Origin of the sequence: Amycolatopsis acididurans, assembly GCF_012328925.1 — a bacterium.
Classification (GTDB): Bacteria; Actinomycetota; Actinomycetes; order Mycobacteriales; family Pseudonocardiaceae; genus Amycolatopsis_E; species Amycolatopsis_E acididurans.
The window spans coordinates 1-55,481 of the sequence record NZ_JAAXLS010000043.1; the positions used below are offsets into that span (position 1 = coordinate 1).

Consider the following 55,481-nt stretch of genomic DNA (forward strand, 5'->3'; position numbering starts at 1 on the left):
GCTCCCCCGCCGGCGCCGGTGCGGCCGGCGGGGGAGCCGGGGCGGGCGCGACCGCGGCCGGCGGGGCGGGCACGCTCGCGGCGGCCGGGATCTCCTGCGTGCCGCTCGCGGCGAGTGCGGTGGCGACCGCCGCCGCGACCGCGACACCCGACGCGGCGACTCCGAGGAACTGGCGAGGACCCGACGCCGCGGCACCGGCGGCGCCACCCGCGCCCGCCGAACTCGCGGCGGCCACGCCGGCCGTGGCCGCGCTCGCCTTCGCCCCGCTCGCGGCGAGGTAGGCGAACACCGCGCCACCGAGCACGATCGGTGCGACGACGGCGCGCAGGGCACCGTTGACGTCGGCCAGTTCCGCGGCCAGTGCCCGGCACTCGTCGCATTCGTCGAGGTGTGCCTCGACCTGTGCGCGTTCCCGTTTGGACAGACCGTCGCGCGTCCACGCGCCGAGCCGGTCGGCGGTGGCGCGGCAGCGATCCGCCGACGTCTCGGCGAGGTGCACCTGGAGATAGGCCTGGCGCAGTCCCTCGCGAGCGCGGTAGGCGAGCGCGGACACGCCGTTGGCGGTCAGGCCCAGCAGCGGCGCGACCTCGGCCGGGCTCTGCCCCTCGATCTCGGTGTGCCAGAGCACGGCCTGCCACCGCTCGGGCAGCCGCGCGAACGCCTTCGCGGCCATCGTGCGTTCGAGCCCGGCGACGGCGGTGTCGGAGAACGGCACGGTCAGCGCCTCGGACGAGCCGCTGAGCGTGCTCATGTCCTCGTTGAGGTCGACCCGCTTGTCCTTGCGCGTCTTGTCATACGCAGTGTGTCGCAGCGCGGTGAGCAGGTACGCCCGGAAGGCGGAATCCGGGCCTTTACCCGCACGCAGAGTGTCCAGTACCTTCGCGAACGCGTCGGAGACCAGGTCGTCGGACTCGGCCTTCGACCGGGCCAGCTGGCGGGCGAGGTTGTAGGCGGCGCCGACGTGCCGTTCGTACAGCGTGCCGTAGGCGGCGAGAGTTCCGGCGCGGACGGAGGCGATCAACTCGGCGTCGCTCTTGCCATCGAAATCCGCGGGAACCGTGGACACTGCTCTCCCTCAATCCAGCCCTGTAACGACGGCGGTGTGCGCGTCTATTAACCCCTGACGCCGCGTAGCGATCAGTGTGACGGACAGCCGGTGCCTGGTCACCCCGCGGGGTGGTGCGTGACCCGGAGGGCCCAACAAGTTCACCCGACTTCGGTCAAAAGTCCCGTCACGGATGATCGCCGCCCGCGTCACTGCTTGAGAAGGCTCGCCGAGGAAAGGACGGTCGCGAGTGGATGTGCCGGCCAGCGGCGGGAGCGCGTCCCGGCAGGGGAGCTGGAGACAGCTCGGCGCGCTCACCGACCCGGAGTCCGACCGGCGGCTACGCACGCTGCGCGCCCGGTGGCGCACGGCGAGCCTCGCCGCGGGCTGGCGGTTTCCCAGCGACTGGGCCCTGCCCGAGGTGGACGCGGTGTGCGCCGCCGTGGTCCGCGGTGGCAAACCGGAGATCCCGCTCGCCGGGCTGGCCCGTGCGCGGGCCGCGGCCGGGGCGGGGCTCGCCGAGGTACTCACCGATCTCGCCGCGCTGCACGCGGTGCTGTCGGATCCGGAGGCGACCGACGGATTCGTCTCGCCGGACGTGGACGCCACACCGTCCCGGCTGCTGCGGCTGACGGCCCTCGCGTGGGCCGACGTCGCCATGGACCAGCTGGCCAATATCGAGGTCATCGATCCCCTGACCGGCTTGCCGACCGGCGCCTACCTGCGCACCCGGCTCGGGGAGATCTACCGGGGCGCGGAGGCTCGCGGTCGTCGCGCCGCGGAGGACTACACGCTGCTCGCGGTCGGCCTCGACCTGTCTGCGGTCAGCGGCTGGTCCCGCGTGACCAGCATGATTCTCGTCGCGGAGGCGTTGCGCGCGGTGCTGGAAGGCGGCGAGAGCATCGCGACGCTCGGCCCGTCCACGATCGCCGCCGTGCTGCCGCGCGACGGGCAGATCTCGTCGAAGGCGGTATCGCTGCGCCGGTCGCTACACGAGCGGCTGTCGGTGGACGCCCAGTTCGACGAGCTGACCGGCCCGCGCATCCGGCTGATCCGGCTGCCGAGCACCCACGAGGGCGCGTGCGAGCTGCTCGCCCGGCTGTCGCGCTCCTGACCTTCCGCGCCGGAAATTCACCGTTCGCCCCGTCTCGCGCTCCGTGAATCGAGGGCTGCGCACCGGCCGATGCCCGTTCGTGATTTGCTGAGGGGGTGACCCAGTCTGTGCCAGCCACCGGGGGTGACTCCGTGGTGCGTCCCGCGCATCCGCGACTGGCCCTGCGGACATCGCTCACCCGGTTGTCGATGCGGCCGAGATCGATCATGTTGCTGTCCGCGGTTCCGGCGCTGGGCATCGTGCTCGGCGTCGTCGGCTGGCTGGTGGACTGGCGGCTCGGCGTCGACAGCGCCGTCTACCGGGCCGGCGCGATAACGCTGCTGCACGGCGATCCCCTCTACGACGCGAGCACGCTGGCCCCCGAACCGTGGTGGGCGCTGCTGCCGTTCACCTACCCGCCGACCGCGGCGCTGCTGTTCGTACCGCTGGCGATGCTGCCGACCCAGATCGCGTGGGGTGTGCTGGGCGCGATCTCGATGCTGGTGATGGCGCTGGTCATCCGGGTCACGATCGGCTCGCTGCCCAAACCCGTCGCGCACTCCCGTTGGTGGTCCTCGCCGGCCCGCGCGACGCTGGTGTTCTCCATCGTGATGCTCGGACTGGAGCCGGTCTGGCGCACGCTGTTCCTCGGCCAGATCAACCTGATCCTGATGGCGCTGGTCGTCGTCGACGTCCTGGTCGTCACCGCGCGCGGCGCTCGTGGCGGCGGGATTCTGATCGGCATCGCGGCGGCGGTGAAGCTGACCCCGCTGGTGTTCGTCGTGCACCTGTTCCTCACCGGCAAGCGCAAGGACGCGGCGCGTGCGCTCGGCACCTTCCTCGGCCTGCAGGCGCTGATGCTGGTGCTGATCCCGGACGACACGATCCGCTACTGGACCAAGACGATCTCCGACACCGGTCGCATCGGCCCGGTGCACTGGGCGGGCAACCAGTCGCTGAACGGCCTGATGAACCGCATCACCGACCTCGCGCCGTGGGCGTCGAAGGCCGCGCTCGGGATCAGCGCGCTGCTCGCCGTGCCGGCGATCTGGCTGATGCTGCGCTTCCACCGGCGCGGGCAGGCGCTCGCCGCGCTGCTGGTCACCGCGTTCTTCGGACTGCTGGCCTCGCCGATCTCGTGGTCGCACCACTGGGTATGGGCGGTGCCGCTGATCGTGCTGCTGATCTCCCGGCTGCCGCAGACGACCCCGGCGACGGCGTGGCGGCGCTGGCTGGGCACCGGTGCCGTGGTCGCCGTCTTCGTCAGCTGTGTGCTGCTGATCCTGCCCAACGGCCGCAACATCGAACTGCACTGGAAGTTCTGGCAGGACGTGCTGGGCAACGCCTACATCCTGATGCCCATCGTGCTGGCCGTGGTGCTCGTGACTCGCTGGATGATCCTGAAGCGGCGGCCCGGTGTCGACACCACGCCTGTCGGCTGACCCCTGGCGGCTGCTGGCCGCGGTACTCGTCGTCGGCGCGTTCGTGATCGGGGTCTGCGCGTGGCTCGCGGGCTGGCGGGTCGGCGCGGACAGCGCGGTGTACCGGGCCGGCGCGCTGACCTTCCTGCACGGCGATCCGCTCTACGACCTCGGCCGGCTGTCGGCGCTGCCCTCGTGGGTCGCGCTGCCGTTCACCTACCCGCCCGCGGCCGCGCTGTTGTTCATACCGCTCGCGGCGCTGCCGGCGGGCCTGGCGTGGGGCATCGTCTCCATGGCGTCGGTGGCCTCGCTGGCGGTGGTGGTCCGGATCTGCGCGCGGGGATCGAACCGGCTGGTGGTCGTCGGGCTGACCGTCGTCGGCCTCGGGCTGGAACCGGTGTGGAAGACGCTCGCGCTCGGCCAGATCAACCTGATCCTGATGGCGATCGTCGTGCTCGACGTGCTGGTGCTGGCCGGTTCCCGCTGGTCGGGCGTGCTGGTGGGGATCGCCGCGGCGGTGAAGCTGACGCCCCTGATCTTCGTCGTGCACCTGTTCCTGACCGGCCGGTGGCGCGACGGGCTCCGCGCGCTCGCCACGTTCGCCGGACTGCAGGGCCTGATGTTCCTGCTCATTCCCGGCGACGCCGTGGAGTACTGGACCGAGGCCGTCCGCGATCCGAGCCGGGTCGGCGGCGTGAACTGGGTCTTCGACCAGTCGCTCAACGGGATGCTCAACCGCGCGACCCACGCCGCGCACTGGTCGGGCGGCCTGGCGATGCTGATCGCGGCCGTGCTCGCGGTGCCGTCGGCCTGGCTGGTGTGGCGCCTGCACCGGCGCGGGGAGACGCTGGCCGCGCTGCTGGTGAGCGCGTTCCTGGGGCTGCTCGCGTCGCCGATCTCGTGGACGCATCACTGGGTGTGGGCGGTGCCGCTGATCGCGCTGCTCGTGGCCGAGCGACACCTCGTGTGGGCCGCGCTGATCACGCTGTTCACCGGCAGCGCGGTGATCATGCTGGTGCCCAACGGCGGGGACACCGAGTTCGGCTGGGGGCTGGGCTGGTCGCTCCTCGGCAACGCCTACGTGCTCGCCGCGGTGCTGGGGATTCTCGGGCTGACCACTCGTGAGCTGCGTCGCTCTTTGCCGATCCGACCGAAAACAGGCCGGTCGTGATCGACCGCCGGCCGACCTACACGACGTGGACAGCCGTCACTGCCGGTCGGATCGGCAACGATCGGCACAGTATTCTGAGTGTCTTATGGACTCTCGTACCGGTCTTCCCGTAGTCGGCATGGTGGGCGGCGGCCAGCTCGCCAGGATGACGCATCAGGCCGCGATCTCACTGGGTCAGTCGCTGCGGGTACTCGCCGCCGACGAGAACGATTCCGCGGGCCTGGTCGCGGGCCAGGTCGAGATCGGGCACCACACCGATCTCGCGGCGCTGCGCGAGTTCGCGAAGTCGGTCGACGTGGTCACCTTCGACCACGAGCACGTGCCGGGCGAGCATCTGCGCGCGCTGGTCGCCGAGGGTTTCACGGTGCGCCCCGGCCCGGACGCGCTCGCGCACGCGCAGAACAAGCTGCTGATGCGCCGCCGCCTGTCCTCGGCCGGCTATCCGTGCCCGCCGTTCGCCGAAGTGTCCGAAGTGGACGACGTGCTGAAGTTCGGCGCCGAGCACGGCTGGCCGGTGGTGCTCAAGGCCGCGACCGGTGGGTACGACGGCCGCGGCGTGTGGATGCTGGACACCGACGCGCAGGCGCGCTCGACCGTGCCGGAGCTGCTGGCCGCGGGCACCTCGCTGCTGGTCGAGGAGCGGGTGGCGATGACGAGGGAGCTGTGCGCCCTGGTCGCGCGCTCGCCGTTCGGCCAGGGGGCGGCGTGGCCGGTGGTCGAGACCGTGCAGTCGGACGGCATCAACACCGAGGTGCTCGCACCCGCGCCGGGGCTGGCGCCGGACCAGGTGGACCATGCGCAGGAGCTCGCGCTGCGCATCGCCGAGCAGCTCGACGTGGTGGGCGTGCTGGCCGTCGAACTGTTCGACACCGACGGCGGCCTGGTCATCAACGAGCTGGCGATGCGGCCGCACAACTCGGGCCACTGGACGATGGACGGTTCCCGGACCTCGCAGTTCGAGCAGCACGTGCGCGCGGTGCTGGACTACCCGCTGGGTTCCACGGATCTGCTGGCGCCGACGGTGATGGCGAACGTGCTCGGCGCGCCGGAGACGCCGAAGATGGGGCCGGACGAGCGCCTGCACCACCTGTTCGCGCGGTTCCCCGACGCGCGGGTGCACCTTTACGGCAAGGGGGAGCGGCCGGGCCGCAAACTCGGACACGTCAACTTCACCGGCCCCGATCTGCCGGAGCTGCGCAAGCGGGCCACACTGGCCGCGCACTGGCTGTCCCACGCGGAATGGCCGGACGGGTTCGAGATCCACGGCTGAAGGAGATTTCTTATGGCGCCGACCGTCGGCGTGATCATGGGCAGCGACTCGGACTGGCCGACGCTGGAGGCCGCCGGGCAGGCGCTGGACGAGTTCGGCGTCGCCTACGAGGTCGGCGTGTACTCGGCGCACCGCACCCCGCAGCGCATGCTCGACTACGCGTCCTCGGCCGCCGAGCGCGGGCTCAAGGTGATCATCGCGGGCGCCGGGGGAGCGGCGCACCTGCCGGGCATGGTCGCGTCGGCGACGGTGCTGCCGGTGATCGGGGTGCCGGTCCCGCTGAAGTACCTGGACGGCCTCGACTCGCTGCTGTCGATCGTGCAGATGCCCGCGGGCGTGCCCGTGGCGACGGTGTCGGTCGGCGGCGCACGCAACGCCGGACTGCTCGCGGTGCGAATGCTCGCCGCGAACGATCCGGCGCTGCGCGAGAAGATGGCCGCGTTCCAGGCCGACCTCCAGCAGCTGGTGCTGGACAAGGACGCGGCGCTGCGCGACCGGCTACAGGCGGGCTCGTAGCTCCCGCTTGAGCACCTTGCCCGCGGCCGAAACCGGGATGGTGTCCACAAAGTACAGTTCCCGGATTCGCTTGTACGGCAACACGTTGGCGTTCACCGCGTCGATCAGCTGCTGCTCGGTCGCGTCGTCGCCGGAGCGTACGACGAAGGCGACCGGCAGTTCGCCGACGTCGGCCCGCTTGCGCCCGACCACGGCCGCCGCCGCGACACCCGGCTGCGCCATCAGCAGCTCTTCGAGTTCGCGCGGGTAGACGTTGTAACCCTTGTACAGCAGCATGTCCTTCTTACGATCCACAATGGACAAGTAGCCGTCCTCGTCCAGTACGCCGATGTCGCCGGTGTGCAGCCAGCCGTTCACGAGCACGGCGGCGGTCTCCTCGGGGCGGTTGTGGTAGCCGGCCATCACCTGCGGGCCGCGGATGCACACCTCGCCCTGCTCGCCGGGCGGCACCGGATCCTCGCCGCCCTCGGCGGGCACGATCTTGACCTCGGTGTCGAACACCGGGACTCCCACCGCACCGGGTTTCCTTGTCCCGGACAAGAAAGCGGGCCCGGACGTGGCACCCATGGTGACCTCGGTCAGCCCGTAGCCCTCGTTGATGACCACGCCGGGGAAGCGCCGGGACAGCGCCTTGATCATCTCGTGTGGCATCGGCGCGGCACCGGAGCCGATCGAACGCACCGACGACAGATCGCGCGTGTGGAAGTCCGGGCAGGACAGCAGCGCCGCGAACAACGCGGGCGCGCCGCCGAGCTGGGTGACCTGGAGGCGTTCGGCGTCGGTCAGATAGTGCACCGGATCGAAACCGTCGTGCAGCACGGTCGTGCCGCCCGCGAGCATCGGCGAGTTGAGCCCGGCGATCGTACCCATCGCGTGGAACCACGGCGTGAGGTTGATGCCGATCCCGGTGCCGAGCCGTCCCGGGAACTCGTCCTCGCTGCCGATCTGGTCCACCACCAGGTTCCCGTCGGCGTCCAGCGCGGGCACCGAGCCGGTGCCCCAGCAGGTGTACTGCAGGGTGTTGACGACGACGTTGCGATGCGGCAGCCGCACTCCCTTGGACCGGCCGGTGGTGCCGCCCGTGTACGCGAGATGCGCCAGCCGTTCGTGGACGTCGATGTCCACTTCGGGCCTGCTGTCGGGCTGGTCGGCGTAGCAGGCGGCGAACTCATCGGGACTGCCGAGCACGAGCCGCACGTTCGTGTGCTCGCGGATGCTCGCAAGCGCTTGCGCGGGCTTGCCGAAGCTGATCGCCGCGACCGCGCCGGAGTCGGCGAGCTGCGCGGCGAGATCGGCGGGCGGTAGCAGCGGGTTGGCGGGCGTGAAGGTGGCGCCAGCCAACAGGATCCCGTAGTAGGCGACGGGGTAGGCCAGGCAGTTGGGCAGGTGGATCGCGACCACGTCGCCGTCGCCGATGCCCTGGGCGCGCAGCGCGTTCGCGAAGCGGCAGGCGTCGCGGTAGACCTCGCGGAAGGTCAGCTCGCGCTCGCCGTGGCGGTAGGCGACGCGATCGCCGTAGCGCGCGGCGGAACCGGCCAGGATCGAGCCGACGGGCACTTCGGGATAGTCGAGCGTAGAGGGCAATTCAGACAACTTTGTGATCGCCATCACTCCACTTTAGGGGTGGATTGCGGCCAAGAACACAAGGATGCCCTAGTAAACGGCCGCTAACATCGTCTGGTGAAGGGTTCTCCGCTCGAGAAGGGGTGACATCGGTGTCTGACGGTCCGGGGCTGTACCAGCTCGCTGAGGAGCACGAGGAGCTGCGGGCTGCCGTGCGCGCGCTTGCCGAGAAGGAAATCGCGCCCTACGCCGCCGAGGTGGACGAGCAGGAGCGATACCCGCACGAGGCTTACACGGCGCTGGTGAAATCGGGTTTCAACGCCGTGCACATCCCGGAGGAGTACGAGGGGCAGGGCGCGGACGCGATCACGGCGTGCATCGTGATCGAGGAGATCGCGCGTGTGGACGCGTCGGCCTCGCTGATTCCGGCGGTGAACAAGCTGGGCACGCAGCCGATTCTGCTGTCGGCGTCGGAGGGGCTGAAGAAGCAGGTCCTGCCCTCGATCGCGGCGGGCGAGGCCTCGGCCTCCTACGCGCTGTCGGAGCGTGAGGCCGGTTCGGACACCGCGTCGATGCGCACGCGTGCGCGGCTCGACGGCGACCAGTGGGTGCTCAACGGCACGAAGTGCTGGATCACCAACGCCGGCGAGTCCACCTGGTACACCGTGATGGCGGTGAGCGACCCGGACGCGCCGAAGAAGTCCAACGGCATCTCGGCGTTCGTGGTGCACAAGGACGACCCGGGTTTCTCGGTGGGGCCGAAGGAGCGCAAGCTCGGCATCAAGGGCTCGCCGACGCGGGAGATCTACTTCGAGAACTGCACGATCCCGGCCGACCGGATCATCGGTGAGCCCGGCACGGGGCTGAAGACCGCGCTGCGGACGCTGGACCACACGCGGCCGACGATCGGTGCGCAGGCGCTGGGGATCGCGCAGGGTGCGCTGGACGCCGCGGTGGCGTATGTGAAGGACCGCAAGCAGTTCGGCACGGCGATCGCCGATTTCCAGGGTGTGCAGTTCATGCTCGCCGACATGGGCATGAAGATCGAGGCGGCGCGGAACCTGGTCTACGCCTCCGCCGCGGCCACGGAGCGCGGTGACGAGCGCGCGGGCTTCATCGCCAGCGCGGCCAAGACCTACGCCTCGGACGTCGCGATGCAGGTGACCACCGACGCCGTGCAGCTCTTCGGCGGCGCCGGCTACACCCGCGACTTCCCGGTCGAACGCATGATGCGCGACGCGAAGATCACCCAGATCTACGAGGGCACCAACCAGATCCAGCGCATGGTGATGGCCCGGGCGTTGCTGAAGGGCTGATACCGAGCCCCGCCCGGACTATCATCCGGGGAATGGCTCAGTCACCGAAGGCGGAGTTCGAGGCGATATACCAAGGCGCCCACATTCCCTGGGACATCGGCGAGCCGCAGCCCGCGCTGGCGGAGCTCGTGAACGCCGGATGGTGCGTCGGTGTGGTGCTGGACGCGGGGTGCGGCACCGGCGAACTCGGGCTGGCCGTCGCGAGGCGGGGGCACACCGTCACGGGGCTGGACGTCTCGCCCCGCGCCATCGAGCTGGCCCGCCGCAAGGCTGCCGAGCGGGACCTCGAAGCGCGTTTCGAGGCCACCGACATCACCGAGCTGACCGGGTACGACGACGCGTTCGACACGGTGGTGGACAGCGGGCTGCTGCACGTGCTCGACCCGACGGCGCAGGAGCGGTACCTGGGCGTGCTGCGCAGGGTGTGCCGTCCGGGCGGACGGGTCGCGGTGCTGTGCTTCGCCGACGTACCCGGCGCGCGGACGCCCGGTGGTCGCGGGCTGACCGAGGCCCGGCTGCGCGAGCTGTTCACCGACGGCTGGGAGATCGAGGCGTTCGAGCGGGCCGGCGTGCTCGGCATCATCCCGGAGGGCCTCGGCGAGCAGAGCGAATGGCCGAAGGACGACCGCGGCCGGACGCCGATGACCGGGTGGCGGCTGCGCGCCCGCCGGCGGAAAACGGACTGAACGACACATTTCTGCTGCCGAAGGCTGAATTTTCGGCCCAGCACGGGCGCAGTGCACCCCTGCTGGGGCACGCTGGACATGTGCCGCCCAAGGAACCCGCGCCCATCTTCGCACTCGTCGCGCTTGTGCTCGGCATCGTCGCGGCCGCGTCCAACGGCGATGCGTGGTGGTTGCTCGCTGGGCTGTTCGGCTTCATCTTCCTCGCGGAGAAACCGGCCGGTCCGTCCGCTATGTGAGCATGCTTCCGACGCTGACCGCGCTGTTCGCGGGCGGCCGGCTCTCGCTGACCATCTCCTCCTCGGCCGCCTTCGCGCGCTGCGGGCCGGACCGGCGACCGCCTGAGCGGTCAGGAAAGCAGGTCGACCGTCGTCCGCTCGGCGCGGCGGCGGTCGTCCAGCTTCGCCGGGTCCGCGTTGCTCACGTGCACCAGACGCGCGCCCGCCGACAGCGGGGCGAGCAGCCCTTCCAGCACCCCGTCCGGAATAACCCACTCCACAGTGGACAGAACCCGGTCGGATGCGGAGATCCCGGCTTTCGCGGCGCGGGAGCGGGCTTCGGCGAGCGCCTGCTCCACTGTGGACGAATTCAGCGCCGGTGTGTCGTCGCCGACGGGGACCAGCGGGCTGAAGTCGTCACCGGCGAGCCGTGCCTCGGACAGGTAGTCCAGTGCGCCTCCCGCGGGCGGTTCGGACAGGCCGCGGCCCATCGGGTCGAGCGAGACCACGGCGGTGGCCTGCGCGCCCGTCGCGATCCCGCCCGGCGGCACGAACGCGACCCGAGAGCCGTCCGGGTCGGAGACCACGTGGCCGCCACACCACCACGCCCCGAGCAGCACGCCCGCCGTCTGCCAGTGCGCGGGCAGCAGCACCGCCACCGGATCGCCCGGCTCCACATCGAATTCCTCGACCAGCCAGTTCGCGGTCTTCGCGGCCCAGTTCATCGCCGTCGCGACCGACAGTTCGATCCGGCTGCCGACCGCGTCGTCGTAGTGCGTGATCAGCGGCTTCGCCGGCTGGGACAGCAGAGGACGCAGGAGGTGCTCGGTTAGGCTCACGGACCGAAGGCTAGTTGACGCAGCTGACGCCGTTGATGCTGGTCCGCGCCAGCGGAGCGGCACCGGCCGCCGCGCCGCCGCCCGAGGCGCCACCGCCGCCGGCCGAGCGCCCCGCGACCCCGTTGAGGTACGTGCGCACGGCCTGCGGATCGACCTGGACGATGCTCTGCCCGTCCGGGCTACGGCCGTTGATCGTGATGACCGGAATCGTCTCGAACCGCACGTCCCCGGACGCGAGCCCCTTGGCCTTCTCCGCGAACTGCAGCAGGTCGAAGTCCGGGTCGAGCACGAGCGACTTGCGCAGCGCGTCGGTGAGGCTGTTCAGCGTTCCCGGGTTGGTCAGCACGCCCGCCGTGAGCACCTTGTGCAGCGCGGAACCGAGGAACACCTGCTGCCGGACGATCCGGTCGAGGTCGCCGCGCGGAAGGTTCTTGCGCTGCCGTACGAACGACAGCGCCTCGCCACCCGACACCGTGTGCACGCCCGCGGTGAAGTTCGCGCCCGAGTCCTTGTCCTCGGTGGCGTGGTTGAGGCACACGTCCACGCCGCCGAGTGCCTCGGTGATCAGGTAGAAGCCGAGCAGGTTGACCTCGGCGTAGTGGTCGATACGGATCTGGGTGAACTCCTGGATGGTCTGGACCAGGGCCCTGCGCCCGGCCTGGTCCGAATCGCGTTCGATCCCTGCCGTGTCGGTCTTTCCCTGGGCGCGCAGCTGGTCCGCCTCCGCCCGTTTCGCGGTGCCGAACACCGAGTTGATCTTGGCTTGGCCGCCCTTGGGCACGTCCACCCACGTGTCGCGGGGAATGGAGATCGCGGTCGGCTTCCCGCCGTTCTTCGGCACCCGCAGGATGATCAGCGTGTCGGTGTTGACGCCTTCGGTCTGCTCGGTGCGCAGTGCCTTGAGCACCGACAGCGGAAGCGGGTTGCCCTGCATGTCGGTGCGCGCGTCCACGCCGACGAGCAGGATGTCCTCGGCACCGTCGTCGGCGGGCGGCGGTGGAACGTCGTTGTCGGGCCGGCTCAGGATGTCCGTCGTCTGCAGATTGCCCTGCGTCTTGTGATACGTCAGGTACGCGTAGCCGGTGACGGCCAGCGCCACGACCGAAATCAGGGCCAGCGTGACCTTGGCCACCGCACGTAGTCCCCGTCGCCCGTGCGACGGAGGTGCCTGCTCGGTCGGGGCCGCCTCGGCGGGTGGCGTACGCGGATAAGGCGTCGGCTTCACCGGTTCCGGCGCAGCCTGCGCACGCTCGTCGTTCTCCTCGGCCAACCCCGTGTCTCCCCCGTCTGCCCCTGCGGTCGTCTCAGGTTAAGGCACGGCCCCTAATTGACGCAGGCAAGTTCGCCACCCGTGATGGCAGGCGGCGCGGCGGAGGTAGGTGTCGTGGTGGCCGCCGAGGACGAAGCGGACGACGAAGCGGACCGGGACGGTGCCGAGGACCGTCCCGAGGACGGTGGCGCGGAGGGGGTGGTGGTCTTCGCCGCGGAGCCGGACGTGCTGGGCGTGGTCGTCGTGGTGGCCGCGCCGGGGTCGGCGGTCAGCTGGTTCACGAACTCGTGCACCTGCTCCGGGTCGACGCGCATCACGTCCGCGCCGCCGATGACCGCGTTGCCCTGCACCGGAATCGTGCGGAACTCGACCGCGCCGCTGTTGAGCCCGCGCATCTGCGCGGCGAACTCCACCAGATCCCAGTTGTCGGAGAGCACCACCGACTTCTTCACGGCGGTGATCACCTCGGACACCTTGGTGGGATTGGCCAGCACGTCGCGCGAGAGCACCTTGCGGGCGAGGCCGGACAGGAACGCCTGCTGACGCGCGATCCGGTCGAGGTCACCGTTGGGCAGGTCGTACCGCTGCCGCACGAACGCCAGCGCCTGCACGCCTTCGATCGACTGCCGCCCCGCAGGCAGATCGACCCCGGACTTGCGTTCCTTGACCGGCCCGTTCAGGCACACCTCGACGCCGCCGAGGGCCTTGGTGACCTCGTAGAAACTGGCCAGGTTGACCTCGGCGTAGCGGTCGATCATGCCCGGTTTGCCCATGAACGCCTCGACCGTGGCGACCAGGTTCTTCCGCCCGGCGAGTTTCGCCTGCCGGTCGGCCTCGGCGATGTCCGCCCCGTGCTTGAGCGCGTCGTTGAACTTGTCGTTGTAGGCGTAGGCGAAGGCGCCGTTGAGCTTGTGCTTGCCGAAGCCGCCCGCCAGTTCGACCCACGAGTCACGCGGGAACGAGATCGCGACCGCGCGCCGCCCGTCCTGCGGGATGTGCACGAGGATCATCGTGTCGGTCTGCTTCTCGCCGTCGGAGTCACCCGCGTGCAGCATGTCGAGCACCTCACGCGGCAGCGGATTGCCCTGCGCGTCGGTGCGGCTGTCCATGCCGACGAGAAGGATGTCGACGGCGCCGTCGAGAGGTACGGCGTGCAGCTGGTTGTCGTCGAAGACCTGTGCGGTGGCGAGGCCGGCGTTGGGATCGCCGATGAACTGCCAGCCGTACCAGGTCAGCACCAGCACCGCGACCGAGACCAGGCCGATCAGCGTCTTGCCGCCGCGCGTGAGCAGCAGCACGAACGCCCGTTTGCGGCGCCGGCGGGAAGGAATGGGTGGTGCGGGCCAGGAGGTCTCCTCCGTAGCGTCCTGGCGGGTGGTAACCCCGTCGGTCACGCTCGCTCCTCCCGCCCCCACCGGTTTGTGAATGCTTCCAGATTACTGTTCTCCCTACTGAGACGCCCGTGGGCTGGCGTACGTTGCCCTGGTCGGGGCAGACTGCACGGACAGGAGGCGGTTTCGGATGCGGGTGCTGGTGACCGGGGGAGCGGGTTTCATCGGATCCCATTACGTGCGGCAGGTGCTGAGCGGGGCTTATCCCTCGCTCACCGATGCCGAGGTCGTGGTGCTGGACAAGCTGACCTACGCGGGTAACGAGGCGAACCTCGCGCCGGTCGCGGACAGCGCGCGTTTCCGTTTCGTGCGCGGGGATATCTGTGACGCGGAACTGGTGGGGGAGCTGATGTCCGGCGTCGATCTCGTGGTGCACTTCGCCGCCGAGTCGCATGTGGACCGTTCGATCGCGGGGTCGGCGGACTTCGTGCTGACCAACGTGCTCGGTACGCAGACCCTGTTGCAGGGCGCGCTGGAGGCCGCGGTCGGCAAGTTCGTGCACGTGTCCACCGATGAGGTCTACGGCACCATCGAAAGCGGTTCGTGGACCGAGAATCACTTGCTGGAGCCCAATTCGCCGTACTCGGCGTCGAAGGCGTCCTCCGATCTGCTCGCACGGTCCTACCACCGCACGCACGGACTGCCGGTCTGCGTCACCCGGTGCTCGAACAACTACGGTCCGTACCAGTTCCCGGAGAAGGTCATCCCCCTGTTCGTGACGAACCTGCTCGACGGGCGGAAAGTGCCGCTCTACGGCGACGGTCTGAACATCCGTGACTGGCTGCATGTGGACGATCACTGCCACGGCATCCAGCTCGTCGCGGACGGCGGCAGAGCAGGGGAGATCTACAACATCGGTGGTGGCACCGAACTGACCAACCGGGAGCTGACCGAACGGCTGCTGGCCGCGGTCGGTGCGGGCTGGGATCAGGTGGAGCCGGTGCCCGACCGCCTCGGACACGACCGCCGGTATTCGGTGGACATCACCAAGATCGGTGCCGAGCTGGGCTACCGGCCGCGCGTGCCCTTCGACGAGGGGCTCGCCGCGACGGTCGCGTGGTACCGGGACAACCGGCGCTGGTGGGAACCGCTCAAGGACCGTGCCGCGCTCGTGGGGAAGTGATGCGCCGATGCTCAGTGTGCTGGTACCCGGTGGAACCGGTCAGCTAGGCCGCGACCTCGCGGCGCTGGCGTCCGAGGACGTCGAGGTCGTGGCGCCCGGTTCGGCCGAACTGGATCTGACCAGCACCGGCGCGGTGGTGGCCGCGGTGAGCGCGCTCGCCGAGCGGGCACGCGAGGGCGGGCGGGAGCCACTGGTCGTCAACGCGGCGGCGTACACGGCCGTCGACGCGGCGGAAACCGATGAGCGGCGGGCATTCGCGGTCAACGCCGACGGGCCGAGGGTGCTCGCGGCGGCGTGCTCGTCGCGGCGGATCCCGCTGCTGCACGTGTCGACCGACTATGTGTTCCCCGGGGACGCGGACCGCCCCTACGAACCCGAGGACACGCTGGGACCGCGCAGCGCGTACGGGCGGACGAAGGCGGCGGGTGAGGACGCGGTGCTCGGGTCCGGCGCGCGGGCATGGATCGTTCGCACGGCGTGGGTCTACGGCAAGTCCGGCGGCAACTTCGTACACACCATGCTGCGGCTGGAAAAAGAGCACGACAGGTTGTCCGTTGTGGATGATCAGCGCGGTTCGCCGACGTGGTCGGCCGATCTCGCGGCGGGACTGCTCGAACTCGGCAAGTCCGTTGTGGACGGGCGGGCGCCGGCCCGGCGGGTGCTGCACTGCACGGGTGCCGGCGAGGTCACCTGGTTCGGTTTCGCCCGCGCGATCTTCGCGGAGATCGGCGCGGATCCCGAACGCGTCAAACCGTGTACCACGGCCGAGTTTCCCCGTCCCGCACAGCGTCCGGCGTATTCGGTGCTGTCCAACGAGGCGTGGCGGGCGGCCGGGCTGACGCCGTTGCGGCCGTGGCGCGAGGCACTGCACGCATACTTCGCCACCCCATAGCCAGTACCCGACGGAGCGAATCGGGGGTCTCCGGCTGACCGGCTGTAGTCGAACATCGCCCCCGTTTGACCGATGACGTTGACCCCGATGCCGTCGTAGGGTTGCCTTCGTAAGGTTCCCCTAACCTTTCGGAGGCTCGAATGGGAAACGAGGAAACTCGCCGTAGCGGTCTGCTGCTGGACGTGGAAGACCTGCAGGCGGCCGTGGACCGCGGCAAGGCGGGCGGCGCCGTCGCGGACAACGACGGTAACGACTGACGGGCGTGCCGCAGAGCCCTACGCTGGCTGACCTCGTCGCACCCGTCGAGGTCAGCCAGTTCCTTTCCGATGTGGTCGGCGGCTCCTACCGGCGTTTTCCCGGTAAGGAAGGCAGATTCGCCGACCTGGTGCCCTGGGCCGAGCTGGACCGGGTGCTGCGCCAGCATCGTCTCGAGTTCCCGCGCCTGCGGCTGGCGCGGGACGGCGAGCCGATCCCGGCGCACGAGTACACCGAGATGGTCCCCACCCGCCGCACCGGCCTGGTGCCGCGCCTGCGCTCCGGCCAGTTCGCCGAGAAGCTGCGCGCGGGCGCCACCCTGGTGCTGGACTCGGTGCAGGAGATGTTCGACCCGGTGGCCGAGCTGGCCGTACGGCTGGAGCACGAGCTGCGCGAGCGGATCCAGGTCAATCTCTACGCGGGCTGGGGCAAGACGCACGGCTTCGATGTGCACTGGGACGATCACGACGCGTTGATCGTGCAGCTGTCCGGGCGCAAGCGCTGGCGGATGCACGGCGTCACGCGGCCTGCCCCGCTGCAGCGCGACGTGGAGCTGCCGCCGAAGCCCGAAGGCGAGCCCGTCGAGGACTTCCTGCTGTGCGACGGCGACGTGCTCTACCTGCCGCGCGGCCAGTGGCACGACGTGTCGGCCATCGGCGAGGAGTCGCTGCACGTGACGATCGGCTTCAACCGCGCCACTGGCGTCGACATGGTGTCCTGGCTGGCCGATCAGCTGCGCTCCGACGAGATCTTCCGCACCGACCTGCCCCGGTTCGCCACTGCCGGGCAGCGCCGCGCGCACGCGGCCGCCCTGCGGGCCCGGATCCTCGAACTCGCCGACGACGAGGTCGTCGACCGGTTCCTCGCCGACCGGGACGCGCAGGCTCCGGCGCATCCGCGGCCCGGCCTGCCGTGGTCGGCCACCTCGGATTTGCTGCCGGACGGCGACGACGCGGTGGTGCGACTGCTCACACCGCGTGCCGTACTGACGCGCGGGGCCGGGACGGTGTCGCTGGCCGCCGACGGCAAGCGGCTGGTCTTCGCCGAGGCGGCGGCGCCGGTGCTCGAAGTGCTCGCCGACGGCGTGTCCCACCCGGTCAGTGAGCTGGTCGCGGCGGTGCCCTCGCTGGACCGAGCGACCGTCGTCGCGCTATTGGGCGAGTTGAGCGAACAGGGAGTGTTAGCGCCGCGCTGAACGGGGTACCCTTAGGTATGCCTAACCTGAGCGGTGGTCGCGAGGGATGTCCCCTCGCGTCGAGCGGATGCGCGACCGTCGCGCGCCTGCTGGGCGGAAACCCCGCAGGCAGCGCCACGTTCATGACGTCCTGGCTGCTCGTGGAGCAGCCGGGCGCATGGTCGGCGACCGCGCTGGAGACCACGCTCGGCGAGGTGATCCCGCACGACCGGATCAGCGCGTTGCGTGAGGCCGGGATGCGGCCGCTGCTGGTCCGCAGGCCGGGCAGGCACACCCGCACCGAGGGCGGCCCGGTGACGGTGTTCGTCGGATACGGGCGTCCCGGTGAGCACTGGCTGGAGCGCATCGAACTGACCGACCGTTCGCAGGTGGCCGACCTCGATCTGGAGGCGGTCGCGCGCGGCGAGCGCGGGCACGGGCAGCCGGTCGATGGTCCGCTGTTGCTGGTGTGCACCCACGGCGCGAAGGACATGTGCTGCGCGGTGCTCGGCCGTCCGGTGGCCAACGCGCTGGCCGAGGAGCAGCCCGGGCGGGTGTGGGAGGTCAGTCACGTCGGCGGCGACCGGTGGGCCGGGAACCTGCTGGTGGTGCCGGACGGCTATCTGCACGGTCAGCTCGGCCCCGCCGAGGCGACGCTGGTCGCGAAGCGTGCCGTACTGGGCCAGGTGTGCCCCGATCACCTGCGGGGACGTACCTCCGCGGTGTCCGGCTGGGAGCAGTCGGCCGAGATCGCGATCCGGCAGCGCACCGGGCTGACCGGGGTGGACGACGTGGTCGCGGTCGAGGTGCGGCCGGACCGCGACGACTCGCGCGCCGTCGTCGTGGCCGCCGGGGGACAGGCGTACGAGGTGATCGTGCGGCATCGCACGGGCGTCGCCTCGGACGACAACCGCTGCACCGGCCACATCGCGCTGGCCGCGTATTCGGTCGGCGACATTCGCACGCTGACCGCCGAAGCCGTCGGTTGACTTCGACCTTACTCGAGGTTCTACGGTCGTTTGTGGAGCCGTTCGAGTAGGGAAGTGGTTGTGGTGCGGGCGATCCGGGTGCACGAGTTCGGCGGGCCGGAAGTGCTGGTGTGCGAGGAGATTCCCGATCCGGTCGCCGGGCCGGGGCAGGTCGTGGTGGGTCTCGAGGCGGCGGACGTCATCTATCTCGACACGCTGTTGCGCCAAGGCTGGGGGCAGGAGATCTTCCCCCGCGAGCCGCCCTACGTGCCCGGCGGTGGTGGCGCGGGCGAGGTGCTGTCCGTGGGCGGCGGCGTGGATCCGGGCTGGGTCGGCCGGCGCGTCGTGGCCAGGACGTCCAGTGGTTACGCGGAACGGATCGTCGCCTCGGTCGAGGACATCGTGGAAGTCCCGGACGGGCTCGGCGCTCGGGAGGCGGCGGCCGTGCTGCACGACGGCGTCACCGCGCTGATGCTGACCGGCAGGGCGCCGGTCCGGGCGAGCGAACGGGTGCTCGTGACGGCGGCGACCGGCGGGGCCGGTTCGCTGGTGGTGCAGCTGGCGCACAACGCGGGGGCACAGGTCGTCGCCGCGGCCAGGGGCAGGCGCAAGCTCGCGCTGGCCCGTCAACTGGGCGCGGACCTCGCCATCGACTACTCCCAGGACGGTTGGCAGGACTGGGTTCGCGACGCGGTGGGCGGTGTCGACCTGGCCTTCGACGGTGCGGGCGGCGCACTCGGCGTCGCGGCGTTCGAAGCGGTGGCCGACGGCGGCCGCTTCGTCACCTACGGCACGTCGAACGGCGGGTTCGCCGACATCGATCCGCAGGCCGCCGCGCGACGGCGGGTGTGCGTGATCAACGCGCTGGAATCCGGGCCACCCGCCAACGACGTCGTGCGGGACCTGCTCGAGAAGGCGCTCGCGCTGACCGCCGAACGCCGGATCCGCCCGCACATCGGTGCGACGTACCCGTTGGGCCGGGCCCGTGACGCGCACGCGGCGCTCGCGAATCGTGCCGTGCTCGGAAAGTCGCTGCTCATCGTCTGAGAATCTCGATACCGGCGAAGTATCGAGTTCACTCGACGGGTGTTGGACACCTGCGTGCGTGCCGGGGAACCATGGAAGGCATGAGAATCGGATGTTTTCGTTACGACACAACGGATTTCCTGTTCGAGGAGCCCCCGAGTCTCGACGGTGAGCCGGCCAAGACCGACACCGCCGCCACGCTGCCGGAGATCTTCGAACGGATGATCCGTGGTCGCGAGTTCGACATCGGCGAACTCGGGCTGACGTTCTATCTGCGCCTGCTGGAAGAAGATTCCCCGTTCGTCGCCCTGCCGATCTTCCCTAACCGGGTGTTCCGGCATTCGTGCGTGTTCGTCAACGTGGCCGGCGGAATCCGGACGCCGGCCGATCTGGTGGGCAAAACCATCGGCGAGTTCGGTATCTACGGCCAGGACTCGGGAGTGTGGGCCAAGGGCATTCTTTCGGACGAGTACGGCTTCCGGCCCGACCTCAACCGCTGGGTGATCGGCGGTCTCGACCGTCCAGCCCCGCCGTTCGATTTCGTGCCGCGGCCGGTGCCCTCGGACGTCGAGGTCAGCATCGCACGGGAGGATGCGACGCTGAGCGCGATGCTCGACTCCGGCGAGATCGACGCGCTGTTCTCCGCGAACGTCCCGCAGTGCGTGCTCGACGGATCGCCGAACGTGGCGCGGTTGTTCCCGGACTTCGAACCGCTGGAGCGCGACTATCACCGGCGCACCGGGATCTTCCCGATCATGCACGCGATCGTCGTCCGGCGCGATCTGGCGCCCGAGCTCATCCGCGAGGCGTACGAGTTGTTCTCCCACGCGAAGGAGGTGGCCGCCGACCGCTACCGCCGGTACCGGCGGCTGTATCAGGTCACGACGATGGTGCCCTGGATGAACGCACTGGTCGAGCGCAACGCCGAGCAGTTCACGCAGGACTGGTGGCCCTACGGCATCTCCGCGAACCGCGCGACGCTCGACACCTATCTGCGCTACCACCACGAGCAGGGCCTGAGCAGCCGCCGGTGGCGAATCGAGGAGATCTTCGCGCCGGAGCTGCTGGACACCTAGCCCAATGCCTTGCGGTACGCGGAAACCGTGGCGTCCGCACAGCGACGCCACGTGTAGCCGGCCGCGTGCGCCCGGCGCTGCGCCGACCGCGAGGCCGCGCGCGGTTCGGCCATGGCCTCACCCAGCGCGTGCACCAGTGCGTCCACGTCGCCGTGGGGCACCAGGTGCGCGTAGCCGCCGGAAATCTCGCGCAGCGCGGGCACGTCCGTGCACACCACCGGGACGTCGCAGGCCATCGCCTCCAGCACCGGCAGCCCGAAACCCTCGTCCCGGGAGGGCAGCACGAGCGCCGAAGCGCCCGCCATCACGTTCCGCAGGTCCACTTCGGACAGATAGCCGACGTGCCTTGCCCGTTCGCCGACCGGGAACGAGCCAGGGCCGGTGAACACCAGCGGCGGCAGCTCCGGCGCCGCCGCGTGCGCCTTCAACAGCCAGTCCAGGCCCTTGCGCGGTCCGGCCGCGCCGACGAAGAGCAGGTACTCCTTCGGCAGCCGCAGCCGGTCGCGCAGGTCCTTGTTCGGCCGCCGGCCGGTGAACCACGCGGCGTCGACACCGAGCGGGGTGACCACGATCTTGTCGCGGTCGACGCCGAGCCGCGCCGCGACCGCATCGGCCACGGCCGCGGTCGGCGTGCAGATCGCTTTCGCCCGCGCCGCACCGAGCCGCACCAGTCGCGGAAGCTCGTGGTCGCTGGGCGCCAGCTCCTCCGGAGCGTCCAGAAACGCGAGGTCGTGGATCGTCAGCACCCCGGCGGCGCGAAACGTGCCCGGCAGCACGAAATTCGTCCCGTGCACGACGTCCGCCCGACCGGCGAACAGCTCCACCGGCGGGAACGTCGAGTGCAGCCAGCTCTTGCGCAGCAGCCGGGCCGCGACCGGCATGCCCCGTGCGCGCGCGCCGTGCGGCAGCACGTGCCGTAGCCGCCGCCAGCCGCGCAAGGTGAACGCGACCGCCCGCATGTCCACATCGGACCGCGACGCCAGCTCCTCTCCGAGCGACGCCGTGTAGCGGCCGACGCCGGTCCGGTTGCCGAGCAACGGGGTGCCGTCCAGCAGCACGCGAAGAGCACGATCAGCCACGTCGACGCGCAACCTTTCGCACCCGTCCGGCGACCCGCCGCGCCAGCTCCTTCGGCCCGCCGTCGGTGAGGTACTCCCGGACCAGTTCCAGGTCCCGGCGGATGAGTTCCTTGCCGCGCAGGGGATCCGAGACCACCAGATCCGCCGAACCGGGCAGCCGGTCGGCGGCGGGACGCGGATCGCGGCAGAACTCGACCAGCGGCGTGAGCACCTCGGGCCACGCGAACCGCTGCGCGACCGCCTCGATGTTCCGCTTGCAGTCGGCCACGAACTCGCTGTCGTACAGCGCGCGCTCCAGCGCGTCGGCAAGCGCTTTCTCGTCGGTCGCGGGCACGACGACGCCGAGGTTCTCGGCCCGCACCAGGTCGGCGAACGCGTCCCCGTCCGTGGTGACGATCGGCAGCCCCGCCCACAGGTAGTCCAGCACCCTGGTGCGGAAGGCGAACGTGGTCTCCACGTGCTCGAAATGCGTGGTGACCCCGCAGTCGGCGTCCAGCAGCCAGTTCTGCCGTTCGCCGTAGGGCACCCACTGCTCGTTGAAGAACACGTGCTTGCCGGTCAGCCCGAGCCGGTCGGCCAGCTGGATCGTGCGGGAGCCGATGTCCATCTCGGCGACCTCGGGGTTCGGGTGTTTCATCCCGAGGAACACCAGCCGCGCGTCCGCGTGCCGTTGCCGCAGCTCGTCCATCGCACGCACCAGCGTGAGCGGGTCGAACCAGCTGTACACGCCACCGGCCCACAGCACGACGTGATCGCCCTGGTCGAGGCCGAGGGCCGAGCGCAGCCCGGGACCGGTGCGCGCGGGAGGTTCGGCGGACAGTCCGAACGGGACCACCGACAGCAGCGACTGCGTGGTCGGGTCGGCGTCGTAGAGCCGGGGCGTCAGCCTGCCCATCGCGGCGAGGTGCCCGAGCCAGAAATGCCGCTGCCGCTCGGAAGCGCACAGGAAGAAGTCGCCGCGCTCCAGTTGCGCGTCGAGCACCTTCGTCACACCGGCCAGGTCCGCGGCACGGCGGTCGTCCGGCGCGCTCTTGCCCTGCTCCAGCAGTTCGAGGTGCATCGGGTCGTACAGATCACACACCACGATCTTGTTCGACTCCTTGAGCGCGGGCGCCATTTCCAGCACGTGCCCCTGCAGAATGACGATGTCGGCCCAGCCGACCGGCTCGGCGAGATCGCGCTTGCGGGCCGCGCTCACCGGGAACGGCGCGGGCGGGGGGTCGGCCAGCGGGTTCACGGTCACCAGCCGCACGTCGTGCTCGGCCGAGAGCACGGTGGCGATGTTCCAGGCCCGGATCGCGGGGCCGGCCATCCGGTCGGTGATCGCGTCGCCGGTGATCACCAGGACCTTGCGCCGCTGCCCGAACAGGCTTTCGATGCCGAACGCCTCGACCAGGATGTCGTGCGCGGCGAGATAGCGCGGCAGCGGATAGGCGGGCTCCAAAGCCTTGCGCAGCAGGGGAATCAGGTCGGCGTCGGTGCGTACGCGCGCCGCCTGCTCGGCCTTGCGGGACTCGGTGAGCGAGGGCAGCAGCTCCACGAACTGGTCCACCGCGAGCATGCCGGCCAGCGTCGTGCGCGGCACCGGGACCGGTGACGTGTCGACCGGCCCGACACCCTTGGCCAGATCGAGCTGGGTCGCGTCCAGTTCGCCACGGGCGGTCGCGCGCCGGACGCACAGTGCGAGCGCCGCGGGCAGCGCCTTCGCGAGCGTTTCGTCGGAGACGTTCTTGTACAGCGCGGCCAGGGCGTTGCGCTCCAGCAGGAACGTCTCGCGGCCGGTGTCCGGAGCGTCCACTTCGGACATCGTGGCGTGGTGCCGGTGATAGGCGAGCGACTCTGGCACGAAGCGGACGCGCCAGCCACGCAGGTTCAGCCGCCAGCCGAAATCGACGTCCTCGTAGAACATGAAGAACCGCTCGTCGAACCCGCCGAGTTCGGCGAACACGGCCGCGCGCACGAACATCGCGGAGCCGGTGGCGAACAGGACGTCCTTACCGGTCTCGTGTTCCGTCGGAGGTACGTCGGCGAGTGCGCTGCCGGCGTGCCGCTTGTAGCCCATGCCGAACCAGGTCAGGCCCGCGTCCACGAAGTCGACGCCGGTGCCGTCCCAGTCGAGCACCTTGCTCGCGACGGCGGCCACGGTCGGGTCGGCGGTCAGCGTCTCGACGGCCGCGCGCGCCCAGTCCCGGTGGGGACGGGCGTCGTTGTTGAGGAACGCGAGCACGGTGCCCTTCGCGTGCTTCGCGCCGAGGTTGCAGCCGCCCGCGAAGCCCAGGTTCTCCGCCGAGGAGATGACCTGCGCACCGGTCTCCTTGATGCGCGCGACGTCGTCCCCGCCGGAGGCGTTGTCGACGCAGATGATCTCGAGTCGCGGGTATTCCAGCTCGGTGGAGAGCGCACGCAGGCAGGCGATCGTGTCGTCAGCGCCGCGATAGTTCACCACGATCACCGAGACGAGCGGTAGTTGTGCGTCCCCCTGAGCCAACGCCGACCTCCATGCTCACCAGTGCGCCGAGCCTAACCGGATGTCCAGTTCTTCCAGATCTGGCCTCGCCCGACCGTCGAGCGCCGGGTGATGTCACGGCGGTCACGCAGCGTCGCGGGAAGCCGGACGGCGACCTCGCCGAGCACGCGCAGACGTAACGGTACCCGGAAGTTGGCGGTGGCCGGCACGCGGCTCCGGAACGGTAAGACGGCGGTAATCGCGGCGAACCGGGCCAGTTCGCGCGCGGCGACCGGCGCGGGCGCGCAGCGCAGCAATGTCAGCAGCCGGTTGCGCTCGTTCCACAGATGGAACAGCGGAGACCCCGGCCGGGTGCTCGCGCCGTGACGATGCGTCACCCGTGCCTCGGGCGCGGTCACCACGTCGTGTCCGGCGAGGCGCAGGCGCCACGCCGTGTCGGTGTCCTCGTAGTAGCAGAAGAAGTGCGCGGGAACGCCGCCGATCGAGCGCAGCACGTCGGTGCGCAGCAGCGCCGCGCCACCGCAGAACCCGAACGCGGGAACGGTCGACGCGTCCGCGCCGTAGCCGTCCTCGGTGAGCCGCACCCCGACCGACTGCGGCAGCCCGTCCGGGTAGTCGAGGCGCGCGCCCGCGGCGGCGGCGTCGCCGATGGCGTCCTCCAGCGCGCCGAGCCAGCCGGGTTCGGGTGCGGCGTCGTCGTTGAGCCACGCCATGAACGGCGTGTCCACTCGCGACAGCGCGGCCGCCATCGCTCCCGCGTAGCCGAGGTTGCGGGACAACCGCAGTACCACGGGTTTCGACGGATGTGCGGCCAGCAGCGCGGCGGTGCCGTCGATGGACGCGTTGTCCACCACCATCGTCCGATGTGGACGGATTTGGGCGGCGAGGGCGTCGAGGCACGCGGTGATGTGCGCGGCGCCTCGCCACGTCACGACGACCACCGTGGAACTCACCTCGGGCACGCCGAGCAGAATACGGCTCGTGCCGGAACTCGTGGTCATCGCCGAGCAACTGCTCGCGCCGGTTCCCGGCGGAACCGGCCGCTACACCGCCGAACTGCTGCGTGCGCTGGCCGCGACCGCACCCGCAGGCTGGGAGGTCTCCAGTGTCGTCGCGCGGCGCGCCGACGTGTCGGGCGCGCGGATCGAGGGTGTCGCCGGGCCGCGCGTGCTGCCGCTGCCGCCCCGCGCGCTGGTCGGGGCGTGGCAGCTGGGCGTGCCGTACTGGCCGGGGGGAGATGCGGTGCACGCGCCCACTCCGCTCGCGCCGCCGCGCGGGCGGGTGTCGGTGACCGTGCACGACACCGTGCCGTGGACCCATCCCGAGACGCTCACCCCGCGCGGTGTCACGTGGCACCGGTCGATGATCGGGCGGGCCGCACGGCGTGCGGCAGGACTGCTCGTGCCGACCCAGGCCGTCGCCGATGATCTGGCGCGGCACGTGCGCACCGAGGTGCCGGTGCGGGTCGCCGGGCACGGCGTGACGGCTGCGCTCGGGTCCGGCAAAACGGACCTGGACCTGCCGGAACGTTACGTACTCGCGGTCGGCACGATCGAACCGCGCAAGGGAATCGACACTCTCATCGAGGCGATGGCCGAGCTGGACGTGCCACTTGTGGTGGCCGGGCAACCGGGCTGGGGTGGCCTGGACCCCGTGGCGCTCGCGGGCGGCCGGGTGGACGTGCGCGTGCTGGGGCGGCTGCCGGACGAGGATCTTGGTGCGGTGTTGCGCCGGGCCGCCGTGCTCGCCACGCCGAGCCTCGCCGAGGGCTTTGGCCTGCCCGTTCTCGAAGCGATGGCCGCCGGGGTGCCCGTCGTGCACTCCGACGCGCCCGCGCTCGTCGAGGTCGCCGGGGGCGCCGGGCTGTGCGTGCCGAGGCGTGAGGTGAAGGCACTGGTCAGGGCGTTGCGCGAGGTCCTGGGCTCGCCGGAGCGGGCGGCGGCGCTGGCCGGCGCCGGGCGGGCGAGGGCTGCGGAGTTCTCCTGGCGCAACGCGGCTGAGGCCGTTTGGGGGATTCACATGCAGGCGGAATTGTGAGTTCCTGACCAAACGGACGCGGTTCGGTCGTAGTCTGCACGGGTGGGAAGAGGCGAACCGAGCGTCCTGATCGATGCCACCGCCGTGCCCGCGGACCGGGGTGGGGTCGGTCGATATGTCGATTCGCTCGTGCAGGCACTCGACCACGACGGCGCGCCGATCACCGTGGTGTGCCAGCCGAGGGACGCGCGGCTCTACCACGAGCTGGCGCCGCGCTCGCGGATCGTTCCGGCCGGGGCGTCCACGGTGACCAGGACGGCCAGGCTGATGTGGGAGCAGACCACGCTGCCCGCACTCGCGCGGCGGCTGGCCGTGAACGTCGTGCACTCGCCGCATTACACGATGCCGCTGGGGATTTCCGTCGCGTCGGTCGTGACGCTGCACGACGCGACCTTCTTCACCGACGCCGTTCTGCACTCGTCGGTGAAGGCCCGGTTCTTTCGCGGCTGGACGATGACCGCGATGCGCCGCGCGACGCTGTGCGTGGTGCCGAGCAAGGCGACCGCGAACGAGCTGGCGCGCGTGACCAAGGTCCGTCCGAGGGCGATGGAGATCATCGAGCACGGGGTCGACGTCGAGCGGTTCCACCCGCCCTCGCCGGAGGAGGTGCGGGCCGCGCGGGCCGCGATCGGGCTGGGGCGGATGCCGTACGTGGCGTTTCTGGGTGCGCTGGAGCCGCGCAAGAACGTGCCCGCGCTGATCCGTGGTTTCGCGAAGGCGGTCGAGCACCGGTCGTCGCCGCCGGCGCTGGTGCTGGCCGGGCAGCCGGGCTGGGACACGCAGGTGGAGAAGGCCCTCGACGCCGCGCCGCGCCGGCTGCGGGTGATCCGCGCGGGGTACCTGCCGTTCGGCACGCTCGCGGGGTTCCTCGGTGGGTCGGAGCTCGTGGCGTATCCGAGCCTGGGGGAGGGTTTCGGGCTGCCGGTGCTGGAGGCCATGGCGTGCGGTGCGTGCGTGCTGACCACGCGGCGGCTGTCGTTGCCCGAGGTCGGCGGGGATGCGGTGGCGTACTGCGGCGTCGGGGCCGGTGATGTCGCGGTGGCGCTGTCGGAACTGCTCGACGACCCGTCCCGCCGCGCGGCCCTGGCCGGAGCGGCTCAACGCCGGGCGAAGGAGTTCTCGTGGGCCACCAGCGCCGAGCGCCACCGCGAGGCGTACGGGAAGGCGTGGCTGGCCCACGGGCGCAGGTGAGTGGGCGCATAGGACGAGTACGGTATCGCCGGGCTCGCGACACCCCTTAGGGCTGAGAAGTGAGCCCGTGACGCGTCCGGACGGTCGTGTCGCGGGCTTTGCGCGTTCCGGGGCTCCGCTGCGACGGGGCTGCCCCGAGCCACCGCCCGGGGGTTCGGCACAATGAGCCGGGTGACCGAGCCGACACGTTATGGTGACGCGCTCGCCGTGGTGGTGGTGACCTACTTCCCCGGCGACGACCTCGAGCGGTTCCTCGACTCGCTGGAGAAGGCGACCTCCCGCGACGTCCGCGTCGTGGTGGCCGACAACGACTCCACCGACGACGCCCTCGACAAGGCCGCAGAGCGCGAGAACGTCCATCTCCTGCGCATCGGTGAGAACCTCGGCTACGGCGCCGGCGCCAACCGCGGCGTCGCCGAGCTCGGCGACTCCTACGGCTGGGTCGTCGTCGCCAACCCGGACCTCGAATGGGAACCCGGCTCGCTCGACACGCTGCTCGACGTCGCCAAGCGCTGGCCGCGCGGCGGCGCCTTCGGCCCGCTCATCAAGGAACCCGACGGCACGGTCTATCCCTCGGCCCGGTTGCTTCCCTCACTCGGACGTGGGATGGGGCACGCCGTCTTCGGCAAGGTGTGGCCCGCCAATCCGTGGACCCGCGCCTACCGCCAGGAACGCGAACCGGTCGAGCGTGTCTCGGGCTGGCTGTCCGGCTCCTGCCAGATGTTCCGCCGCGAGGCCTTCGACTCGGTGGACGGCTTCGACCCGCGCTACTTCATGTACTTCGAGGACGTCGACCTCGGCGACCGTCTCGGGCGCGCCGGCTGGCAGAACGTGTACGCCCCCTCGGCGGCGGTGACGCACATCGGCGGCAAGGCGACTTCCCGCGCGCCGAAGAAAATGCTGGCCGCGCACCATGAAAGCGCATACCGCTACCTCGCCGACCGCCATCGCGGCGTGGCCTGGAAACCGGTGCTCGCCGCGGTCAGACTGGGACTCGCCGTGCGGCTCCGGATCGAGACGCGCGGCCGGTGACTACAGGCCTTCGAGGCGCCGGGAAAGGTCGGAACGACCGGTGGACTGCGTACGAGTGGGAATGAGCCCCCCGACCTCGACCTCTTCGGTCTCGGCCGGAGGCGGCGGCGCGACCGGGCGCATACCCACCCGGGTGCCCGGCTTCGGTTCGGTGGCGATGCTCTGCTCCACCGAATCGATCACCGACGAGGGCACGACGGCCGTGGTCTCGCCGTCCTCACCGCGGTCGATCCGGTTGACCACGTCACGGGGGATCTGCTGGGTGTTCGACGCGTCCATGGGCGAGACGGCGTCCTCAGGCGTGACCACGAAGGCGCCGCGCGCCCGTGCCCGCGCCAGCAGCGCGTCCGCTCGATCGCGGGGGTCCATCCCCTTGGCCTCCCGACTCGACCTGAGGCCCTCTCCGACCGGGGCCACCCATGTGCTGTCTAGGGTAGGGCCTCCGGGCCGTCGCCGTCAGTGTTTCCCGCGGCTTGTCGCCCGGGTGGTACGTGATAACGGAGGGACGCTGTGACAGTCGACGCGGTAGTGCTCGTTGGCGGCAAGGGAACCCGCCTGCGCCCACTGACTCTCTCCGCCCCGAAACCCATGCTTCCCACCGCGGGCGTGCCGTTTCTGACGCATCTGCTCTCGCGGATCAAGGCGGCCGGCATCACGCACGTCGTGCTCGGCACCTCCTACCGCGCCGAGGTTTTCGAGCAGTACTTCGGCGACGGCGCCGACCTCGGCCTGGAAATGGAGTACGTCGTCGAGGACGAGCCGCTGGACACCGGCGGCGCCATCCGCAACGTGTACGACAGGTTGCGCGCGGACGACGCGGTGATCTTCAACGGCGACATCCTTTCCGGCGCGGACCTCGGCGCCCTCATCGGCACCCATCGCGACACCGGTGCCGATGTGACGCTTCACCTGCAACGTGTCGAGGACCCGAGCCGCTTCGGTTCCGTGCCCACGGACGAGACCGGCCGGGTCACCGCGTTCCTGGAGAAGACGCCGAACCCGCCGACGGACCAGATCAACGCGGGCTGCTACGTGTTCAAGCGCTCGGTCGTGGAAGGCATTCCGGCCGGCCGCCGCGTGTCGGTCGAGCGCGAGACCTTCCCCGGCCTGCTCGCCGACGGCGCGCACGTGCACGGTTTCGTCGACGCCTCGTACTGGCTCGACGTCGGCACGCCGGAGGCGTTCGTGCGCGGTTCGGCGGATCTGGTGCGTGGCCTCGCACCGACCTCGGCGCTGCCCGGGCAGGTCGGGGACGCTCTCGTGCTCGACGGCGCGCAGGTGATGCCGGGCGCCGAGGTGACCGGCGGCGCGACGATCGGCGCGGGTTCGGAGATCGCGGCGGGCGCGCGGATCGCCGGGTCGGTGCTGTTCGACGGGGTCGTCGTCGCCGAGGACGCGGTCGTGGAGAACTCGGTGCTCGGCGCCGGTGCCCGTCTCGGCAAGGGCGCGATCGTGCGTGACGTCGTGGTCGGCGACGGCGCGATCGTCGGTGCCGGCTGCGAGTTGCTGGCAGGTGCCCGGGTCTGGCCGAAGGTGAGCCTGCCCGACGGTTCGATTCGTTTCTCCAGCGACGCTTAGATGTTGTACCGCCCACCGTTCACTTTGGACCTCGGCGGCGTGCTCGCGCCGCTTCGCCGGGGCAAGGGTGATCCGTGCTTCCGGGTCCAGGACACGGGTGTGTTCTGGCTCGGCGGCAACACCGCGGACGGGCCGGGCACGATCGCGCTGCGGCGGTTCGGCGACGGTGACATCGAGGCGCAGGCATGGGGCCCGGGTGCGGAGCGGATGCTCGACGGTGTGCCCGCGCTGCTCGGCGCGAACGACGACGACACCGGGTTCGTCGCGCACCACGATCAGGTGGCCGACGCGCGCAGGCAGATGCCGGGGCTGCGGTTCGGCGCGAGCGGGCGCGTGTGGGACGCGCTGATCCCGGCGGTGCTGGAACAGAAGGTGACCGGTATCGAGGCGCGGCGGTCGTGGCGCGAACTGTGCCGGTGGTACGGCGAGACCGCGCCCGGGCCGGCGCCGTCCGGAATGCGCGTGCCGCCGACACCCCGGGCGATCATGTCCATCGTGGACTGGAAGTGGCATCGGGCCGGAGTGGACCACACACGGCGCCGCACGCTGGTCTTCGCCGCGCAGGTGGCGCACCGGCTGGAACGCGCGGCCGAACTCGGTGGCGCGGAAGGCCGGGCCTGGCTGCGGAAGGTGCCCGGTATCGGCGTGTGGACCGCGGCCGAAGTGGCGCAACGCGCGTGGGGCGACGCGGACGCGGTCAGCTTCGGCGACTTCCACATCCCGACGGTCGTCGGCTACGCCCTGCTCGGGGAGCCGCTGGACGACGAGGGCCTGGCGCAGGTGCTGGCGCCGTACGCGCCGCAGCGCCAGCGCGCGGTGCGGTACCTGGAGGCAGCGGGCTTCTCACGGCCTCGTTTCGGCCCCCGGTATCCCGTGCGGGACTACCGGGCGATGTGAGCACGCCTCACGGCTTGCGGTCGAGGGCTGCCTTCGCGATGCGGAGGGACTCGGTGGGGGAGAGGCCGAGGGCACGGCAGGTTTCGGCGTAGGTCACCGCGGCGTCCCGGGCGCGGTTGAGGCTTTCGTCGCCGGAGGAGCCGACGAAACTGCCCGCCCGGCCACGGGTTTCGATCAAACCCGCTTCCTCCAGCTCCCGGTAGGCGCGGGCGATCGTGTTCGGGGCGATACCCACGTCCGCCGCGAGCTGGCGCACCGTCGGCAGCTTCGTGCCCACCGCGAGCGTGCCGTCGTTGATCTGCCGCGCCAGCGACGACCGCACCTGCTCGAACGGCGGCACGGACGAACCGGCATCCACGCGCACGATCACAGCGCCGCCGCCACCAGCTCGGTCAACTCCTCCGAACCCGGCGGCATCGCGTTGACCGGCCACCACCGCAGATCATCCGACTCGTCGCTGCGCACCGGCTGCGCGCCGCGCGGCGCCCGCACCGTGAACCGCACGTCGAAATGGCGCGTCGGCACACCCAGCGAGCACGTGATGGGGTGCACGTCCAGGTGCACCGGCTCCGGCTCGATCCACAGGCCCTCGATCCCGGATTCCTCCGTCGCCTCCCGCAGGGCGGCCTCGGCCAGCGATTCGTCCGACGGTTCGCAGTGCCCGCCCAGCTGCAGCCACCGGCCGACGCGCGGGTGCAGCGTCAGCAGCACATGCGAAGCGTCCGCGTCCAGCACGACGGCCGACGCGGTGAGATGCCCGGCCTCGCACGACCGCGCACACGAGTCCTCCCGCGCGGCCAGGAAACCGAGAAACGCCTGCCGCAGCGACTCCTGCGAGGCCATGGCGGGCCGCCATTTGTCCAAAACGGACAGAGCGTCCAGACGCAGGCTCACAGTTCCACCAGTCCTTCCCCGAACGGTTCGCCACGCGGACCCGGCGCGACGGCCGGATGCCCGATCGCCACGGCGCCCAGCGGCTGCCACGAAGCGTCCAGCCCCAGCACCTCGCGCACCGGATCGGCCGCGAAGATCGTCGAACCGATCCAGCACGACCCGAGTTCTTCGGCGGCGAGCGCGACCAGCAGGCCCTGCACCGCCGCGCCACCGGCCACCGTGAACATCGTGCGCTCACAGTCGTTGCGGCGCTCGTCGGGATAGGTGTGCGCGCCGTCGGGCACCAGGAACGGCAGCACCACCTCGGGCGCGGTGAACAGGATGTCGCCACGGCTGACGCGTTTCGCGATCTGCTCGCCGGTGAACTCGTCGCCCCGCAGGTCCGCGCGCCATGCCTCACGCATCGCCTCCAGCAGTTTCGTGCGCAGGCCGTGATCGCGCAGCCAGACGAACCGCACCGGATGCGTGTGATGCGGCGCGGGCGCGGTCAGCGCGGACCCCACGGCGCGGCGCAGCGCCGCCGGGTCCACCGGCTCGTCGCTGAACGAGCGCACCGAACGCCGTGCCGGCACCGCCTCCCGGCGACCCTGCGCGATCGCCTCGTTGGCGCCGAGGCGGAACAGGTCCTCCTCGACCGGGCGCACCAGGTTCCGCGCCGTCGAGCCGTCGTCCACAAGGGACATCCCGCGGACGACGGCGACCGGGGTGGCGCGCAGCTTGCCCTTGACAAGGTCCGCCGCGGCGGCGATCTCGTCCGCGACCGCGATCTCGGTGACGAGCAGTTCGTTGCCCTGCTTGTCGACCGCGCCCTCGTAGGAGTGCAGCACCTTCAGCCCGGAGGACCCGATCGCCGCGTCGGTCTGACCGACCCGCCACGCGCGGCCCATCGTGTCGGTGATGACCACGGCGACCTCGACCCCGAGCCGTTCCCGCAGCCCGTTGCGCAGCGCGAGCGCGGACGCGTCCGGATCGGTGGGCAGCAACGCGATCTCGTTGCCTTCCACGTTCGACCCGTCGACCCCCGAGGCCGCCTGCACGATGCCGATCCGGTTCTGCGTGATCAGCGTCCGGTTGAACCGGGCGAGCACGCGCACGGCCTCTTGCTCGACCAGTTTGCGCCGCGCCGCGTCGCGTTCCTCGGGATCGGTGGGCACGCGCATCAGCCTGCCCTCGATCTTCGACACGACCTTGCTGGTCACCACGACGACGTCGCCGGAGCGCAGCCAGCGCGCCGCCGCGGCGATCGCGCCGGTCAGGTCGTCGCCGGGGCGGAACTCCGGCAGGCCCTCGACCGGCAGGATCTCCAGCTTCTCGGCCCAGTGTTCGGACTCAGTCAAGCTCCACTCCGGACAGTTCCAGCGCGGCGCGCGCCATCGCCGCGGTCGCGTCCACATCGGACATCAGCAGCGGCACCGCGCGCACCGCGACGCCAGGCACGTGCACCGTCTCGCCGGGCGCGACCAGCCACCCGTCCAGCAGGCCCGTGTCGGAGGTCTGCCGCGACCCGTAGTGCACGCCGACGGCTTCGGCGGAGGTCTCCACGCCGATCGCGGTCAGGCACTCGTCGGCCATGCCGCGTACCGGCTTGCCGCCGATGATCGGGGAGACGCCGACGACGCCGGCCGCCGTCTTGCGCAGCGCCTCGCGGACACCGGGCACGGACAGCACGGTGCCCACCGACACGACCGGATTGGACGGTGCGAACAACACCGCGTCGGCCTCGGCGATCGCGTCCAGCACACCCGGCGCGGGTGTGGCCTCCTCGGCACCGACCGGGACGATCGAATGCGCGGGCAGCGAGGCGCGGTAACGCACCCACCACTCCTGGAAATGCAGCGCCTTGCGCTGTTCCGGGTTGTCCGGATCGTCCACCACGACGTGGGTCTCGACGCGGTCGTCGGTCATCGGCAGCAGCTTCACGCCCGGCTTCCACCGCGCGCACAGCGCCTCGGTCACCGCCGAGAGCGGATACCCGGCGCGCAGCATCTGGCTGCGGATGAGGTGGGTCGCGATGTCCTTGTCGCCGAGGCCGAACCAGCTGGGCTCGGCGTCGTAGGCGGCCAGTTCCTCCTTGACCACCCACGTCTCGCCCTTGTGCCCCCAGCCGCGTTCGGTGTCGATCCCGCCGCCGAGGGTGTACATGCACGTGTCCAGGTCCGGGGCGATCCGCAGGCCGTGCATCCACACGTCGTCGCCGGTGTTGACCACCGCGGTGATCTCGTGCGGAGAGGAGCCCTCGCCGATCGGGGGGAGCCCGAGAGCGGCCTTCACGCCGAGCAGGAAGCGGGCGCCGCCCACCCCGCCGACAACTACGACAACCTTCACAGGGAGCGATCCTCGCACGCCGGAACCCAGTACCGATACCGATGGTGCTCACCGAAGCCGAGTGCCTCGTACAGGGCCAGCGCCGGCGCGTTGTCCACCGCGACCTGCAGCACGCACCGGGTCGCGCCACGGGCGGCGGCCCATGGTCCGCAGGCCGCCATCAACGCCTTCGCGAGCCCGCGCCTGCGGTGCCCGGGCCGGACGGCGAGCCGCGAGATGTGGAGCAGGTCGCCGGTCATCGCCGCCCGCACCGCGCCGCCGGTGATTTGTGCCACTCCATAGCCGATCTCCCCGGTGGTAAGCACGTGCCGCCGCGCGGGCCCCGGCTCGGTGGTGCCCGCGGTCAGTTCCCACCATGCGGACGTGGGGCGGGACAGAACCTCCGCACCGTCGCAGGGCCCGTCACCGAGCGGGCCGAGGAGTACCGACACCAGGTGCCCGGCGGCGTGACCGGTGTCGGGCACCCAGCCCGCCGCGGCCACCGCGCGTTCGGCCGCGCTGTCCACGATGGTGTGCACGACCGGGGGAATGCCCTGGTCACGGGCGAATTCGCGGACGCGGTCCAGTGCCTGGGGGACCGGCATGCCGGGATCGCCGACCGCCAGCGCGCTGTTCGCGCGCCCGGTGAAACCCCCGGCCGCCCGCAGTCGCCAGTCGCCGATCTTGTCCTCGGTCACCGCCCGCCAGGCGTCCGCGCAGCGAAGTTCCAGGGTTTCGGAAGCGTCCACGAAGGCCATCCTCCCCGAGGAGACCGGTATAAGGGTGCCCTTACCTAGGATTGGACTCGTAAGGCCGCGTAATGTCCGAAGTCGTAGCTGGATCTCATTAACACAGCAGGAGAACGCAGTGACCTACGTGATCGCCGAGCCCTGCGTCGACGTGCTCGACAAGGCGTGCATCGACGAGTGCCCAGTCGACTGCATCTACGAGGGCGACCGGATGCTCTACATCCACCCCGACGAGTGCGTGGACTGTGGTGCCTGCGAGCCGGTGTGCCCGGTGGAAGCTATCTACTACGAGGATGACGTCCCCGACGATTGGTCCGCCTACACCAAGGCCAACGTGGACTTCTTCGACAAGCTCGGGTCCCCCGGCGGTGCGTCCAAGGTCGGCAAGACCAGCGACGACCCGCAGTGGATCAAGGACCTGCCCCCGCAGGGCGAATGAGGTCCGGTAGCACCGCGCTCCCGGATTTTCCCTGGGACTCCCTCGCCGAGGTCAAAGCCACCGCGCACGCGCACCCCGGCGGTGCGGTCGACCTGTCGGTCGGCACGCCCGTCGATCCGGTGCCCGAACCGATCCGTGCGGCTTTGGCCTCGGTTTCGGACATTCCCGGGTACCCCGCGACGCACGGCACGCCCGAGCTGCGTGCCGCGGCCGTCGAGGCGCTGCGCCGCAGGCACGGCATCGAGGGCATCGAGCCCGACGCCGTGCTGCCCACCATCGGGTCCAAGGAGATGGTGGCCTGGCTGCCGAGGCTGCTCGGCCTCGGTCCCGGCGACACGGTGGTGATCCCGGAGCTCGCGTACCCGACCTACGAGGTCGGCGCGCTGCTGGCCGGTGCCTCCGTGCTGCGCGCCGACAGCCTCTTCGCGCTCGGCCCGCAGCGGCCCGCGATGATCTGGCTGAACTCCCCGTCGAACCCGACCGGCCGTGTACTCGGCGTCGACCACCTGCGCAAGGTCGTCGAATGGGCGCGTGCGCGCGACGTGATCGTGGTCTCCGACGAGTGCTACCTGGCGCTCGGCTGGGAGGCCGAGCCACTGTCGATCCTGCATCCGTCCGTGTGCGGCGGCAGCACGCAGGGCCTGCTGGCGGTGCACTCGCTGTCCAAGTCGGCGAACCTGGCCAGCTACCGCGCCGGTTTCGTGACCGGCGACCCTCGGCTCGTCGCGGAACTGCTCGCGGTGCGCAAGCACGCCGGGATGATCGTGCCGCGCCCGGTGCAGGAGGCGATGACCGCCGCGCTGGCCGACGACGAGGCACTCGCCGTGCAGCGGGAGCGCTACGAACGGCGCCGCACGGTCCTGCAGAAAGCCTTGCACCACAACGGTTTCCGGATCGACTACTCGGAAGCCGGGTTGTATCTGTGGGCGAGCAGGGGTGAGGACGCCTGGCAGACCCTCGCCTGGCTCGCCGAGCGCGGCATCCTCGTCGCGCCGGGCACGTTCTACGGCCCGAAGGGCGGGCAGCACGTCCGCGTCGCGCTCACCGCGACCGACGAACGGGTCGAGGCCGCCGCGGAGCGGCTTCAGTAGTCGCTGCCGTTGAGGCCGCGGTAGACGAACCTGGTCAGCGCCTCGATGATCTCTTCGTCGGAGAGGTCGTCGTGGCGCGCCTGGGCGTATCCGTCGATCAGCGTCCACATCATGGCCATGCTGATCTCGGGCCGGGCGGGCAGTGTCGCCACGTGGTCGAGGTGGTTCACGATCTCGGCCGCCTGCCGCGCCGAGTACGCGTCGAGCGCCCGCGCGAAGTCCTCGTTGACCAGCGCCGCCTGCCGCAGTGCTCGCATCGTCGCCTCGTGCTCGCGGTAGACCTTCCAGTACGCGCGCACGTGGAAGCGCACGGCCGCCGGATCCGAGAAGTCCGGATTGTGTTCCTCGCTCGCCGCCCGTTCGTCGCCGGCGGTGTCGATGTCGGCGAGCAGGGCCCGTAGCAGTTCTTCCTTGCCGTCGAAGTGGTTGTAGAAGGAGCCCGCCGCGCGGCCGGCCTCCTTGGTGATGTCGGTGATCTTCGTGCTCAGGTAGCCGCGGGTCGCGAACAACCGCTTGGCCGCGTCCTTCAACGCGGCCTCGGTCTCGGCCGCCTTCTCCTTGCGATTCACGGCACCTCCTTGACGGGGAACGCTAGCAACAGGCAACATGAATCAGAATTCAGTGAATGGAGATTCAGCAATGAGGGTGCTGATAGGGGGAGCCGGACCGACCGGGCTGACACTGGGCATCGATCTCGCGCGGCGAGGTGTCGACGTGCGCGTGGTCGACAAAGCGACCGAGTACTTCGCCGGTTCGCGAGGGGACGGGCTGCAGCCGCGCACGCTGGAGGTGTTCGACGACCTCGGCGTGCTCGATGCCGTACTGGCCGCCGGGGCGCCGCCCGCGCCCGTGCACGTCTACCTCGACGGGAAGTTCGCCATGGAGCGGCGGATCAGCGAGCCGCGCGAGGCGAGCCCGGACGTGCCGTATCCGAACCCGCACATGCTGGGCCAGTCGCAGACCGAGGGGATCCTGCGGGACCGGCTCGCGGAGTTCGGGGTCCGGGTGGAACCGGCCAGCGGGCTGACCGGCTTCACGCAGGACGCCGACGGGGTGACGGCGACGCTCGCGACCGGCGAGGTCGTGCGCGCCGACTACCTGGTGGGCGCGGACGGCGGTGCGAGTTTCGTGCGCAAGACCCTCGGCATCGAGTTCGAGGGCACGACCGACGAGTCGATCCGGATGTGTCTCGGCGACGTCGCGGCCGAACTCGATGCGGGCCACGCGTACCGGTTCGCCAAGGAGACCGACCCGATGACCGGCGTCGTGCTGAGCCCGCTGCCGGGCACGGATCTGTTCCAGTTCGCCCTGCCCCGAAGCGACGCCGAGCCCTCGCTGGACTCGCTGCGTGACGCGCTGGCCGCGGTGGGCGCCGACGTCCGGCTGACCCGCCTGGCGTGGAGCACGATCTGGCGGCCGAACGTGCGGCTCGCGAAGCGGTTCCGCGACGGGCGGGTCTTCCTGGCGGGCGACGCCGCGCACGTGCACCCGCCGACCGGCGGGCAGGGGCTCAACACCGGTGTGCAGGACGCCTACAACCTGGGCTGGAAGCTCGCCGACGGGTCACCCGAACTGCTCGACAGCTACGAGACCGAGCGGCGCGGCGTCGCGGCGGCGGTGCTGGGGCTGAGCACCGGCCTGCTGCGCAAGTACACCGACGGCGACCAGGACGCGTTCAAGCGCGGCGAGGAATTCCATCAGCTGAACATCACCTACCGGACCACGGACGGCTTCCTGGTGCCGGGCGACCGTGCACCGGACGCGCCGGTGATCGACGAGAGTGGCAAGGAAATGCGGCTGTTCGACCTGTTCCGCGGGCCGCACGCCACGCGGCTCGTGTTCGGCGAACCCGCACCGGCCGAACCGCACGCGTACGCGGTGCTCCGCCCTGGCCGGTCCGCGCCCGGGCCGTACGTGACCGACGCCGCCGGACACGCGTTCACCGCGTACGGCGCGTCCGACGGTGACGAGTTCGCGATCCGTCCGGACGGCTATGTGGCGTAGGGCTCAGCGGGGGTGCAGACCGTCCACAATGACCGCGACGATCGTGTGCACGCGCTTGTCCCACTCGGATTCCGGGATCCGCGACAACGCGCCCAGCAACAGGATCACGTCGGCGGCGTCGACGTCCTCGCGCACCTGGCCGGCGGCTTTTCCCTTGTCGAGCAACGTCTCGAGCGCTTCGTCCAGCCGGTGATGGTGGTCGGAGTAGAGGTCGTGCCACACCGACGCCTCGATCGCCGCCATGACACCGCGTTTGACCCGCGCGTACTCGACCAGCCGCGCCAGCCATCCGGTCAGCGCCCGAATCGGGGTGTGGTCCGCCAGTAGTGGCGCGACGGCGTCGACGAGCTGGGTCAGCTCGTGCCGGTAGACCTCGGCCAGCAGGTGCTCGCGCGTCGGGAAGTGCCGGTACAGCGTCCCCTGTCCGACGCCGGCCGCCTTGGCGATCGCGTGCAGTTTCAGCTCCGCGACGGCGCCGTTGGACTTGCTCAGCTCGGCCCGCGCGATCTCGACGATGCGGTCACGGTTGGCGATCGCGTCCGACCGCGGCATGGCACGACTCCTTCCCCGCCGGACTAAGCGGACAACTGTCCGGTACTGTCGGAACCGGTAACCGGACAGTTGTCAGCTTAGGGCAGGAGACATTCCGATGAGCGGATTGGACAGCAAGGTCGTCGCCATCACCGGAGCCAGCAGCGGTATCGGCGCGGCGACCGCGCGGGAGCTGGCGGGCCGCGGCGCCGCCGTCGTGCTGGGCGCCCGGCGCACCGATCGGCTCGGCTCGCTCGTGGCGAGCATCCAGGCCGGCGGCGGCCGCGCGGAGATGCTGGAGGTCGACGTGACCAGGCGGTCGGATCTCGAACGGCTGGTGGCGCTGGCCGTGGACCGGTTCGGGCGCCTCGATGTGCTGGTGGGCAACGCCGGAGTCGCCCGCACGGCGCCGATGGCCGCCCTCGACGTCGACGACTGGGACGCGATGATCGACGTCAACCTGCGCGGTGTGCTGCACGGCATCGCCGCGGCCCTGCCGGTGTTCCGCGAGCAGGGCCACGGGCACTTCGTGACCACCGTCTCGACGTCCGGGCTGAAGATCGTGCCGACGCAGGCGGTCTACGCGGGCACCAAGAACGCCGTCCGCACACTGCTCGAGGCGCTGCGCCAGGAGTCCACCGACGGCGTGCTGCGCACGACCTCGATCTCGCCGGGATACGTCCGCACCGAACTCGTCGACTACATCGGCGATCCCGGGCAGCGCGAGCAGGCGCAGCAGACGATGGCGGCGCTGGGCATCGATCCCGGCGCCGTGGCGCGCGCCATCGCCTTCGCCATCGAGCAGCCGGAGGACGTCGAGATCGGCGAGATCACCATCCGGCCGGCCCGGCAGGGCTAGTCGTTGGCGTGCAGGGCGGCGTTGAGCTCGACCGTGGCGCCCTCGCGGGCCACGACCTCGACCGAGCCCGTCGCGGAGTTGCGGCGGAACAGCGCGTTCGAGATGCCCGACAGCTCGCGGGCCTTCAGCGAGCGGCCCTCGACGATCACCTTCGTGCCCGCGGTGACATACAGCCCCGCCTCCACGACGGAATCGTCGCCCAGCGAGATGCCGACGCCGCCGTTCGCGCCGATCAAGCAGCGTTCGCCGAGCGAGATGACTTCCTTGCCGCCGCCGGAGAGGGTGCCCATGATCGACGCGCCGCCGCCGACGTCGGTGCCGTCACCGACCACGACACCCGCGGAGATACGGCCCTCGACCATCGAGGCGCCGAGCGTGCCGGCGTTGAAGTTGACGAACCCCTCGTGCATCACGGTGGTGCCACTGGCCAGGTGCGCCCCGAGGCGTACCCGGTCGGCGTCGCCGATGCGCACCCCGGTCGGCGTCACGTAGTCGACCATGCGCGGGAACTTGTCGACGCTGTAGACGGTGACGTGCCCGCGCGCCCGCAGCCGCAGCCGCAGCCGGGTCGCCTCGAAGCCCTCGACCGGGCAGGGCCCGTGGCTGGTCCAGACGACGTTGGACAGCAGGCCGAAGATCCCGTCCAGGCTCTGCCCGTGCGGCTGCACGAGCCGGTGCGAGAGCAGGTGCAGGCGCAGGTACACGTCGTGCGCGTCGGCCGGTGCCTCGGCGAGACGGCCGATCGTGGTGCGCACGGCGACGACCTCGACTCCCCGGTCGGTGTCGGGGCCGAGCAGCCCGGCCGCGGCCTCGCCCAGCGCCTCGACGGCCTGTTCCCTGGACAGCCGCTCGGTGCCTGCGGTGCCCGCATCGGCCAGCTTCGGGTGCGGGAACCAGGTGTCCAGCACGGTGCCGTCGTCGGTCACAGTGGCCAGCCCGACGCCGTACGCGCCGGTGGTCTCTGGGTTCGGGGTCGCTTCACTCACGCAACTACCGTAACCGAGCCCGGATCAGCCGGTGGCGAGCTGGGTGTCCACGATCTGCTTGATGTCGCGCAGCGTGTTCGCGATCTCGGTCAGCGTCTGCGAGCAGGGGTTACCGGGCGTGGCGACGGAATCGCAGTGCGCGTCCCGGTACTCGCCGACGTGCTTGTCCAGCGCATCTGCGAGCGGGATCAGGTTGGGGTGCTTCGAACCGGCCTGCGCGCGCACCATGCCGACCGTGCTCGCCAGTTCGGTCACGTACTTCTGGCAGCCCTTGGGCAGCTGGGTGTCCGGCGTGAGGAAGCACTGGTCGGTGGTGTACACCCGCAGTTTCGTCGCGAGCGCCTCCGGAGTGTCCGCCTGCTGCGGGCCGCCGCCCTGCGGGGTCGGGCCTGCCTCGTTGCCACAGCCCGCCAGCACGAGCGCGAGGGCCAGGACTCCAAGCGTCTTCCGCATGCGCACGAGTGTCACCGTACGCTCCAGGTATGGAGCACCTTGACCTGGCAGCCGATCCCGTGGACCTGACCTGCGCGCTCGTGGACATCCAGAGCGTATCGGGCGAAGAGGCGGCGATCGCCGACGCGGTGCAGGCGGCGCTGGCGGGGCTCGGGCATCTCGAGGTCGTGCGCGACGGGGACGCCGTGCTGGCGCGCACCAACCTCGGACGGCCGTCGCGGGTGATCCTCGCCGGGCACCTCGACACGGTGCCGGTCAACCAGAACCTGCCGGTTCGCCGCGAGGACGGCGTACTGCACGGACTGGGCACAGTGGACATGAAGGGCGGCGACGCGGTGTTCCTGCACCTGGCCGCCACGCTGCCCGAGCCGCGGCACGACATCACGTTCGTCTTCTACGACTGCGAGGAGGTCGAGGCCGTGCGCAACGGGCTCGGCCGGATCGAGCGCGAGCGGCCGGAATGGCTGCGCGCGGACCTGGCGATCGTCGGCGAGCCGTCGAACGCGGTGATCGAGGCAGGCTGCCAGGGCACGATGCGGGTCGAGTTGCGGTTCGCGGGCCGCCGCGCGCACACCGCGCGGGCCTGGATGGGCGTCAACGCGATCCACGCGCTGGCCGAGCCGATGCGGCGGCTGGCCGAGTACGAACCGCGCGATGTGGACATCGACGGGCTGACCTATCGCGAAGGCCTGCAGGCGGTGCGGGTCTCGGGCGGTGTCGCCGGCAACGTCGTGCCCGACGAGGCGGTGCTGACCGTGAACTTCCGCTTCGCCCCGGACCGCACGCCGGAGCAGGCGGAAAAGCATGTGCGCGAGGTATTCGACGGTTTCGAACTGTCCGTTGTGGACTCTTCGCCCGGAGCGCTGCCCGGCCTGTCCGAGCCGGCCGCGGCGGAACTGGTGCGCGCCGCCGGCGGCAAGGCCGCGGCGAAACTCGGCTGGACGGACGTGGCGCGCTTCGCCGCGCTGGGCATGCCGGCGGTGAACTTCGGCCCCGGGGACCCGACGCTGGCGCACACCCGCGAGGAACATGTCAAGACCGCGGAGATCCGGCAGGTGGCGGGGATCCTGCGGGAGTTTCTCGCCTGAGGACAGCCTCGGCGACGCGGCGAGAAACCTGTTCGCGCTGTCGGTAACCTCGGTGAGGTGACGATGGACGAAACCGACGAAGCCGCCGAGTACCCGGAGCACCCGCGCGAGAAGCACCGGGGGCCCGTCGTGCTGCGGCGGGGCAGGCGGGTCGAGGACAGCACCACCGACCAGCGCCTGCTGGATTCGCGCGGGCCCAGCGACTGGGTGCACACCGATCCGTGGCGCGTGCTGCGCATTCAGGCCGAGTTCGTCGAAGGGTTCGGGGCGCTGGCCGAGGTGCCCCGCGCGGTCACCGTCTTCGGCTCCGCGCGCACGCCACGCGACCATCCCGAGTACGAACTCGGCCGCCGCATCGGGGCGGGCCTGGCCGAGGCCGGCTTCGCGGTGATCACCGGCGGCGGGCCCGGTTCGATGGAGGCGGTCAACCGCGGCGCGTCGGAAGCGGGCGGGCTGTCGGTGGGGCTCGGCATCGAGCTTCCCTTCGAGCAGGGCCTCAACCCGTGGGTCGATCTCGGGGTGAACTTCCGGTATTTCTTCACCCGCAAGACGATGTTCATCAAGTACGCGCAGGCGTTCATCTGCCTGCCAGGCGGCTTCGGCACACTGGACGAGTTGTTCGAGGCACTGACTCTGGTCCAGACCAAGAAGGTCACGAAGTTCCCCGTCGTCCTTTTCGGACGGTCCTATTGGGGCGGGCTGTACGACTGGGTCAAGAGTTCGGTGTTCGCCGAGGGCAAGATCGGCGAAAAGGACCTCGCCCTGCTGCACGTGACCGACGACGTCGACGACGCCGTGCACATGGTGCAGGAGTCGTACAAGGCATGGGAGGACACGCACTAGATGCGCCGGATCTGTGTTTTCTGTGGATCGTCGACCGGCAAGGACCCGGTGTACGCCGAACGTGCGACCGCGCTGGGCAAGCTGCTCGCCGGGCGCGGGATCGGATTGGTGTACGGCGGCGCGAGCGTCGGGCTGATGGGCGCCGTCGCGGACGGCGCGCTCGCCGGGGGCGGTGAGGTCATCGGCGTGATCCCGCAGCACCTCAAGCGGGTGGAGATCGCGCACGCGAACCTCACCGAGCTGCACGTGACCGCCGACATGCACGAACGCAAGGCCAAGATGGCCGAGCTGTCCGACGGCTTCCTCGCGCTGCCCGGCGGCGCGGGCACGCTGGAGGAACTGGCCGAGATCTGGACCTGGGCGCAGCTGGGCCTGCACCGCAAACCGCTGGGCCTGGTCGACGTCGCCGGCTACTACCGGCCGCTGCACGAGTTCGTGGACCACATGGTCACCGAAGGCTTCCTCAAGCAGGAGCACCGCGACCTGCTGTTCGTCGACGAGGACCCGTCGGCCCTGCTCGACGCGTTCGCCGCCTACGAGCCGCCGACCGCCCCGAAGTGGGTTTGAGTTGCGGTAATAAGCGGCGGAGCCGCTTGCTGTGCGGGCGGCGGCTGGCACCGCCACCCGCACCGCTACGCAAGCCGAGTCTTCGTAATCTCTAAGCCGCTTCGCCGGGGCGTTTGTGGTAGCGGTCGACGTACTCGGCGCCGGAGAGTTCCAGGATCGCGTACATGATCTCGTCCGTCACGGCGCGGCGGATCGCGGGCGAGGTCTCCATGCCCTCGTAGCGGGTGAAGTCCAGCGGCTCGCCGAAGCGCACCGTCACCTTCGCCGGCCTGGGCAGCTTCTTGCCGATCGGCAGCATCTTCTCGGTACCGGACAGCGCGACCGGCACCACCTTCGCCCGGGTGGCGAGCGCGAGCGCGCCGACGCCGGTGTGCCCTCGGTGCAGGCGCCCGTCGAGCGAGCGGGTGCCCTCGGGGTAGATGCCGAACGCGCCGCCCTGCTCCAGCACCTTGCGCGCCGCCTCGAGCGCGGCCATTCCGGCCATCGCGTTGCCCCGTTCGACCGGCACGTAGTGCAGTGCCCGCAGGAATCCCGCGATCAGCCGGGCCTTGGGTGATCTGCCGGTGAAGTATTCGGCCTTCCCGAGGAAGGAGACCGGGCGCGGCGTGACGATCGGGATCACGAAGGTGTCCACCGCGGCACGGTGGTTCGCCGCGATGATCACCGGCCCGGTCAGGGGCACGTTGTCCGCTCCGTGAACTTCCGGCCGGTAGACCAGGCGCGCCAGCGGTGCCAGCACCAGCCGGATCAGCAGGTGTAACAAGACTCCTCCAGACTGTCGCTCCCAGTCTGGCACGAAACGCCACCCCCGGTGCCGGACCTGCTCCATCCGGACGAGCACGTCACACTAGATTGGAGCAGGTGACGACCGCGCTGATCTACCTCGTAGTCATGCTGCTCGTGGCGGCGGTGGTGTTCCTGCTCGCCGCCGTCGTGTTCGGTCGCGGTGAGGAACTGGCGCCGTTGCCGCCGGGCAGTTCACCGACCAGACTGCCCGTGCGCGACATCACCGGCGAGGATGTGCAGTCGGTGAAGTTCCAATTGGTGCTGCGTGGTTACAAGATGTCCGAAGTGGACTGGGTGGTGCGCCGTCTCGGCGACGAGATCGACACGTTGCGTGCACGACTCACGGAGCTGGAAGCGGAACGAGAGAAGTCTCGATGACGGATCTGGTCTTCTCGGTCGACGTGCGCGCGCCGGCGGGCACGACGTGGCTCGCGCTCACCGACTGGCCCCGCCAGCACGAATGGATGATCGGCACCGAGGTGCACGTGGTCTCCGGCGACGGCCGCAGCGTCGGCTCGCGGATCGCGGCGTTCACCGGCCTGCGCGGTGTCGGTTTCACGGACACGATGGAGATCACCGCGTGGGAGCCGCCGGTGCGCTGCACGGTGCGTCATCTGGGCAAGCTGGTGCGCGGCAGCGGTGCGTTCCACGTGCACGCCAAGGGCCCGCAGGAATCCACGTTCGTCTGGTCGGAAAGCCTCGACCTGCCCTTCGGCGCGGTCGGCAAGCTGGGCTGGCCCGCCGTCAAACCGGCCTTCGCGCTGGGGCTGCGGCAGTCGCTGCGCCGGTTCGCCCAGTTCGCCGAGAACTACTCGATGGGAGCGTGATGAGCGAACTGCTCGGCACCGACGGCGTCGCCCGCTGCCCGTGGGGCAACTCCGCACCCGACTACGCCGTCTACCACGACACCGAATGGGGCGTGCCGCTGCGCGGACAGAACGCGCTGTACGAACGGCTGTCGCTGGAGGCGTTCCAGTCCGGTTTGTCGTGGCTGACGATCCTGCGCAAGCGCGAGGGCTTCCGCAAGGCGTTCGCCGGGTTCGAGGCGGAGAAGGTCGCCGAGTTCACCGACGACGACGTGGCACGGCTGATGGCGGACGCCTCCATCGTGCGGAACCGGGCGAAGATCCTGGCCGCGATCACCAACGCGCGGGCGATCGCGGAGCTGGACCGGCCTTTGGACGAGCTGCTGTGGTCGTTCGAGCCGTCCGGCGGGCGTCCCCGCCCGGCGGCCCTGTCCGACGTCCCCGCGATCACGCCCGAGTCGAAGGCGATGGCGCGTGAGCTGAAGAAGCGCGGGTTCGCCTTCGTCGGGCCCACCACGTGCTACGCGATGATGCAGGCCACCGGCATGGTCGACGATCACATCGAGGGCTGTTTCCGCGCCGTTTGACGCACCAGCGTGGGCGGTGACCATCGCCCGATGGTGCTAGTACCTTCTCGGCTTCTGGTCCGCGGCCGGGAACGGCAGGGTTCGCCGCATGCCCCGACTACTCGCGACTCGCGGTGCCCGCCGGTGGGCGATCGCTGTGATCGTTTCGCTCGTACTGGTCCTGACCTGCGCGTTCGTCCTCTACCGCGTCGCCAACTCGCGCACGTTCCAGTTCTTCGGCGAACTCGTCGACCGCGTCGAGACCACGGAGAAGGTCGTCGCGCTGACCTTCGACGACGGCCCCGATCCCGCGGGCACCCAGGCCGTGCTCGACGTGCTGGCCGCCGAGCACGTGCCCGCGACGTTCTTTCTCGTCGGCCGTGACCTCGCCGCCAATCCCGGTCTCGGCCGCCGGATCGCGCGAGCGGGGCACGAGATCGGCAACCACACCTACTCGCACGAACGGATGGTGCTGGTGACGACGGGCCGGGTCGCGCGCGAAGTCGAATCGACCGACGAGCTGATCAGGGTGACCGGCTATGCCGGTGAGATCCTGTTCCGCCCGCCCAACGGCAAGAAGCTGCTCGCGCTGCCGCACTACCTCGCCGATCACGGGCGCAAGACGATCATGTGGGACGTCGAGCCGAATTCCGACCCCGACGTGGACCGCAGCGCGGCCGCGACGGTGAGCTACACGGTCGGGCGCGTGCGTCCCGGTTCGATCGTGGTGCTGCACGCGATGTACGCGGGACGGCAGGCGACCCGCGACGCGCTCGGCCCGATCATCGACCAGCTCACGCAGCGCGGCTACCGGTTCCTGACCGTGTCACAGCTGATCGCGGAAGGCGCGCGGTGACCACCCACTCGCCGTCGTGCGCCCCCGCGGTCAGGCTGCCGCCCAATGCCCGCACGTCCTGCTCGAGACTCGTCAAACCGAAGCCGGTACGGCCGGTCGCCGTGGTGGCGTTGCGTGCGGTGATCTCCACGACGGCGGGCCCGGCCTCGACCGAGAAGCGCAGCCGGACGCCGGGGCCGTTGTGACGCAGGGCGTTCGTGGCGACCTCGGCCACCACGCGCTCGGCGGCCGGTCGCGCCCGCCCGCCGAGTGCGCTCAGATCCGGATCGCCGTCGAGCACCAGTCCCGCCGTCCGCAGCTGGGCGAGGACGGCGGCCAGGTCCGGGGGCGCATCCCCGGCTTCGAGGTCGCGCAGGGTCCGGCGGACGAGGGTCAGCGCGCCGCGGCCCGCCGACACCAGGGTGTCGAGGCGTTCACGGTCGGCGTCGGACAGGTTGCCGACCGCGCGCAGGGTTTCGGCCTGCACGAGCATCACCGCCGTGGTCTGGGCCAGCGTGTCGTGCAGGCTGCGCGCGGCGCGTTCGGTGCGATCGGCGAGCTGCCGCCGCCGTTCGGCGCCCATCAACCAGGCCATCACGCAGACGGCGACCGCGAGCAGCGAGCCGTCGAGCGGTCCTTTCGCCGGGAACACGGCGATTGCGAGCGCGGCGGTCGCCGGCGCGGCCAGCCAGATCCCGGGCACGGCGTACAGCGCGACGAGCATCGGGACGTACACCAGGTTGCGTGGTTCGATCGCGAAATGCGCGACCGTGGCACCCGTGATCACGACGAGCGCCCGGCCGGGGTGCCGTCGCGTCAGCAGCGGCAGAACCTGCGCCGCCGTGAGCAGTGCGCCGGCCGGGCCCTGCTGCGGGGACCAGGAACCGGACGCGATCAGGATCGCGGTCACGATCGCCGCCGTGGCAAGACGTTGACGCATGTGCCGACAGTAGAGTGCCGCCATGATCAGGGTGCTCGTCGGCGACGATCACGCGCTCGTCCGCGAAGGGCTCGCACTCGTGCTCGGCGCGCGCGACGACATCGACGTGGTCGCGCAGTACGCGAGCGGGGAGGACCTGCTCGCCGCGGACGCCGTCGCCGACGTCGTGTTGCTCGATCTCTACTTGCCGGGTCTGGACGGGATCGAGGTGCTGCGGCGGATCCGGCGGCGCGGGCCCGAACCGAAGGTGCTGATGCTGACCACGATCGGCAGGCCGCGCGAGATCAGGCGGGCGCTGGCCGAGGGCGCGGCCGGTTTCGTGCTGAAGGACTCGACGGGAGACGAGCTGGTCGCGGCCGTCCGCGCGGCGGCCGCCGGGATCACCGCGATGACCCCGGCGGCCGCGGCGGTGCTCTCCGCGTCGGCCGCCGCGACCCTCACCCCGCGCGAACAGGACGTGCTGGCGCTGCTGGGCCAGGGCATGACGAACCGCGACATCGCCGCCGAGCTGCGGCTGGCGGAGCGGACCGTGAAGGTGCACGTCGGCAACGTGCTGGCGAAGCTCGGCGTGACGAGCAGGACCCAGGCCGCGCTGCTCGCCACCCGCTCGGCAGGGACTCCCTCAACCGGGTGAGGGAGTCCCTGCCGGCATCACTTGCCCCGGAACTCGGGTTTGCGCTTGGCGACGAAGGCCTCCACCGCCTCGCGGTGATCGGCGGTCGCGCCGAGTGCGGCCTGCGCGGCTTCCTCGGCCGCCAGCGTGTCCTCCAGCGTCGCCCGCGCGCCGACGCCGAGCACCTCCTTGATCTTGGCGTAGGCGACGGTCGGGCCCGCCGCGAGTTTCGCCGCGATCGCGTGCGCGCGGACGGCCAGTTCGTCGTCCACCACGACCTCGCTGACCAGGCCGAGCCGCAGCGCCTCCTGCGCGTCGACGGTGCGGGCCAGCAGCATCAGCTCGGCCGCGCGCCCGTAGCCGACGAGCCGCTGCAGCGTCCACGCCGCGCCCGAGTCGGGGCCGAGGCCGACGTTGGCGAAGGCCATCAGGAAGTTCGACGACGCCGCGGCCAGCCGCAGATCGCACGCGTAGGCGAAGGCCGCGCCCGCACCGGCCGCGGGGCCGTTGACCGCCGCGACGACCGGCTTGGGCATGTCGACGATGGTGCGCACGATCGGGTTGTAGTGCTCGGCGACGGTGCGCAGCGGCGCGGTGTCGCCCGCCTGCAGGAGCCCGACGTGCTCCTTGAGGTCCTGGCCCGCGCAGAACGCCTTCCCGGCACCGGTCAGCACGACGGCCCGCACGTCAGCGGTCTCCGCGGCATCGCGCAGCGCTGTGAGCAGGCGTTCCTTCAACTCGGTGGTGAGCGAGTTGTAGGCCTTCGGGCGGTTCATGGTCAGCGTCCGTACGCCGTCGGCGTCGGCGGTCAGCAGGACGTCCTCGGTGCTCACTGGTCTCCTCCTGGTATATGGGTGGCTTGCGAGCCGCATACCAGCACCTATGCAAACACGAAAAGATCGGTCCGCGTTCGCGTGCCCATGTTGATGAGGGAGAATGGCGCATGACACCCGGTTGGCTTGAGCAAGCGCGACCCGGGCGCGCCGGTTGATACGGAGGGAGCACGCTATGGCGGCCATGAAGCCCCGGACCGGAGATGGTCCCCTCGAAGTGACGAAGGAGGGGCGGGGCCTCGTGATGCGCGTTCCGCTCGAGGGTGGCGGGCGACTCGTCGTCGAGCTGTCGGCCGAGGAGGCCAAGGATCTGGGAGTCGCATTGCAGGAGGCGACCAGCTGACGTTTTCCGTATGGCCTGTCCACATCGGCTGAGGACGCTCGGCCGATCCTTCGCCGTCCCCACTGGAGATGTTGCTCGATGGCGCGGTTCCCTCTGCCGTCCTTGCCCAGCCGTTTGATCGATATCGAGGTCGCCGACACCGGCCGGCGCGGTGCGCCGACAGCGGTGCTGGTGAACTCCGACGGTGCCGAGGTGGGTGGGCTGCGCCATCCGGGCAAGACCGGTGAGGTCCGCGAGGTGTCCGACGGCGGGGTGCGCTGGCTGGTCGGCGTCGGCGCCGGAGCCGCGAAGGACTGGCGTGCCGCGGGCGCGGCGCTCGTGCGCGCGGTCGGCGCGGACGCGGACAAGCCCGTCAAGGCGGTCCAGGTCGAACTGGGGCCCGACGTGAACGGCGAACAGGTCGGCGAGCTGGCGATGGGCGCCTGGCTGGGCGGCTACCGGTACAAGGTCAGCGCGGAGGGCGAACGCGGTTCGCTGCGGACGTTGCGGCTGCTGACCCCGCACGAGCGCGCGGTACCCGCCTACGACGAGATGCTCCGCCGGGTGCGCGAGCTCGCCGAGGCCGCCACGCTGGCGCGCGATCTGGCCAACACGCCCTCGAACATCAAGAACCCGGAGTGGCTCGCCGACACCGCGCTGCGCGTCACCGAGGGCCTCGCCGGGGTGCGGGCCACGGCATACGACGAGAAGTGGCTCGCCGAACAGGGCTTCGGTGGGGTGCTCGCCGTGGGCGGTGGTTCGGCCAGCCCGCCGCGGCTGATCGAGCTGACCTACCGGCCACGCGGGGCCACGAAACACCTGCTGCTGGTCGGCAAGGGCATCACGTTCGACACCGGCGGCCTGTCGATCAAGCCCGCCGCCGGAATGCACCTGATGCGCACCGACATGGCAGGCGGTGGCGCGGTCATCGCGGCGCTGCGCGCGATCGCGGCGCTGCGGCTGGACGTGCGGGTCACCGCGCTCGTGCCGGCGGCGGAGAACCACGTGTCGGGCAGCTCCTACCGGCCCGGTGACGTCGTGCGGCACTACGGCGGCATCACCACGGAGGTCGGCAACACCGACGCCGAGGGCCGCATGGTCCTGGCCGACGCGCTCGTCTACGGCATCCGGCGCTTCCGTCCCGACGCGGTCGTGGACGTGGCGACGCTGACCGGTGCGATGAAGGTCGCGCTCGGCACCCGCATCGGCGGCCTGTTCGCGAGCGAGGACGAGCTGGCCAAGCGCGTGCTGGCGGCGGGGGAGCGGGCAGGCGAGGCGTGGTGGCGGATGCCGCTGCTGGCGGAGCACGTCGAGGCGGTCCACGGTGAACTGGCCGACGTGCGGCAGGCCCCCGGTGGTCCCGGCGGCATCACGGCGGCGCTGTTCCTGCGCGAGTTCGTCGACGACGTGCCGTGGGCGCACATGGACATCGCCGGTCCGGCGCGGGCCGAATCGGCGTACGCGGACGTGGTGCCCGGTGCGACCGGGTTCGCGGCACGGACGCTGGTGGAGCTGGCGGCGTCCTACGCCTGAGCCAGCACGTGGTCGCGGAAGGCGCGCACCGCGGGCGTGAACCGCTCCGCGGCGGGCCACACCAGCCCGATCGTCCGGGTCACCTTGGGCGACAACGGAATCTCCACCACGTTCGCGGGCCGCGACGGGCCGAACTTCGGTAGCAACGCCACCCCGAGCCCGGCGGCGACGAGCCCGCGCACGGTGTCCGACTCCTGCCCTTCGAACGCCACCCGCGGTTCGAAGTCCGCTTCGGCGCACAGGTCGTCGGTGATCTGCCGCATGCCGTAGCCGTGTTCGAGCATCACGAAGTCCTCGTCGGCCAGTTCGGTGAACCGGACGCGCCGCCGCTGTCCGAGCCGATGCCCTTCCGGGACGCACAGCAGCAGCTCCTCCGCGATCAGCGCCCGTCCGGACAGCTCGGGATGATCCGCGGGCATGGGCGCCACCAGCGCGAGATCGGCCGCGCCTTCGGCGAGCCGGTCCACGACGTGCTGGCGCGAACCCTGCACCAGGGTGAACCGGACTCCCGGCTGCCGCGCCCGGAACTCGCGCACCAGCCGGGGCACCAACTGCCTGCCGAGCAGGTGCTGGAACCCGAGCACGACGTGCCCGCTGGCGGGTTCGATCTCCTCCCGTGCCTGCCGCGCGCCCGACTCGACGACCGCGAGCGCCCGGGCCGCGGATTCGGCGAGCATGGTGCCCGCCCTGGTCAGCCGGATTCCGCGGCCGGCGGGCATGGTCAGCGGCGCGCCCAACTGCTCGGCGAGCGCGGCCAGCCGGCGTGAGACCGTCGGTTGCGGCACACCCAGCGCCTGGGCCGCCCGGGTGATGTTGCCGGTTTCACGAAGTGTGGCCAGCAGGGCCAGATTCGGCGCCAGTTCGGTGGCGAGCCGCTGGTCGACGGCCTCCTCGCGCGATTCATCCACCACGGTATGAATGCTCCCATATGGCTGTATTAGACGTATTGGTTAGCTCGGCTTAGCGTCGATGTCGTGACCGCTGACCTGCTAGTTCCCGTCCGAACCGACACCAGGCGCGTCAAGGTCGCCGTCGCCGCCGCCGGAATTTCCTCGTTCGCGTTGCTCTACGCGCCGCAACCCGTCCTGCCGCAGCTCGCGGCCCAGTACCACCTCGATCCCGGCGGTGCGTCGCTCGCGGTCAGCGTCGCGACGGGAGCGCTCGCGATCGCGGTGCTGCCGATCGCGGCGTTGTCGGAGATCGTCGGGCGGCGGCCGGTCATCATGACCTCGGTGATCGCGAGCGCGGCGCTCGGATTGCTGCTTCCCGTCGCACCCACCTACTCGGTACTGCTGGTGCTGCGCGCGCTGCAGGGCATCGCGATCGCGGGCTTCCCCGGCGTCGCGGCCGCCTACCTGGTGGAACAGCTCGGCAAGACGGGCGTGGCCGCCGCGGTCGGCGCGATGATCGCGGGCAACTCGGTCGGCGGGATGCTGGGCAGGCTCTCCGCGGGCTTCAGCGCCGACGCGCTCGGCTATCACGGGGCGCTCACCGTCGTCGCCGTCGTGGGCCTGATCTTCTCGATGATCACCGTCTTCGCCCTGCCTCCGGCGCCGCCCCGCGAGCCCGCGCGGAACCCGCTGAAGAAGGCGCTCACGGGGGTGGGCTCGGCGCTCGCCAAACCGGTGCTGCTGGCGCAGTACGCGGTCGCCCTGCTCGCGATGGGCGCGTTCGTGGCGATGTACAACGCGGCCGGATTCCGGCTGACCGGTCACCCGCTCGACCTCTCGCCCGCGATCGCCTCGCTGGTCTTCCTCTCCTACGCGATGGGCTCGGTCTCCTCGGCGACCGTGGGCAGGCTCGTCGGCCGGTTCGGGCGGCTTCGCGCGGCGGTCGGCGCCCTGCTGGTCACGGCGATCGGCGTGCTGCTGACGCTGCCGGACTCGCTGCCCGTGGTGATCGTGGGCTTCCTCGTGCTGACGGGCGGTTTCTTCGCGGCGCACGCGGTCGCCAACGGCTGGACCGCCGCCGAGGCACCCGCCGACGCACGCGGCCAGGCCTCCGGCACCTACACGCTGACCTACTACCTCGGCAGCAGCATCGGCGGCACCGCGGGCAGCGTGATCTACGCGCACGCGGGCTGGAGCTGGCTCTCCGCCGCGACCGTGGCGTGGCTGGTGCTCGCGATGGCCGTGGTCAGCGTGGTCGCCCGGCCGAGGCGAGCGGCGGCAGCGCGATGAGCACGGGCGCGGACCAGTCCGGTGCGATGTCCAGCTCCACGTCCCGGTGGTGCAGGGGGCTGCCGGGACTCACCCGGACCGGTTCGCGCGCCGCGCCCGCGACGCTGCGGGCGGGCAGCAGCTGCGCCTCGGTTCCGTCACGGGCGGGCAGTGCCGTCGCCAGCACCCAGTAGGCGCCCGGCGGCACGTCGGTGAGCAGGTAGTCGCCGCTCTCGCCGAGCAGCGAACCGCTCACCGGGTAGCCGCGGGCGCTGCGGCGTGGGAACAGCCCGACGTAGATCGCGGCGGCCTCGCCGAGCAACGCCAGCGCGGCCGGGCTCAACCGCACCGACCCGGTCACCATGCCGCCGCCACGCGCCCGGCCCGGCACGATGACCGGTCGCGGCGGGAAGTCCGCCAGCACGTCCGGCAGCCGCCGGAACTCCACCGGACTGCGGCCGACGGCGGCGGTGAACCGGGCGGTGAACGTGCCGATCGAGGTGAACCCGACGGCGTCGCACACGTCGATGACCCGCTCGTCGGTGGTCAGCAGCAGGCGTTTGGCGAGCTGGAACCGGTGCGCGCCCAGGAACTGCCCCGGCGGCTGGCCGAGCTGGCGTTCGAAGGAGCGTGCCAGGTGGTAGGGGCTGTAACCGACGTGGTCCGCGACATCGCGCAGCGTGATCCGTTCGCCGCAGCGGCGGGCCAGGAACCGGGCGGCTTCGACGACGGCTTCGCGCATGGCACCTCGCTACGAGCGAACGGCGGCGACCAGCAGTCCGTGCCCCACGGGCAGTACCGAGGGAACGAGGCGCTCGTCCTCCCGCACCGCGCGAGCCAGCTCACGCGCGGCGAGCGCACCCGGATCGCGCCGGGTGGCCTCGGAGCGCGGTGCCAGCACGCCGTGGAAGGCGATCACGCCACCCGGCCGCAGCAGGTCGACACCAAGGGAATGGTAGCCCGGGTACTCGACGAGAGCGGCGTCCACGAACACCAGGTCGTAGCCGCCGGTCGTCAGCCGGGGCAGCACGTCCAGCGCGCGGCCCATGATCAACCGGGTGCGGCCCTGCGGGTAGCCGGCCTCGAGGAACGTCTTGCGGGCGGTGCGGTGGTACTCGGGCTCGATGTCGATGGAGGTCAGCACGCCGTCGGCGGCCATTCCGCGCAACAGGTACAGACCGCTGACCCCGGTGCCGGTGCCGATCTCGACGACCGCACGCGCGCACAGGCTGGTGGCCAGGAAACACAACGCGGACCCGGCAGAGGGGGCGAGCGCGGCACAGCCCAGCTCGCCGGCGCGGCCGCGGGCGGCAAGCAGCGTGTCGTCGTCCGGCAGGTAGCCGTCCAGGTGGCCGCCGACGTAGGTCTCCGAGGTCACGCCGGAGAGATTACTGCTGGTCGTCGCCAAAGCGGCGCAAGACGTGCACACTTCTCTCAGGTGGTTCTCAGTGCGATCTCACTACACACATAAGGAGAGCGGCGAAGCTACGTCTTGAGGATGGGAACACAGCGTGGATCAACCACGTTGGACCAAGCAGTAGGGAGACCAGCCTGATGGAGGTGCCTTCCCAGCCGATGCAGAAGAGCCCGATGAAGGAGCAGGCCGAGGGTCGTCCGGTGACGGTCGACGACGCCGAATGGACGCCGCCGTCGTGGGACGAGGTCGTGCGGGAGCACGCCGACCGGGTCTACCGGCTGGCGTACCGGCTCACCGGTAACACGCACGACGCCGAGGACCTCACCCAGGAGACCTTCATCCGGGTGTTCCGTTCGCTGGCCTCGTACAAGCCAGGCACCTTCGAGGGCTGGCTGCACCGCATCACCACCAACCTGTTCCTGGACATGGCCCGCCGCCGTTCCCGCGTGCGGATGGAAGGCCTGCCGGAGGACACCGACCGCATCGTCGGCGACGACCCCAGCCCGGAGCAGGTGTACAGCGAGACGCACCTCGACCCGGACCTGCAGGACGCGCTCGACGAGCTGCCCCCGGAGTTCCGCGCGGCCGTCGTGCTGTGTGACGTCGAAGGCCTCTCCTACGAGGAAATCGGCGCCACGCTCGGGGTTAAGCTCGGAACCGTGCGCAGCCGGATCCACCGTGGCCGGCAGGCGCTGCGTGCGTCGCTCGAACGGCGGCGCGCGGTGAAACAGGAATCCGTGGAGGCTTCCGCATGACCGATCCGCGAGGCTGGGGTCCCTTCTCCGAATCGCACCTCATGCCAGACGCAGTCGTCGCCTTCGTCGACGGCGAGCTGTCGCTGGGTGCGCGGGATCGGGCCGCTTCGCACATCGCCCGGTGCCCGAACTGCACTGCCGAGGTCTCGGCCCAGCGTCAGGCCCGTGCGGCGGTCAAGCGTGCGAACGCGCCGAGCATGTCGGCCGGTTTCCTGGCGAGCCTGCGCGCGATCCCGCAGCACACCGATCTTCCCACCACGCCGGACAACCTCGCGGTGACCAGCGACGGTCAGCTCGTCGCCATCCAGCGGCCCGACCGGGTCGCCGGGCTTCGTGAGATGCCCACGTCGCTGGGCTCGTCCAGTCCGCTCGGTTCGAGCACCCCGCTGGGCAACGGGTCCGCGGTACTCAACTCGCACCGGTCCGTACGCCGCCGTGCCGCCCAGGGCGCCGGTGTGGTCGTCTCGGGCCTTGTGCTCAGCGCGCTCGCGATCGTCGCGACCTCCAGCGGAGGCGG

At 70.9% G+C, this 55,481-nt stretch carries 60 protein-coding genes (1 of these 60 running past the window's edge); 36 read left to right on the forward strand and 24 right to left on the reverse strand.

What is annotated here, in order from left to right:
- Positions 1-1,066, reverse strand: a 1,066-nt coding sequence (locus HFP15_RS33660) for a sigma-70 family RNA polymerase sigma factor (protein WP_168521063.1), incomplete at its 3' end; no start/stop codon positions are given.
- 229 nt (positions 1,067-1,295) lie between these two features.
- On the opposite strand from HFP15_RS33660, the gene HFP15_RS33665 reads away from it, so the two are divergent.
- The 5 genes from HFP15_RS33665 to purE all read left to right on the forward strand — a co-directional run bounded on the left by HFP15_RS33665 (position 1,296) and on the right by purE (position 6,516).
- Positions 1,296-2,159: a GGDEF domain-containing protein gene (locus HFP15_RS33665; RefSeq protein WP_376768916.1), complete on the forward strand. Its 864-nt coding sequence runs from the start codon at positions 1,296-1,298 to the stop codon at positions 2,157-2,159.
- A gap of 95 nt (positions 2,160-2,254) precedes the next feature.
- A complete protein-coding gene (locus tag HFP15_RS33670) occupies positions 2,255-3,580 on the forward strand; it encodes a glycosyltransferase 87 family protein (RefSeq protein ID WP_168521065.1) in 1,326 nt (441 codons plus the stop codon).
- Positions 3,555-4,730 carry a glycosyltransferase 87 family protein gene (locus tag HFP15_RS33675; protein WP_168521067.1) on the forward strand — a complete coding sequence of 392 codons (1,176 nt, stop codon included), beginning with the start codon at positions 3,555-3,557 and terminating at the stop codon, positions 4,728-4,730. The genes HFP15_RS33670 and HFP15_RS33675 overlap by 26 nt, the downstream gene beginning before the upstream one ends.
- Positions 4,731-4,815: 85 nt before the next feature.
- Positions 4,816-6,000, forward strand: a complete 1,185-nt coding sequence (locus HFP15_RS33680) for a 5-(carboxyamino)imidazole ribonucleotide synthase (RefSeq protein ID WP_168521069.1) — start codon at positions 4,816-4,818, stop codon at positions 5,998-6,000.
- A 12-nt stretch (positions 6,001-6,012) separates the two neighbouring features.
- On the forward strand, positions 6,013-6,516 hold the full coding sequence (gene purE, locus HFP15_RS33685; protein ID WP_168521071.1) for a 5-(carboxyamino)imidazole ribonucleotide mutase: 504 nt from the start codon (positions 6,013-6,015) through the stop codon (positions 6,514-6,516).
- Here the strand turns inward: purE and HFP15_RS33690 are convergent.
- Positions 6,499-8,124, reverse strand: a complete 1,626-nt coding sequence (locus HFP15_RS33690) for a class I adenylate-forming enzyme family protein (protein WP_168521073.1) — start codon at positions 8,122-8,124, stop codon at positions 6,499-6,501. The two genes, purE and HFP15_RS33690, sit on opposite strands and share 18 nt — an antisense overlap.
- A gap of 98 nt (positions 8,125-8,222) precedes the next feature.
- On the opposite strand from HFP15_RS33690, the gene HFP15_RS33695 reads away from it, so the two are divergent.
- From HFP15_RS33695 to HFP15_RS33705, 3 genes are all read left to right on the forward strand, one after another.
- Positions 8,223-9,395 (forward strand): acyl-CoA dehydrogenase family protein, encoded by a 1,173-nt coding sequence (locus HFP15_RS33695; RefSeq protein WP_312871879.1) that lies wholly within the window; start codon positions 8,223-8,225, stop codon positions 9,393-9,395.
- A gap of 32 nt (positions 9,396-9,427) precedes the next feature.
- Positions 9,428-10,081, forward strand: coding sequence for a class I SAM-dependent methyltransferase (locus tag HFP15_RS33700; protein WP_168521075.1), 654 nt, complete (start codon positions 9,428-9,430; stop codon positions 10,079-10,081).
- An 80-nt stretch (positions 10,082-10,161) separates the two neighbouring features.
- A complete protein-coding gene (locus tag HFP15_RS33705) occupies positions 10,162-10,317 on the forward strand; it encodes a hypothetical protein (protein WP_168521077.1) in 156 nt (51 codons plus the stop codon).
- A gap of 110 nt (positions 10,318-10,427) precedes the next feature.
- Here the strand turns inward: HFP15_RS33705 and HFP15_RS33710 are convergent, their stop codons facing one another.
- From HFP15_RS33710 to HFP15_RS33720, 3 genes are read right to left on the reverse strand one after another with little or no spacing between them, the layout of a single operon-like run.
- Complete coding sequence (locus tag HFP15_RS33710) at positions 10,428-11,135, reverse strand: TIGR03089 family protein (RefSeq protein WP_168521079.1); 708 nt, start codon at positions 11,133-11,135, stop codon at positions 10,428-10,430.
- Between the two features lie 10 nt (positions 11,136-11,145).
- Positions 11,146-12,405, reverse strand: coding sequence for an LCP family protein (locus tag HFP15_RS33715; protein WP_210718211.1), 1,260 nt, complete (start codon positions 12,403-12,405; stop codon positions 11,146-11,148).
- Between the two features lie 53 nt (positions 12,406-12,458).
- Complete coding sequence (locus tag HFP15_RS33720; RefSeq protein WP_168521081.1) at positions 12,459-13,799, reverse strand: LCP family protein; 1,341 nt, start codon at positions 13,797-13,799, stop codon at positions 12,459-12,461.
- 127 nt (positions 13,800-13,926) lie between these two features.
- On the opposite strand from HFP15_RS33720, the gene rfbB reads away from it, so the two are divergent.
- From rfbB to HFP15_RS33750, 6 genes are all read left to right on the forward strand, one after another.
- On the forward strand, positions 13,927-14,919 hold the full coding sequence (gene rfbB, locus HFP15_RS33725) for a dTDP-glucose 4,6-dehydratase (RefSeq protein WP_168521083.1): 993 nt from the start codon (positions 13,927-13,929) through the stop codon (positions 14,917-14,919).
- 7 nt (positions 14,920-14,926) lie between these two features.
- The gene (gene rfbD, locus HFP15_RS33730) at positions 14,927-15,811 is read left to right on the forward strand and encodes a dTDP-4-dehydrorhamnose reductase (protein ID WP_168521086.1); all 885 of its coding nucleotides are present in this window, start codon (positions 14,927-14,929) and stop codon (positions 15,809-15,811) included.
- Positions 15,812-16,073: 262 nt separating this feature from the next.
- Positions 16,074-17,261, forward strand: a complete 1,188-nt coding sequence (locus HFP15_RS33735) for a cupin domain-containing protein (protein WP_168521088.1) — start codon at positions 16,074-16,076, stop codon at positions 17,259-17,261.
- Between the two features lie 17 nt (positions 17,262-17,278).
- Complete coding sequence (locus HFP15_RS33740) at positions 17,279-18,229, forward strand: ferredoxin family protein (protein WP_168521090.1); 951 nt, start codon at positions 17,279-17,281, stop codon at positions 18,227-18,229.
- Between the two features lie 54 nt (positions 18,230-18,283).
- On the forward strand, positions 18,284-19,255 hold the full coding sequence (locus tag HFP15_RS33745; protein WP_312871880.1) for a zinc-binding dehydrogenase: 972 nt from the start codon (positions 18,284-18,286) through the stop codon (positions 19,253-19,255).
- Positions 19,256-19,335: 80 nt separating this feature from the next.
- On the forward strand, positions 19,336-20,310 hold the full coding sequence (locus HFP15_RS33750; protein ID WP_312871881.1) for a substrate-binding domain-containing protein: 975 nt from the start codon (positions 19,336-19,338) through the stop codon (positions 20,308-20,310).
- On the opposite strand, the gene HFP15_RS33755 is transcribed toward HFP15_RS33750, so the two are convergent.
- Genes HFP15_RS33755 through HFP15_RS33765 form a run of 3 tightly spaced genes read right to left on the reverse strand, consistent with a single transcriptional unit; the run spans position 20,307 to position 24,857 of the window.
- Complete coding sequence (locus tag HFP15_RS33755; protein ID WP_312871882.1) at positions 20,307-21,389, reverse strand: glycosyltransferase family 4 protein; 1,083 nt, start codon at positions 21,387-21,389, stop codon at positions 20,307-20,309. The genes HFP15_RS33750 and HFP15_RS33755 overlap by 4 nt on opposite strands.
- Positions 21,382-23,877: a glycosyltransferase gene (locus HFP15_RS33760; protein ID WP_168521094.1), complete on the reverse strand. Its 2,496-nt coding sequence runs from the start codon at positions 23,875-23,877 to the stop codon at positions 21,382-21,384. The genes HFP15_RS33755 and HFP15_RS33760 overlap by 8 nt, the downstream gene beginning before the upstream one ends.
- 32 nt (positions 23,878-23,909) lie before the next feature.
- The gene (locus HFP15_RS33765) at positions 23,910-24,857 is read right to left on the reverse strand and encodes a glycosyltransferase family 2 protein (protein ID WP_168521096.1); all 948 of its coding nucleotides are present in this window, start codon (positions 24,855-24,857) and stop codon (positions 23,910-23,912) included.
- Here HFP15_RS33765 and HFP15_RS33770 point away from each other — a divergent pair.
- The 3 genes from HFP15_RS33770 to HFP15_RS33780 all read left to right on the forward strand — a co-directional run bounded on the left by HFP15_RS33770 (position 24,838) and on the right by HFP15_RS33780 (position 28,116).
- Positions 24,838-25,893, forward strand: a complete 1,056-nt coding sequence (locus HFP15_RS33770; protein ID WP_168521098.1) for a glycosyltransferase family 4 protein — start codon at positions 24,838-24,840, stop codon at positions 25,891-25,893. The genes HFP15_RS33765 and HFP15_RS33770 overlap by 20 nt on opposite strands.
- Positions 25,894-25,935: 42 nt before the next feature.
- Complete coding sequence (locus HFP15_RS33775) at positions 25,936-27,084, forward strand: glycosyltransferase family 4 protein (protein ID WP_168521100.1); 1,149 nt, start codon at positions 25,936-25,938, stop codon at positions 27,082-27,084.
- Positions 27,085-27,246: 162 nt separating this feature from the next.
- Positions 27,247-28,116: a glycosyltransferase family 2 protein gene (locus tag HFP15_RS33780; protein WP_168521102.1), complete on the forward strand. Its 870-nt coding sequence runs from the start codon at positions 27,247-27,249 to the stop codon at positions 28,114-28,116.
- Here the strand turns inward: HFP15_RS33780 and HFP15_RS33785 are convergent, their stop codons facing one another.
- Complete coding sequence (locus tag HFP15_RS33785) at positions 28,117-28,485, reverse strand: hypothetical protein (RefSeq protein ID WP_168521104.1); 369 nt, start codon at positions 28,483-28,485, stop codon at positions 28,117-28,119. It lies immediately after the preceding gene.
- 141 nt (positions 28,486-28,626) lie between these two features.
- Here HFP15_RS33785 and manB point away from each other — a divergent pair, with 141 nt between their 5' ends.
- Entirely contained in the window at positions 28,627-29,694 is a 1,068-nt protein-coding gene (manB, locus tag HFP15_RS33790) for a mannose-1-phosphate guanylyltransferase (RefSeq protein WP_168521106.1), read from the forward strand.
- Entirely contained in the window at positions 29,695-30,591 is an 897-nt protein-coding gene (locus tag HFP15_RS33795) for a DNA-3-methyladenine glycosylase family protein (protein ID WP_168521108.1), read from the forward strand.
- A gap of 7 nt (positions 30,592-30,598) precedes the next feature.
- Here the strand turns inward: HFP15_RS33795 and HFP15_RS33800 are convergent, their stop codons facing one another.
- From HFP15_RS33800 to HFP15_RS33820, 5 genes are read right to left on the reverse strand one after another with little or no spacing between them, the layout of a single operon-like run.
- Positions 30,599-30,961, reverse strand: a complete 363-nt coding sequence (locus HFP15_RS33800) for a GntR family transcriptional regulator (protein WP_168521110.1) — start codon at positions 30,959-30,961, stop codon at positions 30,599-30,601.
- Positions 30,958-31,434 carry an NUDIX hydrolase gene (locus HFP15_RS33805; protein WP_168521177.1) on the reverse strand — a complete coding sequence of 159 codons (477 nt, stop codon included), beginning with the start codon at positions 31,432-31,434 and terminating at the stop codon, positions 30,958-30,960. The genes HFP15_RS33800 and HFP15_RS33805 overlap by 4 nt, the downstream gene beginning before the upstream one ends.
- Before the next feature lie 47 nt (positions 31,435-31,481).
- Positions 31,482-32,879: a coenzyme F420-0:L-glutamate ligase gene (locus HFP15_RS33810; RefSeq protein ID WP_168521112.1), complete on the reverse strand. Its 1,398-nt coding sequence runs from the start codon at positions 32,877-32,879 to the stop codon at positions 31,482-31,484.
- Positions 32,815-33,810 (reverse strand): 2-phospho-L-lactate transferase, encoded by a 996-nt coding sequence (cofD, locus tag HFP15_RS33815; RefSeq protein ID WP_168521114.1) that lies wholly within the window; start codon positions 33,808-33,810, stop codon positions 32,815-32,817. The genes HFP15_RS33810 and cofD overlap by 65 nt, the downstream gene beginning before the upstream one ends.
- On the reverse strand, positions 33,807-34,538 hold the full coding sequence (locus HFP15_RS33820) for a GNAT family N-acetyltransferase (protein ID WP_168521116.1): 732 nt from the start codon (positions 34,536-34,538) through the stop codon (positions 33,807-33,809). Before HFP15_RS33820 ends, cofD begins: the two co-directional genes overlap by 4 nt.
- A 118-nt stretch (positions 34,539-34,656) precedes the next feature.
- Here HFP15_RS33820 and fdxA point away from each other — a divergent pair, with 118 nt between their 5' ends.
- Together fdxA and dapC are read left to right on the forward strand one after the other, a co-directional pair.
- On the forward strand, positions 34,657-34,977 hold the full coding sequence (gene fdxA / locus HFP15_RS33825) for a ferredoxin (RefSeq protein WP_168521118.1): 321 nt from the start codon (positions 34,657-34,659) through the stop codon (positions 34,975-34,977).
- Positions 34,974-36,068, forward strand: coding sequence for a succinyldiaminopimelate transaminase (gene dapC, locus HFP15_RS33830; protein ID WP_168521120.1), 1,095 nt, complete (start codon positions 34,974-34,976; stop codon positions 36,066-36,068). The genes fdxA and dapC overlap by 4 nt, the downstream gene beginning before the upstream one ends.
- Here dapC and HFP15_RS33835 read toward each other — a convergent pair.
- On the reverse strand, positions 36,062-36,637 hold the full coding sequence (locus HFP15_RS33835) for a TetR/AcrR family transcriptional regulator (protein ID WP_446680261.1): 576 nt from the start codon (positions 36,635-36,637) through the stop codon (positions 36,062-36,064). The genes dapC and HFP15_RS33835 overlap by 7 nt on opposite strands.
- A gap of 70 nt (positions 36,638-36,707) precedes the next feature.
- On the opposite strand from HFP15_RS33835, the gene HFP15_RS33840 reads away from it, so the two are divergent.
- Positions 36,708-38,072 carry an FAD-dependent monooxygenase gene (locus HFP15_RS33840; RefSeq protein ID WP_168521124.1) on the forward strand — a complete coding sequence of 455 codons (1,365 nt, stop codon included), beginning with the start codon at positions 36,708-36,710 and terminating at the stop codon, positions 38,070-38,072.
- Between the two features lie 3 nt (positions 38,073-38,075).
- Here the strand turns inward: HFP15_RS33840 and HFP15_RS33845 are convergent, their stop codons facing one another.
- Positions 38,076-38,624, reverse strand: a complete 549-nt coding sequence (locus tag HFP15_RS33845; protein WP_168521126.1) for a TetR/AcrR family transcriptional regulator — start codon at positions 38,622-38,624, stop codon at positions 38,076-38,078.
- 97 nt (positions 38,625-38,721) lie between these two features.
- On the opposite strand from HFP15_RS33845, the gene HFP15_RS33850 reads away from it, so the two are divergent.
- Positions 38,722-39,462, forward strand: a complete 741-nt coding sequence (locus tag HFP15_RS33850; protein WP_168521128.1) for an SDR family oxidoreductase — start codon at positions 38,722-38,724, stop codon at positions 39,460-39,462.
- Here HFP15_RS33850 and dapD read toward each other — a convergent pair.
- A complete protein-coding gene (gene dapD, locus HFP15_RS33855) occupies positions 39,459-40,448 on the reverse strand; it encodes a 2,3,4,5-tetrahydropyridine-2,6-dicarboxylate N-succinyltransferase (RefSeq protein WP_168521130.1) in 990 nt (329 codons plus the stop codon). The two genes, HFP15_RS33850 and dapD, sit on opposite strands and share 4 nt — an antisense overlap.
- 24 nt (positions 40,449-40,472) lie before the next feature.
- On the reverse strand, positions 40,473-40,901 hold the full coding sequence (locus HFP15_RS33860; protein WP_168521132.1) for a hypothetical protein: 429 nt from the start codon (positions 40,899-40,901) through the stop codon (positions 40,473-40,475).
- A gap of 29 nt (positions 40,902-40,930) precedes the next feature.
- Here HFP15_RS33860 and dapE point away from each other — a divergent pair, with 29 nt between their 5' ends.
- The 3 genes from dapE (at position 40,931) to HFP15_RS33875 (ending at position 43,399) form a co-directional block, all read left to right on the forward strand.
- Complete coding sequence (dapE, locus tag HFP15_RS33865) at positions 40,931-41,989, forward strand: succinyl-diaminopimelate desuccinylase (protein ID WP_168521134.1); 1,059 nt, start codon at positions 40,931-40,933, stop codon at positions 41,987-41,989.
- A gap of 63 nt (positions 41,990-42,052) precedes the next feature.
- The gene (locus HFP15_RS33870) at positions 42,053-42,832 is read left to right on the forward strand and encodes an LOG family protein (protein WP_168521179.1); all 780 of its coding nucleotides are present in this window, start codon (positions 42,053-42,055) and stop codon (positions 42,830-42,832) included.
- Positions 42,833-43,399 (forward strand): LOG family protein, encoded by a 567-nt coding sequence (locus tag HFP15_RS33875; protein WP_168521136.1) that lies wholly within the window; start codon positions 42,833-42,835, stop codon positions 43,397-43,399.
- A 91-nt stretch (positions 43,400-43,490) separates the two neighbouring features.
- Here HFP15_RS33875 and HFP15_RS33880 read toward each other — a convergent pair whose 3' ends face one another.
- Entirely contained in the window at positions 43,491-44,162 is a 672-nt protein-coding gene (locus tag HFP15_RS33880; protein WP_168521138.1) for a lysophospholipid acyltransferase family protein, read from the reverse strand.
- Positions 44,163-44,260: 98 nt separating this feature from the next.
- Here HFP15_RS33880 and HFP15_RS33885 point away from each other — a divergent pair, with 98 nt between their 5' ends.
- The 4 genes from HFP15_RS33885 (at position 44,261) to HFP15_RS33900 (ending at position 46,413) form a co-directional block, all read left to right on the forward strand.
- Positions 44,261-44,563 carry a DivIVA domain-containing protein gene (locus HFP15_RS33885; protein ID WP_168521140.1) on the forward strand — a complete coding sequence of 101 codons (303 nt, stop codon included), beginning with the start codon at positions 44,261-44,263 and terminating at the stop codon, positions 44,561-44,563.
- Positions 44,560-45,012 (forward strand): SRPBCC family protein, encoded by a 453-nt coding sequence (locus HFP15_RS33890; protein ID WP_168521142.1) that lies wholly within the window; start codon positions 44,560-44,562, stop codon positions 45,010-45,012. The genes HFP15_RS33885 and HFP15_RS33890 overlap by 4 nt, the downstream gene beginning before the upstream one ends.
- Entirely contained in the window at positions 45,012-45,578 is a 567-nt protein-coding gene (locus HFP15_RS33895) for a DNA-3-methyladenine glycosylase I (protein WP_210718216.1), read from the forward strand. The genes HFP15_RS33890 and HFP15_RS33895 overlap by 1 nt, the downstream gene beginning before the upstream one ends.
- An 88-nt stretch (positions 45,579-45,666) precedes the next feature.
- On the forward strand, positions 45,667-46,413 hold the full coding sequence (locus HFP15_RS33900; RefSeq protein ID WP_210718217.1) for a polysaccharide deacetylase family protein: 747 nt from the start codon (positions 45,667-45,669) through the stop codon (positions 46,411-46,413).
- Here the strand turns inward: HFP15_RS33900 and HFP15_RS33905 are convergent.
- Positions 46,352-47,332 carry a sensor histidine kinase gene (locus HFP15_RS33905; RefSeq protein ID WP_168521146.1) on the reverse strand — a complete coding sequence of 327 codons (981 nt, stop codon included), beginning with the start codon at positions 47,330-47,332 and terminating at the stop codon, positions 46,352-46,354. The genes HFP15_RS33900 and HFP15_RS33905 overlap by 62 nt on opposite strands.
- A 22-nt stretch (positions 47,333-47,354) precedes the next feature.
- Between HFP15_RS33905 and HFP15_RS33910 the strand changes: the two genes are divergently transcribed.
- The gene (locus HFP15_RS33910; RefSeq protein WP_168521148.1) at positions 47,355-47,966 is read left to right on the forward strand and encodes a response regulator transcription factor; all 612 of its coding nucleotides are present in this window, start codon (positions 47,355-47,357) and stop codon (positions 47,964-47,966) included.
- Between the two features lie 17 nt (positions 47,967-47,983).
- On the opposite strand, the gene HFP15_RS33915 is transcribed toward HFP15_RS33910, so the two are convergent.
- Positions 47,984-48,778 (reverse strand): enoyl-CoA hydratase-related protein, encoded by a 795-nt coding sequence (locus HFP15_RS33915; RefSeq protein ID WP_168521150.1) that lies wholly within the window; start codon positions 48,776-48,778, stop codon positions 47,984-47,986.
- Between the two features lie 175 nt (positions 48,779-48,953).
- On the opposite strand from HFP15_RS33915, the gene HFP15_RS33920 reads away from it, so the two are divergent.
- Together HFP15_RS33920 and HFP15_RS33925 are read left to right on the forward strand one after the other, a co-directional pair.
- Entirely contained in the window at positions 48,954-49,121 is a 168-nt protein-coding gene (locus HFP15_RS33920) for a DUF3117 domain-containing protein (protein WP_081617745.1), read from the forward strand.
- Between the two features lie 78 nt (positions 49,122-49,199).
- On the forward strand, positions 49,200-50,633 hold the full coding sequence (locus HFP15_RS33925; protein WP_168521151.1) for a leucyl aminopeptidase family protein: 1,434 nt from the start codon (positions 49,200-49,202) through the stop codon (positions 50,631-50,633).
- On the opposite strand, the gene HFP15_RS33930 is transcribed toward HFP15_RS33925, so the two are convergent.
- On the reverse strand, positions 50,624-51,544 hold the full coding sequence (locus tag HFP15_RS33930) for a LysR family transcriptional regulator (protein ID WP_168521153.1): 921 nt from the start codon (positions 51,542-51,544) through the stop codon (positions 50,624-50,626). The two genes, HFP15_RS33925 and HFP15_RS33930, sit on opposite strands and share 10 nt — an antisense overlap.
- A 63-nt stretch (positions 51,545-51,607) precedes the next feature.
- Here HFP15_RS33930 and HFP15_RS33935 point away from each other — a divergent pair, with 63 nt between their 5' ends.
- Positions 51,608-52,813, forward strand: a complete 1,206-nt coding sequence (locus HFP15_RS33935) for an MFS transporter (RefSeq protein ID WP_312871884.1) — start codon at positions 51,608-51,610, stop codon at positions 52,811-52,813.
- Here HFP15_RS33935 and HFP15_RS33940 read toward each other — a convergent pair.
- Positions 52,770-53,534 carry a helix-turn-helix transcriptional regulator gene (locus HFP15_RS33940; protein WP_168521155.1) on the reverse strand — a complete coding sequence of 255 codons (765 nt, stop codon included), beginning with the start codon at positions 53,532-53,534 and terminating at the stop codon, positions 52,770-52,772. The two genes, HFP15_RS33935 and HFP15_RS33940, sit on opposite strands and share 44 nt — an antisense overlap.
- 9 nt (positions 53,535-53,543) lie before the next feature.
- Positions 53,544-54,170: an O-methyltransferase gene (locus tag HFP15_RS33945; RefSeq protein ID WP_168521157.1), complete on the reverse strand. Its 627-nt coding sequence runs from the start codon at positions 54,168-54,170 to the stop codon at positions 53,544-53,546.
- 176 nt (positions 54,171-54,346) lie between these two features.
- On the opposite strand from HFP15_RS33945, the gene sigE reads away from it, so the two are divergent.
- Entirely contained in the window at positions 54,347-54,964 is a 618-nt protein-coding gene (gene sigE / locus HFP15_RS33950; protein WP_168521159.1) for an RNA polymerase sigma factor SigE, read from the forward strand.
- Positions 54,961-55,481: the 5' portion of an anti-sigma factor family protein gene (locus HFP15_RS33955; RefSeq protein WP_168521161.1), read on the forward strand. The gene runs 154 nt beyond the window's last position; only the first 521 of its 675 coding nucleotides appear in the window; the start codon lies at positions 54,961-54,963; its stop codon lies beyond the right edge, outside the window. Before sigE ends, HFP15_RS33955 begins: the two co-directional genes overlap by 4 nt.

Bases quoted from the DNA above. Each gene is read 5' to 3' on its own strand.
- HFP15_RS33680 (WP_168521069.1), top strand. From the start codon at position 4,816: ATGGACTCTCGTACCGGTCTTCCCGTAGTCGGCATGGTGGGCGGCGGC.
- purE (WP_168521071.1), top strand. From the start codon at position 6,013: ATGGCGCCGACCGTCGGCGTGATCATGGGCAGCGACTCGGACTGGCCG.
- HFP15_RS33690 (WP_168521073.1), bottom strand. From the start codon at position 8,124: ATGGCGATCACAAAGTTGTCTGAATTGCCCTCTACGCTCGACTATCCC.
- HFP15_RS33700 (WP_168521075.1), top strand. From the start codon at position 9,428: ATGGCTCAGTCACCGAAGGCGGAGTTCGAGGCGATATACCAAGGCGCC.
- rfbB (WP_168521083.1), top strand. From the start codon at position 13,927: ATGCGGGTGCTGGTGACCGGGGGAGCGGGTTTCATCGGATCCCATTAC.
- rfbD (WP_168521086.1), top strand. From the start codon at position 14,927: ATGCTCAGTGTGCTGGTACCCGGTGGAACCGGTCAGCTAGGCCGCGAC.
- HFP15_RS33740 (WP_168521090.1), top strand. From the start codon at position 17,279: ATGCCTAACCTGAGCGGTGGTCGCGAGGGATGTCCCCTCGCGTCGAGC.
- HFP15_RS33750 (WP_312871881.1), top strand. From the start codon at position 19,336: ATGAGAATCGGATGTTTTCGTTACGACACAACGGATTTCCTGTTCGAG.
- HFP15_RS33765 (WP_168521096.1), bottom strand. From the start codon at position 24,857: ATGACCACGAGTTCCGGCACGAGCCGTATTCTGCTCGGCGTGCCCGAG.
- HFP15_RS33780 (WP_168521102.1), top strand. From the start codon at position 27,247: ATGAGCCGGGTGACCGAGCCGACACGTTATGGTGACGCGCTCGCCGTG.
- HFP15_RS33785 (WP_168521104.1), bottom strand. From the start codon at position 28,485: ATGGACCCCCGCGATCGAGCGGACGCGCTGCTGGCGCGGGCACGGGCG.
- HFP15_RS33795 (WP_168521108.1), top strand. From the start codon at position 29,695: ATGTTGTACCGCCCACCGTTCACTTTGGACCTCGGCGGCGTGCTCGCG.
- HFP15_RS33805 (WP_168521177.1), bottom strand. From the start codon at position 31,434: ATGGCCTCGCAGGAGTCGCTGCGGCAGGCGTTTCTCGGTTTCCTGGCC.
- HFP15_RS33810 (WP_168521112.1), bottom strand. From the start codon at position 32,879: ATGTGGACGCGACCGCGGCGATGGCGCGCGCCGCGCTGGAACTGTCCG.
- dapC (WP_168521120.1), top strand. From the start codon at position 34,974: ATGAGGTCCGGTAGCACCGCGCTCCCGGATTTTCCCTGGGACTCCCTC.
- HFP15_RS33840 (WP_168521124.1), top strand. From the start codon at position 36,708: ATGAGGGTGCTGATAGGGGGAGCCGGACCGACCGGGCTGACACTGGGC.
- HFP15_RS33845 (WP_168521126.1), bottom strand. From the start codon at position 38,624: ATGCCGCGGTCGGACGCGATCGCCAACCGTGACCGCATCGTCGAGATC.
- HFP15_RS33850 (WP_168521128.1), top strand. From the start codon at position 38,722: ATGAGCGGATTGGACAGCAAGGTCGTCGCCATCACCGGAGCCAGCAGC.
- HFP15_RS33860 (WP_168521132.1), bottom strand. From the start codon at position 40,901: ATGCGGAAGACGCTTGGAGTCCTGGCCCTCGCGCTCGTGCTGGCGGGC.
- dapE (WP_168521134.1), top strand. From the start codon at position 40,931: ATGGAGCACCTTGACCTGGCAGCCGATCCCGTGGACCTGACCTGCGCG.
- HFP15_RS33870 (WP_168521179.1), top strand. From the start codon at position 42,053: ATGGACGAAACCGACGAAGCCGCCGAGTACCCGGAGCACCCGCGCGAG.
- HFP15_RS33875 (WP_168521136.1), top strand. From the start codon at position 42,833: ATGCGCCGGATCTGTGTTTTCTGTGGATCGTCGACCGGCAAGGACCCG.
- HFP15_RS33890 (WP_168521142.1), top strand. From the start codon at position 44,560: ATGACGGATCTGGTCTTCTCGGTCGACGTGCGCGCGCCGGCGGGCACG.
- HFP15_RS33895 (WP_210718216.1), top strand. From the start codon at position 45,012: ATGAGCGAACTGCTCGGCACCGACGGCGTCGCCCGCTGCCCGTGGGGC.
- HFP15_RS33900 (WP_210718217.1), top strand. From the start codon at position 45,667: ATGCCCCGACTACTCGCGACTCGCGGTGCCCGCCGGTGGGCGATCGCT.
- HFP15_RS33905 (WP_168521146.1), bottom strand. From the start codon at position 47,332: ATGCGTCAACGTCTTGCCACGGCGGCGATCGTGACCGCGATCCTGATC.
- HFP15_RS33910 (WP_168521148.1), top strand. From the start codon at position 47,355: ATGATCAGGGTGCTCGTCGGCGACGATCACGCGCTCGTCCGCGAAGGG.
- HFP15_RS33920 (WP_081617745.1), top strand. From the start codon at position 48,954: ATGGCGGCCATGAAGCCCCGGACCGGAGATGGTCCCCTCGAAGTGACG.
- HFP15_RS33925 (WP_168521151.1), top strand. From the start codon at position 49,200: ATGGCGCGGTTCCCTCTGCCGTCCTTGCCCAGCCGTTTGATCGATATC.
- HFP15_RS33940 (WP_168521155.1), bottom strand. From the start codon at position 53,534: ATGCGCGAAGCCGTCGTCGAAGCCGCCCGGTTCCTGGCCCGCCGCTGC.
- sigE (WP_168521159.1), top strand. From the start codon at position 54,347: ATGGAGGTGCCTTCCCAGCCGATGCAGAAGAGCCCGATGAAGGAGCAG.